At 67.7% G+C, this 55,100-nt stretch carries 52 protein-coding genes and 1 riboswitch (2 of these 53 running past the window's edge); of the genes, 32 read left to right on the top strand and 20 right to left on the bottom strand.

Annotated elements, in window-relative coordinates; all coding sequences use genetic code 11:
* The 10 genes from IB255_RS28450 to IB255_RS28405 form a co-directional block, all read left to right on the top strand.
* Positions 1-842: the 3' portion of an acyl-CoA dehydrogenase family protein gene (locus tag IB255_RS28450; protein ID WP_192211186.1), read on the top strand. It extends 217 nt beyond the left edge of the window; 842 of the gene's 1,059 nt are visible here — the last part of the coding sequence; its start codon lies beyond the left edge, outside the window; the stop codon is at positions 840-842.
* Positions 843-850: 8 nt separating this feature from the next.
* Entirely contained in the window at positions 851-1,606 is a 756-nt protein-coding gene (locus IB255_RS28445) for an enoyl-CoA hydratase/isomerase family protein (protein WP_192211199.1), read from the top strand.
* 16 nt (positions 1,607-1,622) lie between these two features.
* Positions 1,623-2,768 (top strand): acyl-CoA dehydrogenase family protein, encoded by a 1,146-nt coding sequence (locus IB255_RS28440; RefSeq protein ID WP_192211185.1) that lies wholly within the window; start codon positions 1,623-1,625, stop codon positions 2,766-2,768.
* 49 nt (positions 2,769-2,817) lie between these two features.
* Positions 2,818-3,735: an SDR family NAD(P)-dependent oxidoreductase gene (locus IB255_RS28435; protein ID WP_015475457.1), complete on the top strand. Its 918-nt coding sequence runs from the start codon at positions 2,818-2,820 to the stop codon at positions 3,733-3,735.
* 19 nt (positions 3,736-3,754) lie between these two features.
* Positions 3,755-4,732, top strand: coding sequence for an NADH:ubiquinone reductase (locus tag IB255_RS28430; protein ID WP_081517182.1), 978 nt, complete (start codon positions 3,755-3,757; stop codon positions 4,730-4,732).
* Between the two features lie 64 nt (positions 4,733-4,796).
* Positions 4,797-6,047, top strand: a complete 1,251-nt coding sequence (locus tag IB255_RS28425) for an OprD family porin (RefSeq protein WP_192211184.1) — start codon at positions 4,797-4,799, stop codon at positions 6,045-6,047.
* Positions 6,048-6,168: 121 nt separating this feature from the next.
* Positions 6,169-6,852, top strand: coding sequence for a TetR/AcrR family transcriptional regulator (locus IB255_RS28420; protein ID WP_192211183.1), 684 nt, complete (start codon positions 6,169-6,171; stop codon positions 6,850-6,852).
* Positions 6,849-8,498 (top strand): acyl-CoA dehydrogenase family protein, encoded by a 1,650-nt coding sequence (locus IB255_RS28415; protein ID WP_192211182.1) that lies wholly within the window; start codon positions 6,849-6,851, stop codon positions 8,496-8,498. The genes IB255_RS28420 and IB255_RS28415 overlap by 4 nt, the downstream gene beginning before the upstream one ends.
* A gap of 182 nt (positions 8,499-8,680) precedes the next feature.
* Entirely contained in the window at positions 8,681-8,932 is a 252-nt protein-coding gene (locus IB255_RS28410; RefSeq protein WP_015475462.1) for a type II toxin-antitoxin system HicA family toxin, read from the top strand.
* Positions 8,929-9,270 (top strand): type II toxin-antitoxin system HicB family antitoxin, encoded by a 342-nt coding sequence (locus tag IB255_RS28405; protein WP_081517187.1) that lies wholly within the window; start codon positions 8,929-8,931, stop codon positions 9,268-9,270. The genes IB255_RS28410 and IB255_RS28405 overlap by 4 nt, the downstream gene beginning before the upstream one ends.
* Positions 9,271-9,350: 80 nt before the next feature.
* On the opposite strand, the gene IB255_RS28400 is transcribed toward IB255_RS28405, so the two are convergent.
* On the bottom strand, positions 9,351-9,827 hold the full coding sequence (locus IB255_RS28400; RefSeq protein ID WP_192211181.1) for a Bro-N domain-containing protein: 477 nt from the start codon (positions 9,825-9,827) through the stop codon (positions 9,351-9,353).
* Positions 9,828-10,384: 557 nt separating this feature from the next.
* On the opposite strand from IB255_RS28400, the gene amn reads away from it, so the two are divergent.
* The 3 genes from amn (at position 10,385) to IB255_RS28385 (ending at position 13,522) form a co-directional block, all read left to right on the top strand.
* On the top strand, positions 10,385-11,860 hold the full coding sequence (gene amn / locus IB255_RS28395; RefSeq protein WP_138212040.1) for an AMP nucleosidase: 1,476 nt from the start codon (positions 10,385-10,387) through the stop codon (positions 11,858-11,860).
* A 205-nt stretch (positions 11,861-12,065) separates the two neighbouring features.
* On the top strand, positions 12,066-12,842 hold the full coding sequence (gene deoC / locus IB255_RS28390) for a deoxyribose-phosphate aldolase (RefSeq protein WP_192211180.1): 777 nt from the start codon (positions 12,066-12,068) through the stop codon (positions 12,840-12,842).
* A gap of 116 nt (positions 12,843-12,958) precedes the next feature.
* Positions 12,959-13,522 carry a hypothetical protein gene (locus IB255_RS28385; protein ID WP_151189327.1) on the top strand — a complete coding sequence of 188 codons (564 nt, stop codon included), beginning with the start codon at positions 12,959-12,961 and terminating at the stop codon, positions 13,520-13,522.
* A 145-nt stretch (positions 13,523-13,667) separates the two neighbouring features.
* Here IB255_RS28385 and IB255_RS28380 read toward each other — a convergent pair whose 3' ends face one another.
* Entirely contained in the window at positions 13,668-14,720 is a 1,053-nt protein-coding gene (locus IB255_RS28380) for an MBL fold metallo-hydrolase (protein WP_192211198.1), read from the bottom strand.
* 140 nt (positions 14,721-14,860) lie between these two features.
* Between IB255_RS28380 and IB255_RS28375 the strand changes: the two genes are divergently transcribed.
* The gene (locus IB255_RS28375) at positions 14,861-15,427 is read left to right on the top strand and encodes a pseudouridine synthase (protein ID WP_192211197.1); all 567 of its coding nucleotides are present in this window, start codon (positions 14,861-14,863) and stop codon (positions 15,425-15,427) included.
* Between the two features lie 21 nt (positions 15,428-15,448).
* Here IB255_RS28375 and IB255_RS28370 read toward each other — a convergent pair whose 3' ends face one another.
* Together IB255_RS28370 and IB255_RS28365 are read right to left on the bottom strand one after the other, a co-directional pair.
* A complete protein-coding gene (locus IB255_RS28370; protein WP_015475469.1) occupies positions 15,449-15,652 on the bottom strand; it encodes a DUF2788 domain-containing protein in 204 nt (67 codons plus the stop codon).
* A gap of 551 nt (positions 15,653-16,203) precedes the next feature.
* Positions 16,204-16,683 carry an Lrp/AsnC family transcriptional regulator gene (locus IB255_RS28365; RefSeq protein ID WP_017521771.1) on the bottom strand — a complete coding sequence of 160 codons (480 nt, stop codon included), beginning with the start codon at positions 16,681-16,683 and terminating at the stop codon, positions 16,204-16,206.
* Positions 16,684-17,123: 440 nt separating this feature from the next.
* On the opposite strand from IB255_RS28365, the gene IB255_RS30885 reads away from it, so the two are divergent.
* Positions 17,124-18,323, top strand: a complete 1,200-nt coding sequence (locus IB255_RS30885; protein ID WP_081517194.1) for a DUF6515 family protein — start codon at positions 17,124-17,126, stop codon at positions 18,321-18,323.
* 6 nt (positions 18,324-18,329) lie between these two features.
* Here IB255_RS30885 and IB255_RS28355 read toward each other — a convergent pair whose 3' ends face one another.
* Genes IB255_RS28355 through IB255_RS28345 form a run of 3 tightly spaced genes read right to left on the bottom strand, consistent with a single transcriptional unit; the run spans position 18,330 to position 20,156 of the window.
* The gene (locus IB255_RS28355; protein WP_192211179.1) at positions 18,330-19,226 is read right to left on the bottom strand and encodes a cation diffusion facilitator family transporter; all 897 of its coding nucleotides are present in this window, start codon (positions 19,224-19,226) and stop codon (positions 18,330-18,332) included.
* A complete protein-coding gene (locus IB255_RS28350) occupies positions 19,226-19,738 on the bottom strand; it encodes a DinB family protein (protein WP_081517196.1) in 513 nt (170 codons plus the stop codon). Before IB255_RS28350 ends, IB255_RS28355 begins: the two co-directional genes overlap by 1 nt.
* 1 nt (position 19,739) lies before the next feature.
* Complete coding sequence (locus IB255_RS28345) at positions 19,740-20,156, bottom strand: polyribonucleotide nucleotidyltransferase (protein ID WP_081517197.1); 417 nt, start codon at positions 20,154-20,156, stop codon at positions 19,740-19,742.
* 193 nt (positions 20,157-20,349) lie between these two features.
* Here IB255_RS28345 and hrpB point away from each other — a divergent pair, with 193 nt between their 5' ends.
* The gene (gene hrpB, locus IB255_RS28340) at positions 20,350-22,881 is read left to right on the top strand and encodes an ATP-dependent helicase HrpB (RefSeq protein ID WP_081517198.1); all 2,532 of its coding nucleotides are present in this window, start codon (positions 20,350-20,352) and stop codon (positions 22,879-22,881) included.
* 87 nt (positions 22,882-22,968) lie between these two features.
* Here the strand turns inward: hrpB and IB255_RS28335 are convergent, their stop codons facing one another.
* Both IB255_RS28335 and IB255_RS28330 read right to left on the bottom strand, forming a co-directional pair.
* Positions 22,969-23,733, bottom strand: coding sequence for a substrate-binding periplasmic protein (locus tag IB255_RS28335; RefSeq protein ID WP_081517199.1), 765 nt, complete (start codon positions 23,731-23,733; stop codon positions 22,969-22,971).
* A 104-nt stretch (positions 23,734-23,837) separates the two neighbouring features.
* Positions 23,838-24,920 carry an endonuclease/exonuclease/phosphatase family protein gene (locus tag IB255_RS28330; RefSeq protein ID WP_081517200.1) on the bottom strand — a complete coding sequence of 361 codons (1,083 nt, stop codon included), beginning with the start codon at positions 24,918-24,920 and terminating at the stop codon, positions 23,838-23,840.
* 153 nt (positions 24,921-25,073) lie between these two features.
* Between IB255_RS28330 and IB255_RS28325 the strand changes: the two genes are divergently transcribed.
* A complete protein-coding gene (locus tag IB255_RS28325; protein WP_081517201.1) occupies positions 25,074-25,910 on the top strand; it encodes an SDR family oxidoreductase in 837 nt (278 codons plus the stop codon).
* 137 nt (positions 25,911-26,047) lie between these two features.
* On the opposite strand, the gene IB255_RS28320 is transcribed toward IB255_RS28325, so the two are convergent.
* Entirely contained in the window at positions 26,048-26,479 is a 432-nt protein-coding gene (locus IB255_RS28320) for a VOC family protein (protein WP_081517202.1), read from the bottom strand.
* Positions 26,480-26,581: 102 nt separating this feature from the next.
* A complete protein-coding gene (locus IB255_RS28315) occupies positions 26,582-27,232 on the bottom strand; it encodes a YciC family protein (RefSeq protein WP_081517203.1) in 651 nt (216 codons plus the stop codon).
* Positions 27,233-27,389: 157 nt separating this feature from the next.
* On the opposite strand from IB255_RS28315, the gene IB255_RS28310 reads away from it, so the two are divergent.
* From IB255_RS28310 to IB255_RS28270, 9 genes are all read left to right on the top strand, one after another.
* Positions 27,390-28,139, top strand: coding sequence for a DUF2076 domain-containing protein (locus IB255_RS28310; RefSeq protein ID WP_081517204.1), 750 nt, complete (start codon positions 27,390-27,392; stop codon positions 28,137-28,139).
* A 93-nt stretch (positions 28,140-28,232) separates the two neighbouring features.
* Positions 28,233-28,709 (top strand): NYN domain-containing protein, encoded by a 477-nt coding sequence (locus IB255_RS28305; RefSeq protein WP_081517205.1) that lies wholly within the window; start codon positions 28,233-28,235, stop codon positions 28,707-28,709.
* Positions 28,710-28,759: 50 nt separating this feature from the next.
* A complete protein-coding gene (locus tag IB255_RS28300) occupies positions 28,760-30,142 on the top strand; it encodes a DEAD/DEAH box helicase (protein ID WP_081518148.1) in 1,383 nt (460 codons plus the stop codon).
* Positions 30,143-30,311: 169 nt separating this feature from the next.
* Positions 30,312-31,130, top strand: a complete 819-nt coding sequence (locus tag IB255_RS28295) for a helix-turn-helix transcriptional regulator (protein WP_151189338.1) — start codon at positions 30,312-30,314, stop codon at positions 31,128-31,130.
* Between the two features lie 385 nt (positions 31,131-31,515).
* Positions 31,516-32,631, top strand: a complete 1,116-nt coding sequence (locus IB255_RS28290; RefSeq protein ID WP_081517207.1) for an ABC transporter ATP-binding protein — start codon at positions 31,516-31,518, stop codon at positions 32,629-32,631.
* A gap of 50 nt (positions 32,632-32,681) precedes the next feature.
* Positions 32,682-33,824, top strand: coding sequence for an ABC transporter substrate-binding protein (locus IB255_RS28285; RefSeq protein WP_081517208.1), 1,143 nt, complete (start codon positions 32,682-32,684; stop codon positions 33,822-33,824).
* Positions 33,825-33,919: 95 nt separating this feature from the next.
* On the top strand, positions 33,920-34,831 hold the full coding sequence (locus IB255_RS28280; RefSeq protein ID WP_081517209.1) for an ABC transporter permease: 912 nt from the start codon (positions 33,920-33,922) through the stop codon (positions 34,829-34,831).
* A gap of 1 nt (position 34,832) precedes the next feature.
* Complete coding sequence (locus tag IB255_RS28275; RefSeq protein ID WP_081517210.1) at positions 34,833-35,651, top strand: ABC transporter permease; 819 nt, start codon at positions 34,833-34,835, stop codon at positions 35,649-35,651.
* 25 nt (positions 35,652-35,676) lie between these two features.
* Positions 35,677-37,146, top strand: a complete 1,470-nt coding sequence (locus IB255_RS28270; RefSeq protein ID WP_081517211.1) for an aldehyde dehydrogenase family protein — start codon at positions 35,677-35,679, stop codon at positions 37,144-37,146.
* Between the two features lie 191 nt (positions 37,147-37,337).
* Here IB255_RS28270 and IB255_RS28265 read toward each other — a convergent pair whose 3' ends face one another.
* The 3 genes from IB255_RS28265 to IB255_RS28255 form a co-directional block, all read right to left on the bottom strand.
* On the bottom strand, positions 37,338-37,706 hold the full coding sequence (locus IB255_RS28265) for a VOC family protein (protein WP_081517212.1): 369 nt from the start codon (positions 37,704-37,706) through the stop codon (positions 37,338-37,340).
* 96 nt (positions 37,707-37,802) lie between these two features.
* Positions 37,803-38,408: a GNAT family N-acetyltransferase gene (locus IB255_RS28260; protein ID WP_192211178.1), complete on the bottom strand. Its 606-nt coding sequence runs from the start codon at positions 38,406-38,408 to the stop codon at positions 37,803-37,805.
* Positions 38,409-38,468: 60 nt separating this feature from the next.
* Positions 38,469-39,710 (bottom strand): TIGR03862 family flavoprotein, encoded by a 1,242-nt coding sequence (locus tag IB255_RS28255; RefSeq protein ID WP_192211177.1) that lies wholly within the window; start codon positions 39,708-39,710, stop codon positions 38,469-38,471.
* A 311-nt stretch (positions 39,711-40,021) separates the two neighbouring features.
* On the opposite strand from IB255_RS28255, the gene IB255_RS28250 reads away from it, so the two are divergent.
* Complete coding sequence (locus IB255_RS28250) at positions 40,022-40,522, top strand: hypothetical protein (RefSeq protein WP_167523257.1); 501 nt, start codon at positions 40,022-40,024, stop codon at positions 40,520-40,522.
* On the opposite strand, the gene IB255_RS28245 is transcribed toward IB255_RS28250, so the two are convergent.
* Both IB255_RS28245 and IB255_RS28240 read right to left on the bottom strand, forming a co-directional pair.
* Entirely contained in the window at positions 40,507-41,430 is a 924-nt protein-coding gene (locus IB255_RS28245) for a histone deacetylase (RefSeq protein ID WP_081517216.1), read from the bottom strand. The genes IB255_RS28250 and IB255_RS28245 overlap by 16 nt on opposite strands.
* A 102-nt stretch (positions 41,431-41,532) precedes the next feature.
* Positions 41,533-42,738, bottom strand: coding sequence for an MFS transporter (locus IB255_RS28240; protein ID WP_192211176.1), 1,206 nt, complete (start codon positions 42,736-42,738; stop codon positions 41,533-41,535).
* 209 nt (positions 42,739-42,947) lie between these two features.
* On the opposite strand from IB255_RS28240, the gene IB255_RS28235 reads away from it, so the two are divergent.
* From IB255_RS28235 to IB255_RS28220, 4 genes are read left to right on the top strand one after another with little or no spacing between them, the layout of a single operon-like run.
* Positions 42,948-43,490 (top strand): GNAT family N-acetyltransferase, encoded by a 543-nt coding sequence (locus IB255_RS28235; RefSeq protein WP_192211175.1) that lies wholly within the window; start codon positions 42,948-42,950, stop codon positions 43,488-43,490.
* Positions 43,487-45,103: a nitroreductase family protein gene (locus IB255_RS28230; RefSeq protein ID WP_192211174.1), complete on the top strand. Its 1,617-nt coding sequence runs from the start codon at positions 43,487-43,489 to the stop codon at positions 45,101-45,103. Before IB255_RS28235 ends, IB255_RS28230 begins: the two co-directional genes overlap by 4 nt.
* Before the next feature lie 13 nt (positions 45,104-45,116).
* Positions 45,117-45,986 (top strand): acyl-CoA thioesterase II, encoded by an 870-nt coding sequence (tesB, locus tag IB255_RS28225; RefSeq protein WP_081517220.1) that lies wholly within the window; start codon positions 45,117-45,119, stop codon positions 45,984-45,986.
* Entirely contained in the window at positions 45,983-46,582 is a 600-nt protein-coding gene (locus IB255_RS28220) for an HAD family hydrolase (protein ID WP_192211173.1), read from the top strand. The genes tesB and IB255_RS28220 overlap by 4 nt, the downstream gene beginning before the upstream one ends.
* Before the next feature lie 284 nt (positions 46,583-46,866).
* On the opposite strand, the gene IB255_RS28215 is transcribed toward IB255_RS28220, so the two are convergent.
* The 3 genes from IB255_RS28215 to IB255_RS28205 form a co-directional block, all read right to left on the bottom strand.
* Positions 46,867-48,723, bottom strand: coding sequence for a TonB-dependent receptor domain-containing protein (locus tag IB255_RS28215; RefSeq protein WP_192211172.1), 1,857 nt, complete (start codon positions 48,721-48,723; stop codon positions 46,867-46,869).
* A gap of 88 nt (positions 48,724-48,811) precedes the next feature.
* Positions 48,812-49,008: riboswitch (cobalamin riboswitch) on the bottom strand.
* 37 nt (positions 49,009-49,045) lie between these two features.
* Positions 49,046-50,956 (bottom strand): 1-deoxy-D-xylulose-5-phosphate synthase, encoded by a 1,911-nt coding sequence (gene dxs / locus IB255_RS28210; protein ID WP_081517223.1) that lies wholly within the window; start codon positions 50,954-50,956, stop codon positions 49,046-49,048.
* Positions 50,957-51,189: 233 nt separating this feature from the next.
* Positions 51,190-52,692 (bottom strand): Ig-like domain-containing protein, encoded by a 1,503-nt coding sequence (locus IB255_RS28205; protein ID WP_192211171.1) that lies wholly within the window; start codon positions 52,690-52,692, stop codon positions 51,190-51,192.
* Positions 52,693-53,114: 422 nt separating this feature from the next.
* On the opposite strand from IB255_RS28205, the gene IB255_RS28200 reads away from it, so the two are divergent.
* The gene (locus IB255_RS28200) at positions 53,115-54,119 is read left to right on the top strand and encodes an Ldh family oxidoreductase (RefSeq protein WP_081517225.1); all 1,005 of its coding nucleotides are present in this window, start codon (positions 53,115-53,117) and stop codon (positions 54,117-54,119) included.
* A gap of 169 nt (positions 54,120-54,288) precedes the next feature.
* Here IB255_RS28200 and IB255_RS28195 read toward each other — a convergent pair whose 3' ends face one another.
* Positions 54,289-55,100, bottom strand: partial view of an aldehyde dehydrogenase (NADP(+)) gene (locus IB255_RS28195; protein WP_192211170.1) — the 3' portion only. It continues 766 nt past the right edge of the window; the window shows 812 of its 1,578 coding nt (coding positions 767-1,578); its start codon lies off the right edge, out of view; the stop codon is at positions 54,289-54,291.

The following is a 55,100-nucleotide window of genomic DNA, read 5'->3' as shown; positions in this document are numbered from 1 at the left end:
GCATGGGCGAGTACACGGCGCTGCTGGAAGAACTCGGCCGCGGCCTGCTGCCCGAACCGCTGATCGAGGCGAGCCTGGTCGCTCCCTTGCTGCCCGCCGCCGAGCGCGACGCGCTGCTGGCCGGCGAGCGACTGATCCTGCCTGCGGGCATCGGCTACGAAGCCGGCGCCGCCTTGCCGGTGCTGCGCGACGGCCAACTGCGCGGCGAGGTTGCTCACGTCGCTCTGGGGGCTTGCGCTGATGCGTGGCTGGTTGCCTGCAACGCCGGCCTCGCGCTGGTGCAACGCAATGCCGAGGGGCTGAGTGTTCACCAGGAGCCGACCCAGGACGGCGGCCACCTGGCGCGCCTGCGCTTCGATGGCACGCCCGCGCAGCTCGTCGACAGTGCGCCCGCCGCCCTAGACGAGTCGGCGCTGGCCTGCGCCGCCTACCTGGTCGGCCTGATGGACGCGGCCTTCGAACAGACCCGCGACTACCTCGGCGTGCGCCGCCAGTTCGGCCGCGAGATCGGCAGCTTCCAGTCGCTGCAGCACCGCATGGTCGACCTGAAACTGCAGATCGAACTGGCCCGCGCCATCGTCGGCGAAGCGGCTACCGCGCTGGACGACGGCGCGCCGGTCGCGCAGGTGCAGCGCCTGGTGTCCACCGCCAAAGTGCGCGCCGCCGAAGCGGCCATGCTGGTGACCCGCCAGGCGATCCAGCTGCACGGCGGCATCGGCTACACCGACGAGGCCGACATCGGCCTGTTCCTGCGCCGCGCCATGGTGCTGCTCAACAGCCAGGGCTCGCTGGCCTTCCACCGGGCACGCTACATCGCCCTGCTGCATGCGGAGGTGGCGTGATGAGCGAGATGCTGCTGCAGGAAACCCACGGCTCGGTGCGTCTGCTGCGCTTCAACAATCCGGCGCGGCGCAATGCGCTGTCCCCCGCACTGCGCGCCGAGCTGCTCGACGCGCTGCGCGAAGCGGACGCCGATCCCGCCGTGCGCAGCGTGGTCCTCACCGGTTCGGCGGAAGTCTTCAGCGCCGGCGGCGACCTTAGCGACATGCACGTCACCGACCTCAACGCCGGCCGGGTGCGCATGCAGAAGAACGCCGACCTGATCCGCCAGATGCTGCGCATGGGCAAGCCGATCATCGCCGCCATCGAAGGCTGGGCGGTGGGCGCCGGGCTGTCGGTGGCGCTGGCCTGCGACAGCCTGGTGTGCGGCGGAACCGCGCGCTTCGCCGCCGGCTTCGGCAAGGTCGGGCTGCTCGCCGATCTTGGCCAGCTGCACACCTTGCCGGCACGCATCGGTGTCGGCCGCGCGCGGCAGGTGCTGATGTTCGGCCAGGTCATCGAGGCCGAGGAAGCGCTGCGCATCGGCCTGGTGGACCAGCTCTGCGCACCGGGAGCTGCGCTGGACGCGGCCCTCGCGCTGGCCGCGAAAGTGGAGCAACAGGCTCCGCTGCCGCTGGCCTTGACCAAGGCCCTGCTGGCCGACGGCCTGGAGCTGCTGCTCGAGCGCGAAGGCGATTTCCAGAGCCAGCTGTTCCTCAGCGCCGACCATGCCGAAGGCAAGGCGGCCTTCCTCGATAAACGTTCCCCGAATTTCCGGGGCCAGTAATCAAGAGAGCCGTGACATGACCGATTACAACGCCCTCGAAGATGGCGAGTTCCGCCGGCTGGTGCGCGACTGGGTCGCCGCCAACTACCCGCAGCGCATCCGCAACCCGGCCCACCGCCTGGGCCGCGATGACACCTGGGAGTGGTACCAGGCACTGTCGAAACATGGTTGGCTGTGCCCCGGCTGGCCGGTGCAGTTCGGTGGCATGGGCCTCGCCGCCGGCAAGCAGCTGATCATGATCGAGGAGATGGAAAACTACGGCTGCGCACGCCTGCCCGACAGCGGCATCACCATGCTCGGCCCGCTGCTGATCCGCTACGGCACCGACGCCCAGCGCGAGCGTTTCCTGCCGCGCATCCTGAGCGGTGAAGACATCTGGTGCCAGGGCTACAGCGAGCCCAACGCCGGCTCCGATCTCGCCAGCCTGCGCACCGAGGCGGTGCTGCGTGACGGCGAGTGGGTGATCAACGGCCAGAAGACCTGGACCACCATGGGTACCGAGGCCAACTGGATCTTCGTGCTGGCGCGCACCGAGCGCAGCGCCAAGGCGCAGCAGGGCATCAGCTTCCTGCTGGTGCCGATGGACAGCCCCGGCGTCGAGGTGCGGCCGATCCTCAACCTGGAACTGCAGGGCGAGTTCTGCGAGGTGTTCTTCAACGACGTGCGCGTGCCGGAAGAGAACCTCGTCGGCGCGGTCAACCACGGCTGGGGCATGGCCAAGGCACTGCTCGGCTTCGAGCGCATCTTCCTGGGCTCGCCCAAGCAGGCCACCTTCGCCCTCGAACGTCTGGTGCGCCTGGCTCGTCACCAGGGCCTGTGGGACGACCCGGTGTTCGCCCAGCGTTTCGCCGCGCTGAGCATGGACCTGGACTGCCACAAGGCGCTCTACGAGCGCTTCGCCGAACGCCTGCGGCGCGGCGAGGAGCTGGGCCCGGACGTTTCCCTGCTGAAGATCCACCAGTCCGAGCTGTACCAGCGCATCAGCGAGCTGGGACTGGAGATCGCCGGCGCGGATTCGGCGCTGCTCAACCCCTTCGCCGACGACGCCGAACTGCACCCGGCGGGCATCTTCATCCAGTCGCGGCCGACCACCATCTACGGCGGCACCAACGAGATCCAGCGCAACATCCTGGCCAAGGCCGTGCTCGGCCTGCCGAGCTGATCCTGCGCGCAACGAACTCCCTGATTGAACGAACAGTAAGGAATTAGCGATGACCCAACGACTCAACGAAGGCAAGGTAGCGATCGTCACCGGCGCCGGTGGCGGCATCGGCCGCGAGATCGCCCTGGCCCTGGCCGACAGCGGCGCGCGGGTGCTGATCAACGATATCGGCGTGTCCCTGCAGGGCGAGGGCGGCTCGGCTTCCCCGGCCGAGGAAACCCTCGGGCTGATCCGCCAGCGCGGCGGTGACGGCGCCATCAACACCGACAGCGTGTCGGACTGGGACAGCGCCCGGCGCATCGTCTCCAGCGCCATCGACGCCTTCGGTCGCGTCGACATCGTGGTGAACAATGCCGGCATCCTGCGCGACACCATCTTCCACAAGATGAGCGCCGAGGACTGGCTGTCGGTGATCAACGTGCACCTCAACGGCAGCTTCTTCGTCAGCCGCGCCGCCGCCGAGCACTTCCGCGCGCAGAACAGCGGCGCCTTCGTGCACATGACCAGCACCTCGGGGCTGATCGGCAACTTCGGCCAGGCCAACTACTCGGCGGCCAAGCTCGGCATCGTCGCGCTGAGCAAGTCCATCGCCCTCGACATGCAGCGCTACAACGTGCGCTCCAACTGCATCGCGCCCTTCGCCTGGAGCCGCATGACCGACTCCATCCCGGCCGAGACGCCGGAGCAGAAGGCGCGGGTGGAAAACCTGCAGCGCATGACCCCGGACAAGAACGCACCGCTGGCCGTCTACCTCGCTTCCGACGCCGCCAGTGCGGTCAACGGCCAGGTGTTCGCCGCGCGCAACCACGAGATCTTCCTGATGAGCCAGAGCCGCCCGCTGCGCAGCGTGCACAGTGACAACGGCTGGACCCCGCAGAGCATCGCCGAGCACGGCATGCCCGCGCTGCGCGGCAGCTTCATGGACCTGGCGCGCAGCCCGGACGTGTTCTCCTGGGACCCGATCTGAACCGCCGGAGGACAGGCGCATGTTCAAGACCCGATTCACCGAAACCTTCGGCGTCGAACACCCGATCATGCAGGGCGGCATGCAGTGGGTGGGGCGCGCCGAGATGGCGGCGGCGGTGGCCAATGCCGGCGGGCTGGCAACGCTCTCGGCGCTGACCCAGCCGACCCCGCAGGCGCTGGCCGACGAGATCGCGCGTTGCCGCGAACTCACCGACAAGCCCTTCGGCGTCAACCTCACGCTGCTGCCGACGCAGAAGCCGATCCCCTACGCGGAGTACCGCGCGGCGATCATCGAGGGTGGCATCGGCGTGGTCGAAACCGCTGGCAACAACCCCGGCGAGCACATTGCCGAGTTCCGCCAGCACGGGATCAAGGTCATCCACAAATGCACCGCTGTGCGCCATGCGCTCAAGGCCGAGCAACTGGGCGTGGACGCGGTGTCCATCGACGGCTTCGAGTGTGCCGGCCATCCGGGCGAGGACGACATTCCCGGCCTGGTCCTGCTGCCTGCGGCGGCCAACCGGCTGCGCGTGCCGATCATCGCTTCCGGTGGCTTCGCCGACGGTCGCGGGCTGGTGGCGGCGCTGGCGCTGGGGGCCGATGCGATCAACATGGGCACTCGCTTCCTCAGCACCCGCGAGTGTCCGATCCACCCGCAGGTCAAGGCGGCCATCCGCGCGGCGGACGAGCGCTCCACGGACGTGATCATGCGTTCGTTGCGCAACAGTGCGCGGGTCGCCCGCAACGCGATCAGCCAGGAAGTGCTGGCCATCGAGGCGCGCGGCAACGCCACCTACGCCGACATCGCCACGCTGGTCAGCGGCCTGCGCGGGCGCACCGTCTACGAGCAGGGCGACACCGACCTGGGAATCTGGTCGGCGGGCATGGTCCAGGGCCTGATCGATGACGAACCCAGCTGCGAGGAACTGCTGCGCGACATCGTCGAGCAGGCGCGCCAGTTGATCCGCCAGCGACTGGAGGGCCTGCTCTCCGATTGATCCCGAGCGCGGCGCCTTCAGGAGCGGCGCCGCCTTCACCTCACCTGACGAAGAGACAACAACAATGAAAAATCTTCCCGTACGGGCGCTCGTTTCGAGCATCGCCTGCCTGCCCCTGTTCGCCCACGCGGACTTCATCGCGGACAGCAAGGCGAACCTGGAGCTGCGCAATTTCTACTTCAACCGCGACTACCGCCAGAGCGGTGCCGCGCAGTCGAAATCCGAGGAGTGGGCGCAGGGTTTCCTGCTGCGCTTCGAGTCGGGCTACACCGAAGGCACGGTGGGCGTGGGCGTCGATGCCCTCGGCTTGCTGGGGATCAAGCTGGACTCCAGCCCTGATCGCACCGGCTCCGGCCTGCTGCCGTACTCGGCCAGCGACAAGCGCGCCGCCGACGACTACAGCTCCCTCGGCGTGACGGCCAAGCTGCGCGCCTCGAAGAGCACTTTGAAGGTCGGCACCCTGCTGCCCAAGCTGCCGGTGGTGCAGTACAACGACACCCGCCTGGCCCCGCAGACCTTCCAGGGTGGGCTCGCCGAGGTCAACGAGATCGACGGCCTCAGTGCCCAGCTCGGCCAGCTGCGCCAGGTGAAGCAGCGCGACTCGACCAACGACGAAGACCTGTCGATGACCCGTGGCAACAAGCGCAACATCGTGCTTGGCAGCCACACCACCAGCGACCGCTTCAACCTCGCCGGCGGCACCTACCGCTGGACCGACAACCTCAGCACCAGCTACCACTACGGCGGCCTGGAAAACTTCTACCGCCAGCACTACCTGAGCGTGGTGCACACCTTGCCGATCACCGAGGGCCAGTCGCTCAAGTCGGATATCCGCTGGGCCCGCTCCACCGATGATGGCGGCAGCAACGTCGACAACCGCGCGCTCAACGCGCTGTTCACCTATCGCATCGGCGGCAGCGGCTTCGGCGTCGGCTACCAGCGCATGTCCGGCGACACCGGTTTCGCCTACCTCAGCGGCACCGACCCGTACCTGACCAACTTCGTGCAGATCGGCGACTTCGCCAACAAGGACGAACGCTCCTGGCAGGCGCGCTACGACTACGACTTCGCCGGCCTCGGCCTGCCGGGCCTGACCTTCATGACCCGCTACCTGCAAGGCGACCACATCGACCTGCTGAACGGCCAGGGGCGCGGCAAGGAGTGGGAGCGCGACACCGATATCGGCTACGTGGTGCAGAACGGCCCGCTGAAGAACCTTGGCTTCAAGGTGCGCAATGGTGCCTTCCGCAGCGACTTCGGCAACGATATCGACGAAACGCGGGTGATCGTCAGCTACCAGATGCCGCTCTGGTAAGTATGCGCACGGGCGGTGGCGGTTTGGCCAGAATCGCCCCGCTCGTGGCGGGAATGTCCCTTTCAGCAAAGGTCTGAACCGTGATTCACTGAATTTCATGCAGTGAATCCGGATTCAGATCATGGCCTACCGACACTCCCCAGCACGGCTGCAAAAGGACGGCGAACTGCGCGAGCGCATTCTCGAGCTGGCGCTGGCGCGGGTGGCCGACGGTGGTTTCGCCGCCCTGACCATGCAGAGCCTGGCGGACGCCGCCGGCATCGCCACCGGCAGCCTCTATCGGCACTTCAGCGGCAAGGGCGAACTGGCCGCCGAGGTCTTCGCCCGTGCCAGCCAGCACGAGGTCGATACCCTCGGTGCGCTGCTGAAAGCTCCCGGCAGCGCTTCCGAACGCCTGAACCGGGGCCTGCAGCAGTTCGCCGCGCGCGCCTGGGGCAGCCGCCAGCTGGCCTTCGCGCTGATCGCCGAGCCGGTCGACCCGGAAGTGGACGAGCAGCGCCTGATCTACCGCGAAGCCTACGCCGCACTGTTCGTCACCCTGCTGGAGCAGGGCATCGCCGCCGGTGAATTCCAGCCCCAGCCGGTGCAGCTGACCGCCGCCTGCCTCGTCGGCGCCATCGCCGAAGCCCTGATCGGCCCGCTTTCGCCGCCCGCCCGCGCCGCGCGGGATGCCGGCCAGTCCAACGTTTCCCTGGAGGACGTCAGCGACGCCCTCGCCAGCTTCTGCCTGCGCGCCGTCGGCGCGTCCACATCTGCCTTGCCCAAGCCAGCCAGGCCCACGCCCGTTATGGAGGACCAGCCATGATCCCGCACCCGTACGCCGAAACCCACGAAGTGACCAACCAGGTACCGCCGCTGGACGGCGCCAACCTCTATCGCGTCGACGTACCGCTGCAGGAGTGGGTGCGCCGCTACGGCGGCGGCTGGGCCGAGCAGAAACTTGATGCCTATGGCGCGCTGGCCGGCGGGCCGCTGATGGCGGCGGGCTTCCTCGCCAACGAGAACAAGCCGGTGTTCAAGTCCCACGACCGCTTCGGCCATCGCGTTGACCTGGTGGAATTCCACCCGGCCTACCACGAGCTGATGCGCGCGGCCATCGAGGCCGGCCTGCCCTCGATGCCCTGGACCGATCCGCGTGCTGGCGCCCACGTCGCCCGTGCGGGCCTGAGCTACCTGCACAGCCAGGCCGAAGCCGGCACCGGCTGCCCGCTGACCATGACCTTCGCCAGCGTGCCTGCCCTGCGTCTGCAGCCGGACCTCGCCGAGCAATGGCTGCCGAAGATCCTCTCCACCGAATACGACCCGCGCAACCTGCCCATCGAACAGAAGACCGGCGCCACCATCGGCATGGCCATGACCGAGAAGCAGGGCGGCACCGACGTGCGCGCCAACACCACCCGCGCCTACCCGGTCGGCATTCCCGGCCCGGGCCAGGCCTACGAACTGGTCGGCCACAAGTGGTTCTGCTCGGCGCCGATGTGCGACGCCTTCCTCACCCTGGCCTACACCGACAAGGGGCTGACCTGCTTCCTGCTGCCGCGCCACCGCCCGGACGGCAGCCGCAACGAGTTCTACATCCAGCGGCTGAAGAACAAGCTGGGCAACTGGTCCAACGCCTCCAGCGAAGTGGAATACCGTGGTGCGCTGGCCTGGATGGTCGGCGAGGAAGGCCGTGGCGTACCCACCATCATCGAGATGGTCGCCATGACCCGCTTCGACTGCATGGTCGGCTCCAGCTCGCTGATGCGCCAGGCGCTGACCCAGGCCGCGCACCACTGCGCCTACCGTCAGGTCGGCGGTCGTGTTCTGGCCGAACAGCCGCTGATGCAGAACGTGCTGGCCGACCTTGCCCTGGAAAGCGAAGCCGCGCTGGCCCTGACCATGCGCATGGGCCGCGCCCTGGACAACCTGCACGACGAGCAGGAGGACAAGTTCGCCCGCCTGGTCACCGCCGTGGGCAAGTACTGGATCTGCAAACGCGCCCCCGCAATGATCAACGAGGCCGCCGAATGCCTGGGCGGCGCCGGCTACGTCGAGGACACCATCCTCCCGCGTCTGTACCGCGAAGCGCCGGTCAACTCCACCTGGGAAGGCTCGGGCAACGTGCAGTGCCTGGACGTGCTGCGTGCCCTGTCGAAGGAGCCAGGCGTACTCGACGCGCTGTTCAGCGAGCTGGGCGACGGGCATGGCGATGCGCGCCTGGCCTCGTTCATCGGCAACCTCAAGGCTTCCTTCGCCGACACCCAGGACATCCAGTACCGCGCCCGCCAGCTCACCGAAAACGTCGCCATCGCCCTGCAGGCCAAGCTGCTGCTGGAAGCGGGCAATTCGGTGGTCTCCGACGCCTTCATCGCCAGCCGCCTGGACGACGGCGGCCGCGTCTACGGCACCCTGCCGCGCGGGGTGGATGTGGAAGCGCTGGTGGCGCGGGCGACGCCGCATCTGGTGTGAGGAAATTTCAGTAGAAGTTTTCGGGTTGAACCGTCGCCGGTCGATCAATAGGTTGCAGGAGGAGTGTTCTTCGCCGGGACCGGGATGAGCCTCGCAGGTCTTCCTTTCGGTGCGGGCAGCTCAGTGTTGAGATTGCCTTGGTCTATAGCTGCAACTAAAATTAGTTGCAGCTGGGGGAGGGTATGTCTCAGCACGAGAAGCTGCTGGCCAAACTGCTGAACAGGCAGGCTGTGTTCACCTGGCAGGAGTTGGTTGTGCTGCTGGGTGGGCTGGGTTATCGCAAGCTCGAAGGCGATGGAAGCCGGGTCAAGTTCGACAACGGCGATCCTTGCGCGATGATCAATCTGCACAAGCCCCATCCCGGCAATGAATTGAAGGCCTATGCCAGGCGCCAGGTGATCGAGCACCTGAAAAGCGGAGGACTGATACGATGAACAACCTGCTGCAGCACCGCGGCTATTACGGGTCCATCGAGGCCAGCCCGGAAGACAACTGCCTGTTCGGCAAGCTGCTGTTCATCCGCGCCCTGATCAATTACGAAGGCGACACCGTCGCCGAGCTGGCCGGCTCGTTCAGGGCAGCGGTCGACGACTACCTGGCTGATTGCGCTGTCAGGGGCGTCGAGCCGGAAATCCCCTGCAAGGGCTCCTTCAACGTACGCGTAGGCCACGAACTGCACATGGCGGCGAGCATCGCCGCCATCCAGCAGAACATCACCTTGAACGACCTGACGCGTCGCGCCCTGAGTGAGTACATCCAACAGCACGCCTGACAGCTTCGTAGGGCGCATAACGCGTCAGCGCTTATCCGCCGGGGAGGTTCCGGCGGATAACCTGTTCCAGGTCATGCGCCCTACGGGAGCGTCAGGCGCCAGCGCAAGGAGCGCCACCAGCCGGAGCGTGGCGCTGTAGCGGTTTTGGGTTGCAGGAGCTGCGGCACGTCGCTGTAGCGGACCCAGAGCTGGTCGTTCCATTCCAGCAGGGCGATGTCGCGGCTTTCCCAGCGCAGCAGGGAGCGGCGTGGGTGCTGGACGGGGAGGGTGGGACCGCGCAGGGCAGGGATGACTTCGTGGGTGATCCACTGCCGCAGGCTGCGGTTTTCCGGGTGACGGAAGCGGCTCAGGAGCATGAAGAAGCCGGCTTCGCTGAGCATCCAGGCATCTTCCTCGCCGGTCTGGGTTTGCAGGCGCAGCGTCTGGCGTAGGTCGGGGTCGATACGGTGAGTGGCATATTGCTCTGCGTCCTTGCCGATCAGGCCTCCCAGGTCGCGGGTGGCGAACCAGGGTTGGTCTTCCAGCATCAGGGCGCGAAGCGAGCGTTGGTGGCGCATGAAAACAGTGGGTGTATGAACGTTAGTGTAGTGTCCATGGGCAGTACTCCAATGATGATTGGGAGCAGCTGCACCCCGTCGCCGTCAATCGAAGGGAGGCAAACCGCGCAGGGTTGACGGACCGGCCCACTGAAACCGGTAGGCCCTGGTACCCAAGGGCCTCCCTGCGCGATTTGCCATTGAGCGCCGCGATGATTAATCGCGGGCACAGAACAACCTACGAAGATGTTCGCCACCTTCGCATGCGTCTGAGGACGCAATCGCGCCAGAGGAGTCAGGCCGTCAAACCCGGCTGCGGGATTGACCGCAGCGCGGCCAATCTAGCGGCGGCGCCTCGATAAACAAGACGCTTCCAGCAGCTTGGGACGGCCCGACAAGCGATATACGAAAATGGAATGCAGTCGTTTCATTCCGGCTGTCATCCGCACTCGCGGTCGCGGATTCTGTCATAGGCTTTCTTCAACCCTTCCGTTCGTCCTGCCGGTTCGGAATCTGTCATCCCTTTCTGTGACGGAAGCAGGCAAGATGGAGCTGATCGTTCAGACAGGATGCCCACCATGAGTCTTACGACTGGCGACGAGTTCTTCGTCGCGCAGACGGCCGAAGAGGCCGTCGATCGACTGGCCGTGCTCCACGAGCGCGCCACCGGCGCCCTGAACCAGGCGCTCAAGCGGTACCTGAAGGACCGCGAAGTCCCCGACGCGCAGCAGCGCGAACAATTCCGCTACCCGCTGCTGCGGGTGACCTACCTGTGCCAGGGCGAAGTGCCCTCGACCACCCGCGCCTACGCCAAGGTCCAGGTGCCCGGCACCTACGCCGTGACCATCACCCAGCCCAAGGCCTTCCGCAAATACCTGCTGGAGCAGCTGCGGCCGCTGATGGAAGACTTCACCGTGCGTGTGGAAGTCGGCGTCAGCGCGCAGAACATTCCGTACCCCTACGTGGTGGAAGGCGGCGACGAACTGGGGGGCTCGGGTGTGACCGCCGCCGAGCTGGCGCGGGTGTTCCCCAGCACCGATCTGTCGGCCACTTCCGATGGTGTAGCGGATGGCCTGTACGAGTGGGAAAACGCCGACCCGATGCCGCTGGCGCTGTTCGATGCCGCGCGCACCGACTTTTCCCTGCGCCGCATGGTGCATTACACCGGCAGCGACTGGCGCCATGTGCAGCCGTGGATTCTGCTGACCAACTACCACCGCTACGTCGACCAGTTCATCCACCTGGGCCTGGAGCGCCTGCGCGACGACCCGCGCTTCGTGCGCATGGTCCTGCCGGGCAACGTGATCATCGAGCGCGGCACGGATGAGGGCGAGGCCAATGCCATCGTCGCCAGCGTCGAGTGGCACCGCTTCCAGATGCCCGCCTATCACCTGATCGCCGAGGACGGCGACGGCGTGACCCTGGTGAACATCGGCGTCGGCCCGTCCAACGCGAAGAACATCACCGACCACCTCGCCGTGTTGCGTCCGCACTGCTGGCTGATGGTCGGCCACTGTGGCGGCCTGCGCCAGTCGCAGACCATTGGCGACTACGTGCTGGCCCACGCCTACATGCGCCGCGACGGCATCCTTGACCGCGTGCTGCCGCCGCACATCCCGATCCCGGCGCTGGCCGAGGTGCAGTTGGCGCTGCAGGAAGCCGCCGCGCTGGTGACTGGCGAGCGCGGCGACCAGCTCAAGCGTCGACTACGCACCGGCACCGTGCTGACCTACGACGACCGCAACTGGGAGCTGCACTGGGCCCAGGAGCGCCCGCTGATCAACCTGGCGCGTGCCATCGCGGTGGACATGGAAAGTGGCACTATCGCCGCGCAGGGTTACCGCCTGCGCGTGCCGTACGGCACGCTGCTGTGTGTGTCGGACAAACCGCTGCACAGCGAGATCAAGCTGCCCGGCGCCGCCACGGCCTTCTACCAGCGCGCGGTGAGCCAGCACCTGTCCATCGGCGTTGCCGCCGTCGACCTGCTGCGCACCCAGCTCAACTCGCTGCACTCGCGCAAGCTGCGCAGCTTCGACGAGCCACCGTTCCGCTGATCTGCGACAGGGCGCGGAGCGCCTGCCGGGGCGATGGTGGTTGCCCTGGCTGCCGTGTAGGGCGCATAACGCGCCAGCGTTATCCGCCGTGGTGGTTCCGGCGGATAACCTGTTCCAGGTTATGCGCCCTACGGCCTTGATGGTGTGCTGGTGATTTGTTGCCCGCGCAGGCGGGGCTGAAGAAAGCCGATGGAGAGTGTTGCCGATGACCGATCCTCGCAAGACCCCGGCGGGCCGCGTGCTCGCCCTGCTGGACCTGACTTCGCTGAATGCTGGCGATGACCTGCAAAGCACAGTGGACCTCTGCCGCCGCGCGCTGACGCCCTACGGCGAAGTGGCGGCGGTGTGCGTGTGGCCGAAGCTGGCGCACGTCGCCCGGCGTACGCTCAATACGCTGGGTGGGCGCGACGTGCGGGTCGCCAGCGTATGCAACTTCCCCGGTGGCAACGCGCCGCTGGCCGATGTGGTGGAGGAGGTGCGCAAGACCCTCGCCGAGGGCGCCGACGAGATCGACCTGGTCTACCCCTGGCGCAAGCTCAAGGCTGGTCAGGAGACCGGTGCGGTGGAGCTGATCCGCACCTGCAAGACGCTGTGCGGGCCCTACCACCGGCTCAAGGTGATCCTGGAAACCGGTGAGCTGGCCGACCCGGAACTGATCCGCACGGCCTGCCGCGAAGCCATTGCCGGCGGCGCCGACTTCCTCAAGACCAGCACTGGCAAGGCGACGGTGAACGCCACGCCCGAAGCCGTGCGGGTGATGCTCGAAACCATCGAGGAGGAGGGTGGCAAGGTCGGCCTGAAAGTCTCCGGCGGCCTGCGCACTCTGGCCGATGCGCAGGTGTACCAGAAGCTGGCGGAGGAGCGTTTCGGCGCCGGCTGGATCAAGTCGGAGCATCTGCGTTTCGGCGCTTCCGCGCTGCTCGACGACCTGCTGTGTGAACTGAGCGGCGAGGCGAAGCCGATCTCCACGCGGGACTATTGAGCGCGCCGCGTTGACGCCGCCCCGGGCGAGCCTAGAATGCTCGCCTTTCGCGCCACGGGGAACCGTGGCGCGTCCCTCCGGTCGGACCTTCGCCGACCTTTTCCGCTGGTGATTCCATGCCGTTCCGCGCCCCCTCGCACCTCACCAACCCGCTGCGCCGTTTCGCCCGCCGACTGGTGGACAACGGCATGCCCGAAGTCGCCGCGCCACTGCCGCTGCCCGACAGCATCGCCGGCGAACCCTGGTTCTCCGTGGGCAAGGCAGTGGAAGGTCTGGGCGGCGAGCGAGTGGATGGCTGGTGCCTGGAAGAGTGGCCGGGCCTGGCCTTGCGCGCCCGTTTCAGCGCCTGCTGGCGCGACGCCCAGGGCCGCTTGTGGAACGTGCTGCCGGGCGGCGAAGCCATCGCCTTCCTGCCTGATCCGAAACGTCGCTACGAAGGCGTGCCGGTCGCCGAACAGCTTCACGCGCTGGAGCGTGACGAGTTGCTGGAGGATTACCTCTGGCTCAGCCGTGAACTGAGCAAACCGCAGATGGACGACGAGCGCCGGGAAGTCCGCGACGCCATGCGTCAGCGCCTGGAAAGCTGGCTGGAGCTGGGCGGCCGCGGCGACAAGCCGTGTCCGTGCAACAGCGGAAAGCGTTATCGCAACTGCTGCAGCAAGCGGGTGCGGGAGAACTGAGGCCGCTCTTCGTAGGAGCGCGCTTTGAGGTGCCGGCGCTGGGGTCGACCAGTCGAGGACAGAGTCCGCTCCTGCGCTAGAGGGACAGCGCCGGCTTTCCCTTGTGGGAGCGGGCCATGCCCGCGATCGCGCGCATGGCGCGCTCCTACAGGGAACTGTCTGGCATCGGTGGAACGAGCCACTGCTCCCCCGGCTTCGGCGCGCGGAAACGCTCCGCCGCTACGCCACGTTGTTGCAGCGCCGCTGCCAGGTCGCTGACCGGCGTGAACTGACCTTCGTCGCTCAGGCGGAAGGTGCCAAAGTGGATCGCCATGCTGCACTGCGAGTCGAGGTGCTGGTGCGCCTGCACTGCGTCGTCCGGGTTCATGTGGTGGTGGCGCATGAACCAACGCGGCTCGTAGGCGCCGATAGGCAGGGCGGCGAAGCGCATGGGGCCGAAGCGCTCGTGCATCAGGCCGAACTCTTCGCCCAGCCCGGTATCGCCGGGGAACAGCAGCGGGCCGTCCGGCGACTCCAGCACGAAGCCCATCCACAGCGTGCGGTTGGTGTCGCGCCGCGAGCGCGCCGACCAGTGCTGCGCCGGCACGCCGGTGAGCAGCATGCCTTCGGGCATCGGCAGGCTCTGCCACCAGTCCAGCTCGACGATATCGGTGAAGCCGCACGCTCGGATCAGCTCGCCATTGCCCAGGCCGGTCACCACCTTGGCGGAGGGGAAGCGCCGCGCCAGCTCGCGAAGGCTGTGGATATCCAGGTGGTCGTAGTGGTTGTGGCTGACCAGGATCAGGTTGATCGGCGGCAGCTCGTCCAGCGCCAGGCCCGGCGGATGCACACGCTTGGGACCGGCGAAGCTGAACGGGCTGGTGCGCTCGCACCAGAGCGGGTCGGTGAGGATGTTCAGGCCGCGGTGCTGGATCAGCAGGGTGGCATGGTTGATGTAGGTGACGCGCAGTTCGTCGCCTTCGACGCGGGCCGGCGTCTCCGGACGGGTATCCGGGCCGGGCTGGGCGATCCACTCCTGCTGACGGCCGCGCTCGCGCTGCCACTTGAGGAAGGCGCGCAGGCCGTTGTGCGGTTGGCGGTCGAGGTTATGGAAGCGGGCGCCGTCGAAATGCGCCGTCTGCGGGCCGCGATAGCGGGCGCCGAGGCGACCGCTGAGGTTCTGCAAGGTGATCAGCCAGGTGGGATGGCTCATGGGCATGCTCTTGCGGTGGGGGCTTTGCACAACCTAGCATGCCGGGCATTCCTCGCACCCCATCCTCGGTTACCAGTCTTTTCGCCATGCCCCGTCCTCCGCGTCCCGCCAATCGTCGTCCAGCCACCCGCCCCGCGCCTCGCCGCGTGGCCAAGGCGCCGCCGGCGCAACCCAGGCTGATCCTGCTGAACAAGCCGTTCGACGTACTGACGCAGTTCAACGACAACGAGGGCCGCGCGACGCTGAAGGATTTCGTCGACGTGCCGGGCATCTACCCGGCCGGCCGCCTGGACCGTGACAGCGAAGGCCTGTTGCTGCTGACCAACGACGGCCGCCTGCAGGCGCGCATCGCCGATCCGAAGCACAAGCTGCCGAAGACGTACTGGGTGCAGGTGGAGGGCGAGCCGAGCGACGAGCAGCTCGACCAGCTGCGCAAGGGCGTGCAGCTCAATGACGGCCCGACCCTGCCGGCCGAAGCCCGGCGGCTGGAGGAGCCGCCGCTGTGGGAGCGCGACCCGCCGGTGCGCTTCCGCAAGTCGGTGCCCACCGCCTGGCTGGAACTGGTGATCCGCGAGGGGCGCAACCGCCAGGTGCGGCGGATGACGGCGGCGGTCGGCCTGCCCACGCTGCGCCTGGTGCGCGTGCGCATCGGGCCGTGGCAGCTGGATGGCCTGCAGCCGGGGCAGTGGCGGGAAGTCAGCCCCGAGCTCTGAGGCTTGGGGCAGGGCGCGGGGTCAGAAGCCGCCTTCGAGCCCGGCGACGACCACGGACTTGATCAGGAAGCCGAGTACGCCCAGGCCCAGTGCGAAGAACAGCACCATGGTGCCCATGCGGCCGGCCTTGGACTTCTTGGCGAGGTCCCAGACGATGAAGGCCATGAACAGGATCAGGCCGGTCACCAGGCCATACATCATCCAGTCTTCGAAACTTTCGTTCATTACAGCTCCTGCCCGGTGCGGAGGGTGTCCGAGGGACGCCGGGACGCGGTGGTGGTGAAGAAGGCGCGCATTATACGCATGCGGCGCTTTGTCGTTCAGAGCCGTTCATAAAGTGATCAGTTCCTGCTGCGGGATGGGCGGATTGCCCCGGAAATTGCCGCGGCGCGCCGGCTGGCGGGGGAAATCTGCGGTATCGATTTCGTTTGGCGGGAGCAGGGGTGCGATGCTGTGTCGCAGGGTGGCGTCGGCCTTGCCGACGGATCGCGGGCGTGGCCCGCTCCTACAGATTGGCGCCGGTATTTCCCGGTTAGGTAGGAGCAACTGTCTTTCCCTGGTAGTTCCGTGTTTGTGCTTTCCCCCTCACCCCAGCCCTCTCCCTCAGGGAGAGGGAGCAAGTCGTGCCGGCTGACGCTGTGGTTTCATCCGGCACCGAACGGTCCCCTCTCCCCCTGGGAGAGAGTTAGGGTGAGGGCCGATCCGAGCACAGATCTATCCGGTAGGAGCGGGCCATGTCCGCGATGGGGGTGGGACCGCGCAGGTCGCGAGCTGGCTCAGACCCGAAGGTGATCCAGCGGCAGCTCGGTGCTCGCCATCACATTGCGCAGCACGAAGCTCGACCGCACGCTGGTCACTCCCTCGATGCGGGTCAGGGTGCCGAGCAGGAAGTGCTGGTAGTGTTCCATGTCCGGCACCATCACCTTGAGCTGGTAGTCTGCGTCCATGCCGGTCACCAGGCTGCATTCCAGCACCTCGGGGCACTTGCCGATGATCTGCTGGAAGTGCTCGAAACGCTCCGGCGTGTGACGGTCCATGCCGATCAGCACGAAGGCGGTGAGGCTCAGGCCGAGCTTCTTGCTGTCCAGCAGGGCGACCTGGCGGACGATGTAGCCGTCGTCCTCGAGCTGCTTGACCCGCCGCGAGCAGGGGGAAGGCGACAGGCCGATGCGTTCGGCCAGCTCCTGATTGGAGATGCGTGCGTCGCGTTGCAGTTCGGCAAGAATTCGCAGGTCGTAGCGGTCCAGCTTGTCCATGAAAGCCTCATATTTCTATTGAATTGCGCTTGTGGCGTAATTTTTAGGTATTTGTTGCTCAGGTGGTGCCTGTATGAGCAATCTTAGCAATCATTTTCCCGCTCTGTCGCTTTACTATTTCTTCCAGATTCACAGCCCGGACATCACGTCCCCAGCGATCCGCCCAATCAGGCGCTTCGCGGCCCGCCGACCCAACAGGATCGCGCCGGCCACCGGGCTACGCACTGCCCAGAAGGCGGAGCGAGGTGAGCCGGCGCCAACAGCGACGAGCAGGACGAGATTCCGGAAGGGAGGCTGACGAGCCTCCCTTTTTTCTTGCCCGCGATTTGCCCCGCCATCTTTACCCTGACTTTACCCAGCGCCCCGCAATGGCGGCTTTGCGCCGTGGTCTATGGCAATGTCACATCACGGTTTTCGGCCGTTGCCGAAGTGAGGAATCCATGAAGTCGGGCATCGGGCGGTTCGCCTCGTTCGCTGTGCTTTCTCTGGCCGTCGCGGTCCAGGCGCTGGCGGCCGAAGGTCCCGATATGCAGGGCCATCCATCCGCGAACGGCGGTGGCGGGCAGTCCCAGGGGCGTCCGCAGGGCAACAATGGCGGCCAGGAGCACGGGCGTCCGCAGGGCGGCAACGGCGGGCAGTGGCAAGGCCGCCCACAGGGCAGCAATGGCGACCGTGAGCACGGGCGTCCGCAGGGCAACAATGGCGGTCAGTGGCAGGGCCGTCCGCAGGGCAACAACGGCGGTCAGTGGCAGGGGCGTCCGCAGGGCAACAATGGCGGGCAGTGGCAGGGCCATCAGCAAGGCAACAATGGCGGTCAGTGGCAGGGCCGTCCGCAGGGCAACAACGGCGGTCAGTGGCAGGGCCATCCGCAGGGTAACAATGGCGATCAGTGGCAGGGCCGTCCGCAGGGCAATAACGGCGGTCAGTGGCAGGGGCGTGCGCAGGGCAACAACGGCGGGCAGTGGCAGGGACGTCCGCCGGGCAGCAACGGCGGCCAGTGGCAAGGTCGTCCGCAAGGCAGCGACCACGGCCACGATCACGGCAGCCCCGGCTGGCAGGGCGGCAACCGTCCGCCATCGGCAGGCTGGCAGGGCCGCCCGCCGCCTTCCCACGGCAACTGGGGCCCGCATCCGTCCTACTGGCGGCCGGGCTATGTGGTCAACGCCATGCCGAGCGGGCATTACCGTGTGCCCTATCGCGGCAGCGACTACTACTTCAACGATGGCTACTGGTATCGCCCCTACGGCTCACGCTATGTGGTGGTGACGCCGCCCTACGGTGTGCGCGTGCGCTACCTGCCGTCCTACGCCGAGCAGGTGTGGATCGGCAGCATCGGCTACTTCCTCGCGGCTGGCACCTACTACCTGTGGCAAGCCGGCTCGCAGGATTACGAAGTGGTGGAGCCGCCGCAGCAGGTGGCCAGCGTGGCGCAATCGGCTTATGACGTGATGGCTTACCCGATGTACAACCAGGGCCCGGACCAGCAGGCCCGCGATCGCTATGAATGCCACCGCTGGGCCGCCGACCAGAGCGGCTTCGACCCGGCCCTGGCGAGCTATGCGCCGCCGGCCTACGTCGCCGACAACTACCGCCGCGCCCTGGGCGCCTGCCTGAGCGGGCGCGGCTACAGCGTCAACTGATGTTCTCTAGCTGATGGTCTCTTTGCCCACCACTTCCTGCGGGTCGGCGTGCACCAGCACCTCGGCCCGCGGGAATTCCCTGTGGATCGCCAGCACCGCCTCGTCGCACAGATGATGCGCCTTCGACAGTGACAGCTCGCCGGGCAGCTCCAGGTGCAGCTGGACGAACCAGTGCGTGCCGGAAATCCGCGTACGCAGGTCGTGGGCGCCGAGCACGCCGGGCACTTCGCGCACCAGTTCGAGCATGCGCGTGCTGACGTCCGGCGGCAGCTCCTCGTCCATCAGCACCGCGACGGATTCGCGGGCGATCTGGAAGGAGCTCCAGAGGATGTAGAAGGCGATGCCCAGGCCGAAGATGGCGTCCATCTGCTGCCAGCCGAACTGCGCCAGGAGCAGCGCCACCAGGATGCTGCTGTTGAGCAGCAGGTCCGAGCGATAGTGCAGCGAATCCGCGCGGATGGCGTTGGAGCCGGTGATCTTCACCACGTAGCCCTGCACCAGCAGCAAGCCGGCGGTGAGCGCCAGCGACAGGATCATCACGGCGACGCCCCAGCCCACGGCTTCCACCGGTTCCGGATGCTGCAGGCGGTCGATGGCCTGGGTGCCGACCAGCACGGCGCTGACCGCGATGAACAGCGCCTGGGCCAGCCCCGACAGCGATTCCGCCTTGCCGTGGCCGTAGCGGTGGTCGTCGTCCGCGGGGCGGATGGCGTAGTGCACCGCCAGCAGGTTGAGGAAGGATGCGGCGCCGTCGAGCAGCGAGTCGGTGAGGCCGGCCAGCAGGCTGACTGAGCCGCTGAGCCACCAGGCGATGGCCTTGGCGACGATCAGGGTGGTGGCGACGCCGAGCGACGCAAAGGTCGCCAGCCGCATCAGGTGGGCGTGGCTGGCGTGCTTGAGCATCAGGTGTCCAGGCGGTTGGGCAGGAAGTAGATGTAGTCCAGCAGCGGCGCCTTGTGGCCCAGCGCGGTGAGCGCGGCGCTCATCTGCCCGCGGTGGTGGGTGCCGTGGTTGACCAGGTGCTGGACGATGTTCGCCAGGCTCTGGCGATGTTCCTGCCCGGCCATGTTGCGGTAGTCCAGTTGGGTGCCGAGGGTGGCGTCGCTCTGCTTGCTCAGCCACAGGCGCCAGGCGCCGACACCGTCACCCAGGAAGTCGGCGAGGCCGGCGCGGTCCGGCGCGGCCTCGGCGTCGAGGCGTTCGAACTGCCAGGGCTCTCGCTGCACACGGGCGAACCAGATGCGATCGACCACCGCGAGGTGGTTGAGGGTGCCGTGCAGGCTGCCGAAGAACAGCCCGCGCGGTGCGCGATAGGCCTCTTCATCCAGCGGCGCGACGGCCTCCAGGATTCGTTCGTAGGCCCACTGGTGGTACGCCAGGAGTTGCTGAAGGTGTGAAGCGAGAGCGCCGTGCATATCAGGCCTCCGGGCGCAGGCCCAGGCTGGCGAGTTGTTGGAGGTCGCCGCTGCGCTGGATCAGACGCGGATCGTCCAGGGGCAGGCTGCGGCCGGTTTCACGCTCGAGGATCGCCTTGAGTTTAGCCTTGTCCACGGTGCCGTCTTCGCTCACGGCATCCTTGAGCTTTTCAGGCGCGACCGAGTACTTCTCGTCGGGCAGGTAGATCGCGCCGGTGGCGAAGTCTACGCCGAAGGCGATCAGGCCCGGGATGATGTAGAACAACAGTCCGACGGCGTCCAGGGCAGCGACTGCCGGGTCGATGCGGCCGTCGATCTGGCCGCGGCGATCAGGGTAGAACAGGGTGCCGCAGGCCGTCAGCTGGCTGAACAGGGCGGCGCTCAGAACTGCACAGGAGACTCGGGTGGCAAGACGCATGAAAAAACCTCCGGGAGGATGATGCGGACAACTATATCAACGAGCTTGCTGTCGCTGCTGGCAGATTCGCACTAGCCAGCGTTCTGCTTGCTTCTATGACTGCCGAGTTGGCACCGTGGTTCGCCCGCTATAATCGCCGCCCCCCGCGTAGTCCGGGTTACCGCCTTATGAAATTCGAGTTCCAGGAGCCGGCATGAACGCCCTTCCCATCGACAGCGTCCTTCCCGCCCTGCGCCAGGCCCTGGCCGGGCGCCACGAGGTGGTGCTGGAGGCGCCGCCCGGCGCCGGCAAGACCACCCGCGTGCCGCTGGCGCTGCTGGATGAGGCGTGGCTGGGCGGGCAGTCGATCCTGATGCTGGAACCGCGCCGCCTGGCCGCTCGCGCCGCCGCTGAAAGATTGGCCGCAGAGCTGGGCGAGAAGGTCGGCGAGACCGTTGGCTACCGCATCCGCCTGGACAGCAAGGTCGGCTCCAGGACGCGCATCGAGGTGGTCACCGAGGGCATCCTCGCCCGCCGTCTGCAGGATGACCCGGCGCTGGAGGGCGTGGGGCTGGTGATCTTCGATGAATTCCACGAGCGCTCACTGGATGCCGATCTGGCGCTGGCGCTCACCCTCAATGGCCGCGCACTGCTGCGCGACGAGCCACCGCTCAAGGTGCTGGTGATGTCGGCCACGCTGGAAGGCGATCGCCTCTCCGCGCTGCTGGACGACGCGCCGGTGGTGCGCAGCGAGGGGCGCATGTTCCCGGTGGCTATTCGCTGGGGCCGGCCGTGGCAGGCCGGCGAGTTCATCGAGCCGCGCGTGGTGCAGACGGTGCAGCAGGCGCTGGCCGACGAGCCCGGCAGCCTGCTGGTGTTCCTGCCCGGCCAGGCGGAGATTCGCCGCGTCGCCGAGCAGTTGGGCGAGACCCTGGCCGGCCGCTCCGATGTCCTGCTCTGCCCGCTGCACGGCGAACTCGACCTCGACGCCCAGCGTGCCGCCATCGAACCCGCGCCGGCGGGCAAGCGCAAGGTGGTGCTGGCGACCAACATCGCCGAGACCAGCCTGACCATCGACGGCGTGCGCGTCGTCGTGGACGCCGGGCTGGCGCGGGTACCGCGCTTCGATCCGGGCAGTGGCATGACCCGCCTGGAAACCCAGCGCATCTCCCGCGCCTCCGCCACCCAGCGCGCCGGCCGTGCCGGACGTTTGGAACCGGGCGCCTGCTACCGCCTGTGGTCCGAGGCGCAGCACGATCAACTGCCGGCCTATGGCGCGGCGGAAATTCTCCAGGCCGATCTGGCCGGCCTCGCCCTGCAGCTGGCGCGCTGGGGTGTCGCCCCGCAGGAGCTGGCCTGGCTCGACCTGCCGCCCGCCGCCGCTTATGCACAGGCCCAGGACCTGCTGGAGCGCCTCGGCGCGCTGGCTTCCCGCGCCGGTGGCGGCAGCCTCACGCCCCACGGTCAGGCCATGGCCGAAGTGCCGGCGCACCCGCGTATCGCCCATCTGCTGCTGCGCGGCCATGCGCTGGGGCTGGGGCAGCTGGCCTGCGATCTGGCCGCCTTGCTCGGCGAGCGCGACATCCTGCGTGGCAGCGACGCCGACCTGCATCACCGCATCGCCTTGCTGGCCGGCGAGCAGAACGGCCCGCGCGCCAGCCGGGGCGCGGTGCAGCGCGTGCGCCAGCTGGCGCGACAGTTCAAGGGCTACCTGCGCGGCCCGGCCCGCGAGCCGGTGGCCGACCCCGATCATCCGCGCTGGTTGGGCGGCCTGCTGGCCTTTGCCTACCCGGACCGCATCGCCCGCCAGCGCCGCGCCGGTGGCGGCGAATATCGCCTGGCCAACGGCCGCGCGGCGCTGTTCGGCGAGCCGGATGCGCTGATGAAGGAAGCCTGGCTGGTGGTCGCCGATCTCGGCAGCCGCCAGGGCCAGCGCGAGGAGCGCATCTATCTGGCGGCGGTGCTGGAGCCGGGGCTGTTCGAGTCGATCCTCGCCGAACAGGTCAGTGTCCATGACGAGTTGGAGTGGGACGAGCGCGAAGGCGTGCTGCGCGCTGAGCGCCAGCGCAAGGTCGGCGAGTTGGTGCTGTCCACCGAGGCGCTGCCCAACCTCGACGCCGAGGCGCGCAGCCGCGCGCTGCTCGGGCTGGTGCGGCGCAAGGGGCTGGAGCTGCTGCCGTGGACGCCGGAGCTGCGCCAGTGGCAGGCGCGCATCGCCTTGCTGCGCCGGCTCGATCTGGAAGGCAAGGGCGAGAGCGAGTGGCCGGACGTCAGCGACGCCGCGCTGCTGGCTTCGCTGGAAGACTGGCTGCTGCCCTTCCTGGGCAAGGTCTCGCGGCTGTCGCACTTCGCCAACCTGGAGCTGAGCGGGATTCTCCACGGGCTGCTGCCCTGGCCGTTGCCGCAGCGGCTGGACGAGCTGGCGCCACGCGCGCTGCAGGTGCCGTCCGGCTCGAATATCCGCCTGGATTACAGCGAGTTTCCCCCGGTGCTCGCCGTGCGCCTGCAGGAGCTGTTCGGCCTGGCCGACACGCCGCGCATTGCCGGTGGGCGGGTGGCGGTGAAGCTGCACCTGCTGTCGCCGGCACAGCGGCCGGTGCAGGTGACCCAGGACCTGGCCAACTTCTGGCGCAGCACCTATGCGGAAGTGAAGAAGGACCTGAAGGGGCGCTATCCGAAGCATTACTGGCCAGATGACCCGCTGATCGCCGAGCCGACGGCGCGGGCCAAGCCGCGCAAGGGCTAGGTTTGGCACAGAGGTGATGTGCCCCCTGTAGGAGCGGGCCGTCTCCGTCGCTTCAGTACGCTCCTGCGCCATTCCCGCCTTACGCAGTCAGGGCAACTTCATCTCGTAACCCGCCGACTGCAGTTCGTCGTAGGCGTGGTCCAGCTGCGCGCGCAGGCCTTCGGCGTCGGGGGCGTGGCGGGAGACGATGAGCTTGGTCGGCACGCTGTACAGGTTGTCGAAGGCCAGCGGCGCCATGTTCAGCTCGCGGCGCGCCTGTTCCACCGGCGTCTGGTAGTCGATCAGGTAGTCGCCGCGACCGCGCTCGAGCATCTGCAGGGCGGCGGTGTGGGTGCTGGTGCGGTGCACTTCCAGCTGCAGTTTCGGGTCGGCCAGCATCTCGGTGATCGGCCGCCAGTAGCTGTAGCCGCTGATCAGGATCACCCGGCTGGTGGTCAGCCCTTCGGGCAATTTCGGCGAGGGGCGGGAGGCCAGGCGATACAGGTTCAGCTCGACGTGCCCCAGCACGCGCTCGCACTCCAGTGTGCTGCCCAGCAGTTCCGGCTTGCCCGGCGCGCCGGCCCAGAGCTGCACGCTGCCGTCCTGCAGGCCCAGGTACAGGCGGGCGCTGGGCAAGGGGCGGAAATCGGCGCGATAACCGGCCTTGAGCAGGATGCGCCGGACCATCTCGGCGCCGCTGCCGCGAGTGCTGCCGTCCGCGGCGGTATAGGTGTAGGGCGGGAATTCGTAGTAGCCGACGGTCAGGGCCGGCAGCGGATGCGGCAGCCGGTCGGCCAGCGTGGGCCGGTCGACGGCGAAGGCGTTGAGGCAGAGCAGGGCGACGATCAGCCCGACGAGACGGCGAAAGTGCATGGATACCCGAAGTGCATGTTGTCGTTGTTATGCGGTGCCGGCCGAGCATGGGGCCGCCGCGCCTCGCTTGTCCAGCCTGGCTCGGCGGCGATGTGCCGCGGCGCTCAGTGGGGCAGCAGGAAGCGCGCGGACAGCGGCAGGTGATTGGATATACGCAGGGTGTCGTGGCTGCGCACGCCGGCATCGAGGCGGTTCAGGCCGGGGCTGTGGAACAGGTAGTCGAGGGTGCGATCGGGCTTGTGCACGCGCGGGTCGTTGGGGAAGTGGGTGTACCACTTCTCCTGGTCGGCGCCGCTGGATTCCTCCACCGCCGGGACCACCGGGAAGCGCGCCGCCAGCAGGTTCAGCTCGCTGTTGGCGCGGTAGGGCGCGCGCAGCACTTCCGGCAGGTAGGGGTACTGGCCCAGCGGCAGCAGGCCGAGGTCGCCGCCCAGCAGCCAGGGGCGGCCGGCAGCCTGCAGGGTGTTCAAGTGGGCTTCGACGGCTTCGACCTGGCGCTGCGGGGTGTCGTCGCCGTTGGGGCGCTCCAGGCGCGTGTTGATCACGCTGAGCTGGCCGCCGCCGCGGATCGGCAGGTCGCTCTGCAGCATCGCCGGCTGCGGGGCGAACAGGTGCAGCAGCGGGATGGACGAGCGCTGCGGCAAAGCGATGCGCTCGCCGCCGCTGATCTGGAAGCGGCTGAAGGTCACCAGCTTGCGCCCGGCGCTGCCGAATACATGCGGGTTGGGATCGAAGCGCGCCTTCCAGTCGAAGGCAGCGGCGGAGCAGGGGTAGAGATCTGTCAGGCGGTCGCCGATCAGCGCCTGCTGGTCCTGCTTGCCGGTGGCGGCGGCGCCGTCGTCGACTTCCTGCAGCAGGACGATGTCCGGCGCTTCGTCGCGGATCACCCGCACCACTTCGTCGAGGCTGTAGGCGATGTCTTCGGCGCTGGGGCTGTCGTCGGGGCCGGTGGTATCGGGCAGGTCGTCCCAGAAGATGTAGCGCTTGCCGGCCAGGTACTGGACGTTCCAGGTCATCACCTTCAGCGCCTGCCCTGGCTGCAGTTGCGGTGCGGGCGCGCGGCACTGTGCGGCGACGGCCTCGCGCTCGGCGGGGTGCCAGGCCAGCAGCCAGGCGGCAGCGGTGACGGCGAGCAGCAGGGCGATGAACAGCACGAAGAGGAAGCGGCGGCGAAGCGAGAGGCTCATGGGTGACCAGGGGCTATGCTTGTTGGGTCCAGAGGATAGTGGCTGTGACTTTGTATTTCACCTCCGTGTTTGATGTGGGAATTATCCTGAAACCTTGTGAGATGTAGTTCGCAAGACGTCGACATCGCGCCCTGCGGGCTTCGGGAGACTGCCATGCCCCGCAAACTCTTCTCCCATTCGACCTACCGGCGCAAGGTGGTGCTGGTCAGCGGCGGCTGTTCCGGCATCGGTCGCGCGCTGGTGCTGCGCTTCGCCCGGGCCGGCGCGCATCCGGTAATCCTCGACCTCGACCAGGCGGCACTGGACAGCCTGGTGCAGCACCTGCGCGAGCACCTGAACGTCGAAGCCCTCGGCCTGCGCTGCGACATCGCCGATGCCGAGGCGGTGGAGCGCGCGGTTGCGCTGGCCGTCGAGCGCTTCGGCGGTATCGACGTGCTGGTGAACAACGCCGGTATCACCCACCGCAGCCTGTTCATCGAGACCGAGCTGGCGGTGTTCCGGCGGGTGATGGCGGTGAACTTCTATGGCGCGCTGCACTGCACCCAGTCGGCGCTGCCCAGCCTGCTGGCGCGGCACGGGCAGATCGTCGTGCTCAGTTCGCTGACCGGCTTCGCCCCGCTGCTCTACCGCAGCGCCTACAACGCCAGCAAGCACGCGCTGCACGGGCTGTTCGACACGCTGCGCATGGAACTGGACGGCACCGGCGTGGCGATCACCCTGGCCTGCCCGGGCTTCACCGCCACCGACCTGCGCAAGAATGCCCTGGTCGGCGACGGCTCGGTGATTCGCCAGCCGGCCGTGGTGCTGGGAGCGGAAGTGGCCTCGCCGCGCGACGTGGCCGAGGCGATCTACCAGGGAGCGCTGCGTCGGCGGCGTTTGCTGGTGCTGTCCAACGTCAACTGGCGGGCGCGACTGCTGGCGCGCTTCTTCCCGCGGCTGTTCGAGAAGCTGCTGGTGCCGAAGATGTCGGGGCTGCGCCCCGGACACTGAACCGGTCCGCGGTAAAACCCGGGACAACTGTAGGAGCGGGCCCTGCCCGCGAGCGCGGACAAGGTCCGCGCCCGTTGCATTGACGCCGTGAGCCCTGCTCATGGATCGCGGGCATGGCCTGCTCCAACAGGTCGAGGTCAGTGGGAGTGGGTATCGAACCCGCCGCCGGCCAGCGCCATGTCCCAGAACGAGGCCTCGATCTTGTGGCCGTCCAGGTCGCGGACGAAGCAGCCGTAGTAAGGGTCGCCATACAGCGGGCGCGGGCCGGGTGCGCCTTCGTCGGTGGCGCCGGCGGCAATCGCGGCGCGGTAGAAGGCGTCCACTTCGTCGCGGGAGTTGGCCATGAAGCCGAAGTGCGTGCCATTGCCGACGCTGGCCGGGTGGCCGTCGATGGGCGTCTGCAGCCAGAACTCGGGGAACACCCGGCCGTAGGCCACGGCGCCGGGGTGCTCCATGATCGGCTGGCAGCCCAGGGTGGGCAGCACGGCGTCGTAGAACGCCTTGGCGCGCAGATAGTCATTGGTGCCGATGGAAATGTGCGAAAGGCAGCTGGGCGGGAAGTCGCTCACGGCGAGTCTCCTTACTCCGGATTTTCGGGGGGTGGGAAGTAGACTCCAGCGTAGAACCCCGGCGTGCGTCGCGCCGGGGGATTTGTTGCGACTTGCTGCCGCTCAGGCGGGCTCGCGGCCGAGCAGGATGAAGATGCGGTAGGCGGCCACCGTCAGCAGCAGCTGGAAGAACCCGCTCAGCGAGTGCAGCGCGACGCTGAGCACCGGCGCGTCCTGGCCGGCCTCGGTGATCCAGCCTTCGGCGATCCATACCGGCGCGAGGATCGCCAGGGAGGTCATCAGCAGCAGGAAGAAGTGCCCGGTGGTCAGGGCGAAGCTTTCGCGCATCGCGTCGATGGGCGCGCGGCCGCGCTGCACCAGGAGGAATTCGGCGAAGGCCAGCTTGATCATCACGAAGATGCCCGGCAGCACCATCAGGTACAGGCCGAGCACGATCAGCAGTGAAGTGATCGCCGAGAGCAGGGCGAAGGCCGGCCACAGCCGCAGCGCCGCGCTCCACAGTTCGCGCACGCTGCGCTGCACGCCTTCGCCGGTGTCGATCATGAAAAGGATCAGGCTGGCGGTGTAGATCGGGTAGAACACCAGGCCCGCGGCCATGCCCCAGGGCGCGAAGTTCTGCGAGCCGGCGGCGACGTTGATCTGCTGCTGGACCAGCGTCTCGATGACAATCCAGGGCAGGCACAGCGGCACCAGGATGCCGAGGTGACGGGAGAAGAAGAACCAGGTGTCGCGGAGGATGGAAAGGGGATTCATCAGTAACCCGATACTGTCCGAGGGCTTCGACTCTAACTTAAGCAAACCCTCAGCTGAAGACGCCAGAATTCTGCGACCGGAACTTGTTTTTTTGCGAGCCGATCCAATGTTGCAGAGGCAATGTTCTGCCGAACCACCCGCTCACTCGAGGCCTGCCATGAATTCCGAAGAGCAATCCCTGATCGATGGTCTGTTCACCCGCCTGCGTGACGCGCAGGCGCAGACCGCGCCACGCGACGCCGACGCCGAGGCCCGGATCAACCGGCACCTGGTGCAGCAACCGGCCGCGCCGTACTACATGGCCCAGGCGATGCTGATCCAGGAAGCGGCGATCAAGCGCCTGGACCAGCGCGTCAAGGAGCTGGAAGCGCAGCAGGCCAGGGCCCAGGAGCAGCGCCCGAGCAGCGGCGGCTTCCTCGCCGGCTTGTTCGGCGGCGGCCAGAGCCCGCAACCGCGCCAGGAGCAGGCGCAGCAGCGCCCGGACGGCTGGGGCCAGACACGCTTCTCGCAACCGGCCGGCGGCAACGCGGCTTACGCGAACAACCTCGGCGCTGGCAACCCGAACGACTTCAGGCCAGCCCAGCCCGTGCAAGCGGCGCCCCAGGGTGGCGGCTTCATGCGCGGCGCCTTGCAGACCGCTGCGGGCGTGGCCGGTGGCGTGATGGTGGCGGACCTGCTGACCAGCATGTTCCACCACAACCAGCCGCAGGAAATCGTCGAGGTGATCCAGGAACAGCCGGTGCAGCCGGAGCCGTCCAGCTTCGACGACGGGCGCGGCGATGACTCGTCCCTGGGCGGCGACCGCTACGCCGACAACGGCTTCAACGATGCGAATTACGACGACAGCGGTAGCTTCGGCGACGATTCGAGCTTCTTCGGCGACGACGACGGCGACCTGTTCAGCTGAGCCGAGCACAGGGTCATCCCGTCCGCCGGGACTGGCGGGGGCGCGCCGCTGTGCCGATAATGCGCCCCCGCTGTTCGAGTTCCGGAGTCACCGTTGAAGACCATCGCCCTGTTCGCCGACGTGCAGAACCTCTACTACACCGTGCGTCAGGCCTACGGCTGCCACTTCAACTACGCGGCGCTGTGGGCCGAGCTGAGTGCCCAGGGCAACATCGTCCAGGCCTACGCCTACGCCATCGACCGCGGCGATGCCAGGCAGCAGCAGTTCCAGCAGATCCTGCGCAAGCTCGGCTTCACCGTGAAGCTCAAGCCCTACATCCAGCGCGCCGACGGCTCGGCCAAGGGTGACTGGGACGTTGGCATCACCATCGACATCCTCGACGCCGCGCCGAACGTGGACGAGGTCGTGCTGGCCTCCGGCGACGGCGATTTCGACCTGCTGCTCGACCGCGTCCGTGCCGGCGGCACCGACGCCACCGCCTACGGCGTGCCGGGCCTCACCGCCCAGGCGCTGATCCGCGCGGCCAGCCGCTACGTGCCCATCGAAGGCGCGCTGCTGCTGCGCTCCTGACCCTTGCGGCTACAATGCCGCCCATTCCGAATCGTTTCTGCGAGCGCTCCATGACCTTCGCCAATCTCGGCCTGATCGATCCCCTCCTGCACGCCCTCGACGGGCTCGGCTACCAGAACCCGACGGCAGTGCAGGCCCAGGCCATCCCGGCCGTGCTCAAGGGGCGCGACCTGCTGGCCGCCGCCCAGACCGGCACCGGCAAGACCGCCGGCTTCGCCCTGCCGCTGCTGCAGAAGCTGCTGCAGGAAGGCCCGCAGGTGGCGGCCAACTCGATCCGCGCGCTGGTGCTGGTGCCGACCCGCGAGCTGGCCGAGCAGGTGCACGAGAGCTTCCGCGCCTATGGCCAGCACGTGCCGTTGCGCACCGCCGTGGCTTACGGCGGGGTCAGCATCAACCCGCAGATGATGAAGCTGCGCAAGGGCGTCGACGTGCTGGTGGCCACGCCAGGCCGCCTGCTCGATCTGTACCGGCAGAACGCGCTGAAATTCACCCAGTTGCAGGTGCTGGTGCTGGACGAGGCCGACCGCATGCTCGATCTGGGCTTCGCCCGCGAACTGGACGAAGTCTTCGCCGCGCTGCCCCGGCGCCGGCAGACCCTGCTGTTCTCCGCGACCTTCTCCGATGCTATCCGCCAGATGGCCCGCACCCTGCTGCGCGACCCGCTGACCATCGACGTGGCGCCGCGCAACACGGCGGCGAAGACGGTGAAGCAGCACCTGCTCACTGTGGACAAGAAGCGCAAGGCCGAGCTGTTCCTGCACCTGTTGCGCGAACAGGGCTGGCGCCAGGCGCTGGTGTTCGCCAAGACCCGCAAGGGCGTCGACGAACTGGTCGACCTGCTGCAGCGCGAAGGCATCCGCGCCGACTCGATTCACGGCGACAAGCCGCAGCCCTCGCGCCTGCGCGCCCTGGCGCGGTTCAAGGCGGGCGAGGTGGACTTCCTCATCGCCACCGATGTCGCTGCGCGCGGCCTGGACATCGAGGAGATGCCGCTGGTGGTCAACTTCGACCTGCCCATCGTCCCCGAGGACTACGTGCACCGCATCGGCCGGACCGGCCGTGCCGGCGCCAGCGGGCAGGCGATCTCGCTGGTCTGCGCCGATGAAGTGCAACAGCTGGCGGCCATCGAGACGCTGATCGGCCAGACCCTGCCGCGCCAGGAGGAGGACGGCTTCGAGGCGGAGCACCGGGTACCCGTCACCGCTCCGGGTGGCCAGATCACCAAGAAGCCGAAGAAGCCCAAGCAACCCAAGGTGCCCGAAGGCAAGCCGGGCAAGGTGCACCTCGGCTCGCTGCTGGACGACAAGCCGCAGGTCAAGGCGGTGCGCAAGGCGCCGGGCTTCGGCCTGGGCGGTAAACCAGCCGCTGGCAAACCTGCTTCCGGCAAATCGTCCGCCGGAAAGCCGGGCGGCAAGGGCGCTCGCCGGCCCTGAGCCGATTCGGCGCGCGCCTGCTTCATCGCGGTGCGCGCCGGAAGCTGAATCGGTCGCTGTCGCCAGGCGTTGCGGGGCCTTGCGGGGTGTGGCGCAAAAGCTGCATTTCCGTGTGGAATCCCGAACGCCTATAGTGTGCCCATCGCGCACACAACAAGAACGACAGCCCATGCGCCACAAGGAACTCAAAGCCTGGACCGGCGGAGTCGCCCATCTGCTCCCGCTGGCCGCCGGTCGTCCGCGCCTGCTCGGCCTCAGCCAGTGGCTGCAGCAGGTCTGCGCGGTGGATAACTTCGTGCTCTTCGTCTACGAAGGCAACCACCGGCCGCTGGACCTGTTCGACACCTTCCCGGCCGACGTCCGCCACGTCTACGTCGAGGACTACCAGGTCGGCCCGTACCTGCTCGATCCCTTCTACCTCGCCTGCACCCGCCACCAGGCGCCGGGGCTGTGGCGCCTGCGGCAGTTCGCGCCGGACCACTTCTACCTGGGCGAGTACTACCAGACGTATTACCAGCAGACCGGCCTGACCGAGGAGATCGCCTTCTTCATCGACCTCGCCGACGGCGCCACCGCCGTGCTCTCGCTGATGCGCAAGACCTCCAGCCCCGCCTACAGCCGCGACGAGATGCAGCTGCTGGAGTGCGCGCGGCCGGTGGTCGAGCAGGTGGTGCGCGAAGCCTGGGAACTGCGCCGCGCGCAGCCGCGCCCGGCGCAGGACCTGGACTACCAGATCCGCGAGGCCTTCGACCAGTTCGGAGCCCAACTGCTCACGCCCCGCGAGCAGGAGATCGTCCAGCTGCTGCTGCGCGGCCACTCCAGCGCCTCGGTCGCCGAGCAGCTGGATATCAGCCCCGGCACGGTGAAGATCCACCGCAAGAACATCTACGCCAAGCTCGGCATCGGCAGCCAGTCGGAGCTGCTCGGGCTGTTCATCCGCGAGCTGGCCGGGCGCGATGCGGCGGGTGGGATGCGTGAGGTTGGCTGAGCCACGCGGCTCTTCGTAGGACCGAGGGGGGCGCCTAGCCCTTGCTCGCGAACCGCCCAACGTCGGATTCGCCGGGGAATCCGTTCGCGAGCAAGCTCGCTCCTACGGTCATGTAGGGCGAATAACGCGCCAGCGTTATCCGCCGTGCCGTCGCTGGCGGATAACCTGTTCCAGGTTATCCGCCCTACAGTCATCGGAAGCTCCGGGCGCCCATGGCAGGAGCGGGCGATGCCCGCGATCGCGCGCATGACGCGCTCCTGCAGGGAGAGTCAGCGCGCGCACCGGGCGATCCAATCCCGACATCTATCCCCCGAGGGATATATACACCCCGAAAGCCCCGTTGCTAGCGTGAGCCCCAACAAGAACAAAGTGGGAGCGCGCGGTGATGGAAAGCGGTCAGGACTTCGATATCGAATTCCGTAACGTGGTCAAGCGCTACGGCAGCGTGCCGGCGGTCAACGGGCTGAGCTTCAAGGTGAAGCGCGGCGCCTTCCATTCCTTCCTCGGCAGCTCCGGCTGCGGCAAGACCACCACCCTGCGGATGATCGCCGGCTTCGAGCAGCCCAGCGAAGGCGAGGTGCTGCTGGCCGGCAAGGCGGTGGCCGGGGTGCCGGCGCACCAGCGTGCGGTGAACATGGTGTTCCAGCATTACGCGCTGTTCCCGCACCTGACGGTGGCCGAGAACATCGCCTACGGCCTGCGCTACCGCACGCCGCGCCCTGACCGTTCGCAGCAGCGCCGGATGGCCGACGAGGCGCTGGAGATGGTGCGCCTGTCCGGCTTCGGCACGCGCAAGCCCCACGAGCTTTCCGGCGGCCAGCAGCAGCGTGTGGCGCTGGCCCGCGCACTGGTGAACAAGCCTACCGTGCTGCTGCTCGACGAGCCGCTGGCCGCACTAGACCGCAAGCTGCGCAAGGAGATGCAGTCGGAGCTGCTGCGCCTGCAACGCGAGGTCGGCATCACCTTCGTGCTGGTCACTCACGATCAGGAAGAAGCGCTGTCGATGAGCGACAGCATCAGCATCATGAAGGACGGCCTGATCATCCAGACCGCCACCCCCGAGGCGCTCTACGAGACCCCGGCGAGCCGCTACGTCGCCGACTTCATCGGCGAGTCCAACCTGTTTTCCGGCACCGTGCGCCGCCTCGATTCAGGCCGCGTGGTGCTGGGCACCCCGGCCGGGCTGGAACTGTGCAGCCCGCCGACGCCCACCGGCCCTGTGCTGGCGCCCCAGGCCGAAGGCTGCATCGCCGTGCGCCCGGAGCTGGTCGGCATCGCCGCCGCCGATTCGGAGCTGCAGCGCGAAGTGCGCCTGAAGGGCCGCGTCGAAGACCGCATCTACCTGGGCAACCTCACTGAATACCGCGTACGCACCGACGCTTTCGGCATCGTCTGCGTGCGCGTGCCGCGCAAGGCCGGCGGCGAGGCGGAAGCCTTCGAGCACGGCGCGCCGGTACAGGTCGGCTGGAACCAGGCCAGCGGCCTGGCCATGGCCCTTTGAGTTCGACGATCCAACCATAACGACAATCAGCAGACAGGCGGGGAGTGACGATGGACAAGAAGAGCTTCATCAAGACGATGCGCAGCTGGGAAAACGGCTCCATCACGCGGCGCGATTTCCTCGGCAAGACCGGCCTCGGGCTGGCGATGGCGGTGGTCGCCGCCAACACTCCCGGCCTGCTCAGCGGCAAGGCCTACGCGGCCGAAGGCAGCAACATCGGTGACCGCCTGGCCCTGGCCACCTGGCCGAACTACCACAGCCAGGAGAACTTCGATGCCTTCGCCAAGGCTACCGGCGCGCGGGTGCAGATGAACGTGTTCGGTTCCAACGAGGAGATGCTCGCCAAATTGCAGGCCGGCGGTAGCGGCTGGGACGTCTTCGTGCCGACCAACTACACCATCAGCACCTACGTGCAGCTCGGGCTGATCGAGCCGCTGGACCTCTCGCGCATCCCCAACTTCGACCCCAAGGCCTTCGAGGAGCGCTTCATGGCCCAGGGAACGGTGGACGGCAAGGTCTACGCGGTGCCGAAGAACTGGGGCACCACCGGCATCGTCTATGACGCCAGCCGTGTGAAGGGCAGCCCGGATTCCTGGAAGCAGTTCTGGGACCTGACATTGACCAGCGCTTCGGGCCGCACCATCGTCCACGACTACCAGCTCACCGCCATCGGCAACGCGCTCAAGTACTACGGCTACAGCTTCAACTCGCTGGACCCGAAGGAACTGGCCGAGGCCGAGAAGCTGCTGATCCAGGCCAAGCCGCACCTGTTCGCGATCAACTCCGACATCCAGCCTTCGCTGCGCAACGGCGACGCCTGGATGGCCATGGCCTGGACCGGTGACGCCTCCCAGCTGCACCGCGACAACCCGGACATGACCTTCGTGCTGGGCAAGGAAGGCGGCGAGATATGGAGCGACTTCTTCGCCATTCCCAAGAGCGCCGAGCACCGCGATGCCGCCTACGCGTTCATCAACTACCTGCTAGACCCGCAGCACAACAAGCTGGAGGTGCTCTCCCACGGCTACCCGAGCGGGGACAAGCGCGTCGATGCGCTGCTCTCCAAGGAGATGCTCGACGACCCGATCATGTACCCGGCGGCCGAGCGCCTGTCGCCGCTGGAGTTCGGCGCCGCGGCGACCCTCACCAGCCCGGCACGCGCCGAACTGATGGCGCGGTTCAAGGCCGCCTGATCAGCAATTCTGGCGCTTGTGCGGAATGCGGCGGATAACGCTGGCGCGTTATTCGCCCCACCGCGAAGGTCCGTTCCATGCGTAGGGAATCGAACATGAACATCGCTGTCAGCGCCCCGTTGCCGCAGACCCAGGCGACGCCCAGCGCCTCGCGCGCAAAAAGCCTCGGCCGGCGCGTCACGCTCCTGCTGCTGTTGCCGTCCACCCTGTGGTTCCTGCTGCTGCTCCTGATGCCGCTGGTGATCATCCTGGTCTTCAGCTTCGGCGAACGCAGCGCCGTGGGTGGCTACGGTGGCGGGCTGACGCTGGAGAACTACCTGAACCTCGGCTCCCGCGCCCAGGCCTTCTGGAACACCCTGACCCTCGCGCCGCTGGGCACCCTGGCGTGCCTGCTGGCGGCCTACCCGCTGGCTTATTTCCTGGCGGTGAAGGTGCGGCGCAACAAGTCGCTGCTGCTCACGCTGGTGATCGTGCCGTTCTGGACCAGCTTCCTGATCCGCACCTACGCCTGGATCTTCCTGCTCAGCGGTCGCGGCATCCCGGCGCTGCTGGAGACCTTCGGCATCGCCGACGTGCGCCTGATCAACACGCCCTACGCGGTGCTGATCGGCATCGTCTACGGCTACCTGCCGCTGATGGTGTTCCCCATCTACGTGACCCTGGAGAAGCTCGACAAACGTCTGCTGGAAGCCTCCGGCGACCTCGGCGCGAGCGCCTTCGAAACCTTCCGCCGGATCACCCTGCCGCTGTCCGCGCCGGGGGTGATCACCGGGGTGATGCTGGTGTTCATCCTGCTCATGGGCGAGTTCCTGATCCCGGCGATCCTCGGTGGCGGCAAGGTGTTCTTCGTCGGCAACGCGCTGGTCGACCTGTTCCTGCAATCGCGCAACTGGGCGTTCGGCAGCGCGGTGGCGATGACCCTGGTGGCGATGATGCTGGTGATCATCGGCGTGTATCTGAAACTCGTGGCCCGCTACGGCGGCTCGCGCAACGATGGGGTGCTCTGACATGTGGCTGCGCAGTTACTCCACCTCGGTCTACCTGTTCCTCTACGCGCCCATCGCGCTGATCATGCTCTTCGCCTTCAACGCCGGGCGCAGCGGGCTGAGCTTCCAGTGCTGTTCGGTGCAGTGGTTCGGCCGCGCCTTCGACAACCCGTTCATCCTGGAAGCCCTGGGCAACAGCGCGCTGATCGCCCTCTGCTCGGCGCTGATCGCCACCCTGTTCGGCACCCTCGCGGTGTTCGGCCTGCAGCGGGTCGGCAAGCGCGTGCGCCTGCTGTTCGACGCGCTGACCTACTGCGCGATCATCGTGCCGGGCATCGTCATCGGCATCGCCACGCTGATCGCCTTCATCACCCTGTTCGACGTGCTCAACCCGTTGCTGGCGCTGCTGGACATCGGCCTGCCGAAACTCAACATGGGCTTCGGCACCGTGGTGGCGGCGCACTCGCTGTTCACCATGGCGCTGGTGATGGTGATCGTCCGCACCCGCGTCGAGGCGATGGACAAGTCGCTGCTGGAAGCCTCCGCCGACCTCTACGCGCCGCCGCTGGATACCTTCTGGCGGGTGACCCTGCCGCAGATCGCCCCGGCCATCCTCGCCGGCTTCCTGCTGGCGTTCACCTTCAGCTTCGACGATTTCATCATCGCCTTCTTCGTTGCCGGCTCCGAGACCACGCTGCCGATCTACATCTTCTCGTCGATCCGCCGGGGCATCACGCCGGAGATCAACGCCATCTCCACGGTGATCATCTGCGCCTCGCTGGCGCTGCTGTTCACCTCCCGCTACCTGCAGAACCGCCGCACCGGCGTTCAGGCCGCCTGAGGGCCGCCTTCAAGGAGACTCGAGGATGCGCGACCAGCTCTACATCAACGGGCAGTGGGTCAGGCCGGACCTGGGTGGCCGCTTCACCAGCTTCGACCCGGCCTCCGGGCAGCCGCTGCAGGAAGTGCCGGCGGCCACTGAGGAAGATGTCGACCACGCCGTGCGCGCGGCGCGTACCGCGTTCAGTCGCGGCTGGGGCCAGAGTCGCGGCAGCGAGCGTGCCGAATGGCTGGAGGCGCTGGCCGGGGAGCTGGAGCGCAACCAGGATTCACTGGCCGAACTGGAGGTGCGCGATAACGGCAAGCCGCTGCCCGAGGCGCGGTGGGACGTGGCCGATGCCATCGGCTGCTTCCGCTACTACGCCGAGCTGGCGCGGGAGCTGGACCAGCGCCAGGACCAGGTGCTGGCGCTGCCCGACGAGCGCTTTCGCTGCCGCATCCGTCAGGAGCCGGTGGGCGTGGCGGGGCAGATCATCCCCTGGAACTACCCGCTGCTGATGGCGGCGTGGAAGGTCGCACCGGCCTTGGCGGCGGGCGCCACCTGTGTACTCAAACCCTCGGAATTGACGCCGCTGAGCGCGCTGGAGCTGGCCGCTGCGGCGGACGCCGTGGGCCTGCCGGCGGGCGTGCTCAACGTGCTGCCGGGCCTCGGCGCGGAGGCCGGCGGGCCGCTGAGCCAGCATCCAGGTGTGGACAAGCTGGCCTTCACCGGCAGCGTGCCGACCGGCTCGCGGATCATGTCGGCGGCGGCCCAGGACATCAAGAACGTCAGCCTGGAGCTGGGCGGCAAGTCGGCCTTCATCGTCTTCGACGACAGCGATGTCGAGGCGGCGGTGGAGTGGATCCTGTTCGGTATCTTCTGGAACCAGGGCCAGGTATGCAGCGCCACCTCGCGCCTGCTGGTGCAGGAAGGCATCGCCCCGCGCCTGATCGAGCGGCTGGTGGAGGCGACCCGCGCCATCAGCATCGGCAATGGCCTCAAGCCGGGCGTGCTGCTCGGCCCGCTGGTCAGCCAGGGGCAGCACGAAAAGGTGCTGGGTTTCGTCGAGCGTGGCCGTGCCGGCGGCGCGCGGTTGCTCACCGGCGGAAAGCGTCCCGCGGGACTGGACGAGGGTTGGTTCATCGAGCCGGCGATCTTCGACGAGCCGGCCGAGGACGCGCTGATCTGGCGCGAGGAGATCTTCGGCCCGGTGCTCTGCGTGAAGCGCTTCAAGACCGAAGCCGAAGCCCTGCGCCTGGCCAACGACAGCCGCTTCGGCCTGGCCGGCGCGGTGATGTCGGGCGACCCGCAGCGCGCGGCGCGGGTGGCCGACGGGCTGCGCGCGGGGATCGTCTGGGTCAACTGCTCGCAGCCGACCTTCACCCAGGCGCCCTGGGGCGGCATGAAACAGAGCGGCATCGGGCGCGAGCTGGGCGTGTGGGGGCTGGAGAACTACCTAGAGGTGAAGCAGGTGACCGAGTACATCTCCGACCAGCCGTGGGGGTGGTACCTGTAGGAGCGGGCCATGCCCGCGATCGCGCGCATGGCGCGCTCCTACAGGTCGACTCCGGGGACTCAGGCTCGTAGGGCGCATAACGCGTCAGCGTTATCCGCCATCGTGGCAACGGCGGATAACCCGTTCCGGGTTATGCGCCCTACGTACTGAAGCAAGCGCCGTGGTTCGGTCCTGCAGGTCGTCTACGGGGCTCAGTCGAGGTTATGCCCGATCCGCCAGAGCACGCCGCTCGGGTCGTGCAGGGTGAAGTCGCGCATCTTCCACGGCTGGTCTTCCGGCGAGCCCAGGCGCACGCCGTAGCGCTCGGCGAGGCCGGAGTCGCGGACCTTCGCGTACCAGGCATCGGCGTCTTCCACCAGCAGGTGCAGCATCAGGTTTTCGGCAAATTCCCTGACGTAGTAGTTCTGCAGCAGGAAGGCGCAATGGTCGCCATGGTGGAAGTAGGCGAGCTCTTCGGAGTTCCACGGCGAGAGGAATCCCAGGTCCTTGTAGAACTGCTGGGAGAGCGCGAAATCGCGGGCGGGGACGAAGACTTTCAGTTCAACGCTGGCAGTGCTCATGGGACAACCTTCCTGGTTCATGCGTGAGCAGGCTTCTCGACGGTGCCCTCGATGCGGGCGAGCTGCCTCTGGCGGGCGGCTGGCCGCGAGTCTAACTCAGAGCTGGCGCTGCATGTAGCGACTGCCGGCCACGCCCGGCAGGGTCGAGGTGCGCTCCACCTGCACGCTGAAACCCAGCCGCTCGTAGAGCGCCTGGGCCTTGGGGTTGGCCGTGGAGACATCCAGCGCCGCCATGGGCAGGCCGCTGCTGCGGCCGATCTGCAGGAAGTGGTCGATCAGCTGGCTGCCCAGGCCTTCGCCGCGCAGCGTCGGCATGACGCCCAGGTGCGCGAGGTACAGGGTCTTGCGGGGCGGCGGGCAGATGATCTTTTCCAGTTGCAGACCACGGCGGATCACCCCCGCCGACCCCAGGCCGAAGTAGCCGAAAATCTGCCACGTGGCCGCGAGCATGTAGCCCAGGTTCGCCTCGCCGCCGAATACCGTGCCGGCCGCCACCACCTGGCCGTCCTGCTCGCCGACCCAGTGCTGGCGCCAGCCGAACTGCCCGCTGCCCTGGGCGAAGGCGTAGCGCAGGAAGTCCTGGGCGCTGTTGCGGCCGGGGCGGGCGAAGGCATAGTCGAAGGCGTCTGGGCCGGAGCTGTAGATCAGCGGGATGGCGGCATCGACATCATCGGGACGGGCGCGGCGGAAGGTCAGCGGCATGCAGGCGACTCCTGGGTGGGAATCGAGAATCTAGCACCATGGTTCCAGTTTTGGCAGGGTTCAGCCCTGCGCTTCGAGCCACTTCAGCGCGCCAAGCCCGGCGGCGCGACCGCTGGCGAAGCAGGCGGTGAGCAGGTAGCCGCCGGTGGGTGCTTCCCAGTCGAGCATTTCGCCGGCGCAGAACACTCCCGGCAGTGCCTTGAGCATCAGCTGCTCGTCCAGCGCCTCGAAGGTCACGCCGCCGGCGCTGCTGATGGCCTCATCCAGCGGGCGGGTGCGCACCACGGTCAGCGGCAACGCCTTGATCAGTTGGGCTAGACGCTGTGGATCGGCGTAGTCGGCGGCTGTGGACAACTCGCGCAACAGCCCGGCGCGCACGCCGTCCACTCCCAGGCGACCGCGCAGGTGGTTGGCCATGGACCTGGAGCCGCGCGGCTGGGCGATGGCCTTGGCGACCTGTTCCAGGCTGCGGTTGGGCAGCAGGTCCAGGTGCAGGGTGGCGCTGCCAGTCTGCTCGATGCACGCGCGGATGCCGGAGGACAGCGCGTAGACCAGGCTGCCTTCGATGCCGCCGGCGGTGACCACGAACTCGCCCTGGCGCGGCGTGCCCCCGGCCAGCGAAAGCGCCACCGGCTTGACCGGCGCACCCGCGAACTTGTCGCGGAAGAACTCGCTCCAGCCGGCCACTTCGAAACCGCAGTTGGCCGGACGCAGCGGTGAGATATCCACAGCGCGCCCGGCGAGCAGTGGCACCCAGGCGCCGTCCGAGCCCAGGCGCTGCCAGCTGCCGCCGCCGAGGGCCAGCACGCTGGCGTCGGCGCTCAGGCTGAGCTGGCCTTGCGGCCCGTCGATCAACAGCGCGCCATTGGCATCCCAACCCAGCCAGCGGTGACGGGTGTGGATGACCACGCCGGCTTCGCGCAGGCGCTTGAGCCAGGCGCGCAGCAGCGGCGCGGCCTTCATGTCGGTGGGGAACACGCGGCCGGAGGTGCCGACGAAGGTCTTGATGCCCAGGCCATGAATCCACGCGCACAGCGCCTGGTTGTCGAAGGCGTCGATCAGTGGCGCGAGGGTTTGTGCGCGCTGGCCGTAGCGCGACAGGAAGGCTTCGCGCTCCTCGGAGTGGGTGATGTTCATGCCGCCTACGCCGGCCAGCAGGAACTTGCGCCCGACCGAGGGCATGGCGTCGAACAGCTCCACCTGCACGCCGGCGCCGGCCAGGACTTCGGCCGCCATCAGGCCGGCGGGGCCGCCGCCGATGACGAGGGCGGTACGGGAAGCGAGCGGGCGGGAATCGGTCATGCAGGGGGCCAGGCGAAGGAGGGCGGGAAAGGGCGCAATTCTAGCGCAGCGGCACTGCACGCCGGTTGCTCATTTTTCGTCCAGCTGGCCCGGAGCCGGCGGGGGCGGGCGCGTCAGCCGCTTTCCCGCAGCTTATCCACAGGCCGCTCCACAGTTGTCGTGGACAACCCCGGAAGGCGAGGAACGGTCGTTCTGATCCCTGATGGATAGGGGTTGCGAGAATTCCTACAGGGGATAGGGATTGCGCCGATGTTGGCGCTTTTGTGAATCCATCAGCATGCGGGCCTCTTGCAACCTTGGTCCGACTGTCGATGAAAGTCCGTGATTACCTTCGCTCCCACGAGGCCCACCTATGGGTGGAAGGCAGCGACACCCGCGTGCGGGTGAATGGCCTCGATATTGTCATCCGCAGCCTCCCCAGCGAGGAAATCCGCGCGCTGCTCAACGAGGCGGTGGCCCATATGGTGGTGCGCCTGAACAAGAATCTGCAGGGTTCGAAGGTGAAGTTCGAGCAACGCGTGCTGGAGCTGCTGTCGATCCAGATCGCGCTGCACAACCTGTATGTGTTCACCAACTGGAGCCGCCTGCTGCCACGCTACCTGCAATATGCAGGGCCACTGCGCGCGCAGGAGCTGCTGCAGCACCACGTGCCCGAGCAGGTGATGCGCTTCTGCGAGAAGCACTACGAAGACGATGCCCGGTCGCGTGCGGCCGCGCTCCTGGGGTTCTCCGCCCATGAGCTGGCGCGCTGGGAGCAGCAACGCCTGCCGATGCGCATGGACACCAACAACTCGCGTTACCGGTCCAGCTGAAACTCGCGCGCCACCCGCGCAGCGCTGTGGTGCAGGATGCCGTGGCGCCGGGCCAGCGCGTGGCGGTCCTTGTCGTAGCCACCGCCGATCACGCCCACCACCGGGATGTCGCTGGACAGGCAGCGACGGATGACGTGCTCGTCGCGCGCCGCCAGTCCCGCGTCGGTGAGCTGCAGATAGCCCAGGGCATCGTCCTTGTGCACGTCCACGCCGGCGTCGTAGAGCACGATGTCCGGCTGGTACAGCGGCAGCAGGTAGTCCAGTGCCTCTTGCACCACCTTCAGGTACTCCCCGTCGCCCAGGTGCAGTGGCAGGGGAATGTCCCAGTCGCTCTGCGCCTTGCGCGCGGGGAAGTTCTTCTCGCAGTGCAACGACACCGTCACCGCGTCCGGTACGTTTTCCAGGATGCGCGCGGTGCCGTCGCCCTGGTGCACGTCGCAGTCGAAGATCAGCACGCGGTTGGCCTTGCCGCTTTCCAGCAGGTACAGGCTGATCACTGCCAGGTCGTTGAAGATGCAGAAGCCCGAGGCATGGTCGTGGTGCGCATGGTGGGTGCCACCGGCGAGATGACAGGCCAGTCCGTGTTTCAGTGCCAGCTCCGCGCTGAGCAGCGAGCCGCCCACCGCACGCACCGTGCGCCGCGCCAGCGCTTGCGTCCAGGGCAGGCCGAGGCGGCGCAGTTCTTCGCGGCTCATCTCGCCGCTGCAATAGCGCTCGATGTAGTCGCGGTCGTGGGCCAGGGCGAGGACGTCCGTCGGGCACAGTTCCGGGCGCAGCAATTGCGCGTCTTTCACCAGGGCGCTGTCCACCAGGTGGTCGCGCAGCAGGCGGAACTTCTCCATGGGGAAGCGATGGTTGTCCGGGAAGGGCGGACTGTAGTCGTCGTGGTAGACCAGGGGCAGCGGCATGGCGTCGGCGGATCGGGAATGTGCTGCACAGGGTACGTCGGCGCAGCGCGCAGACGAAAGGGCCGGCATTGCGCCGGCCACTTTTCATTCGAGCCCGCGTTTTCAGCCTTCGTTGGAGAGGGCGGCGTCGCGTCGCGCGCTGCGGCTGGTGGCCACCGAGACCGACCACAGCACGAAGCCGCCGATGGCCAGCAGGCTGCCGACCCAGCCCGGCGAGGTCCAGCCGTAGCCGGCCGCCAGGGCCAGGCCGCCGAGGTACGGGCCCAGCGCATTGGCGAAGTTGAAGGCCGAGTGGTTCAGCGCCGCGGCCAGGCCCTGGGCGTCTTCGGCGACGTCCATCAGGCGGGTCTGCAGGACGGTACCCAGGGCGCCGCCGAAGCCGACGAAGAACACGCAGATCGAGATGGCCCAGATGTTCCCCGCGGTGAACGGGAAGATCGCCAGCACCACCGCGCTCCACACCAGCAGGCCGCCGGCGGTGGGCATCACGGCGCGGTCGGCGAGCACCGGGATGAACAGGTTGCCCAGGGTCATGCCGATGCCGAACACCGCCAGGATCAGCGGCACGATGCTCGGCGAAACGTGGGTCACCGCGCCGAGGATGTCGGCCAGGTAGGTGTACACCGCGAACAGTCCGCCGAAGCCGATGGCGCCGATACCCAGGGTCAGCCAGACCTGGCCGCGCTTGAGCGCGCCCAGCTCGCGCAGCGGGCTGGAGTCCGGCTCGGCGGGCGAGTAGGGCGCCAGCAGGCGCACGCAGATCATGGTAAGCACGCCGAGTGCGGCCACCAGCGCGAAGCTCCAGCGCCAGCCCACGGCCTGGCTCAGCCAGTTGGCCAGCGGCACGCCGATGATGGTGGCGACGGTGAGGCCGAGGAACATCCGCCCGACCGCCACGGTGCGCCGGTGCGGCGGCACGATGGAGGCGGCGACCAGCGCGGCGATGCCGAAGTAGGCGCCGTGGGGCAGGCCGCTGATGAAGCGGAACAGCAGCATCCAGTGGTAGGTCGGCGCCAGGGCGCTGAGGCCGTTGCCGATGGCGAACAGCGCCATCAGCAGCACCAGCAGGGTACGCCGTGGCAACCGCGCGCCGAGCACCGCCAGCAGCGGCGCACCGACGACCACGCCCAGGGCGTAGGCGCTGATCACGTGGCCGGCGGTGGGGGCATCGATGCCCAGCGCCGGGGCGAAGTAGGGGAGCAGGCTCATGGTGGCGAATTCAGTGGTGCCGATGGCGAAGCCGCCGACAGCCAATGCGAAAAGCACCAGGGCCGTACTGCGTTGCAGTCCGGTGGTGGAGGTCGTCATGGGAGTTCCTTGGTCTTTTTTGCGGTGCGCCATGGCGGCGCGGCTGTCTGCGTGAGCACGGTCAAGGCAGTGACCGACAGCGAAGGTAGGAGAAAAATACCAGATGAGGGCCTTTCCTGCTGAATCGATTGCGCCTCGTCTGACGGATTGCGTCCTACAGGCCCGTCGCCGGGTATCATGCAGACCTTTGCTGATCCGCGATGATTCCCATGGATTTTCCCAGCCTGACCACCGAGCGCCTGCTGCTGCGGCCGTGGCGCCATGACGACCTGGTGTCCTTCGCTGCGCTGAACGCCGACGCCGAGGTAATGCGCCACTTCCCCGCCTGCATGAGCCGCGAGGACAGCGACCTGCTGGCCGCGCGCATCCTCAAGCACTTCGATGAGCACGGCTTCGGCCAGTGGATAGTCGAGCGCCGCGAGGATGGAGCGTTCATCGGCGTGCTCGGCCTGCAGCGGGTGTCCTTTGAGGCGCCGTTCACTCCTGCGGTGGAGATCGGCTGGCGCTTCAACACGGCCTACTGGCGGCAGGGTTATGCGCTGGAGGCGGCACGCGCGGCGCTGGCCTTCGCCTTCGAGCAGTTGCGGCTGGAGGAAGTGGTGGCCTTCACCGTGCCGGCCAACCTGCCGTCCCAGGGGCTGATGCAGCGCCTGGGGATGAAGCGTGACGAAGCTGGTGACTTCGAGCATCCGCGCCTGCCGCAAGGCCATCCGCTGCGTCTGCATGTGCTCTACCGGATTCCTCGCCCATGACGCCGAGCGAAGGCGTGCGCGCCTATCACGAACTGAGCAGCCATCGCCCGGAGCGCTTCGCCCCCGGCCCCGGCCAGCTCGACTGGGCGACCCAGCCGGCCGCCTTCCGCCGTTATGCCGGGGCACGTTGCATCGAGCTGCTGCACCGGCCGCAGGAAGAGTCGCCGGGATATGACGAGGTGTTCGCCGGCCCGCTCGGCGGGCCCGCGTCGCTGAACTTCGCCAGCGTCTCGCAACTGCTCTACGACAGCCTGGCGCTGTCGGCCTGGAAGGACGCCGGTGGCAGCCGCTGGGCGCTGCGGGTCAATCCGTCGAGCGGCAACCTGCACCCGACCGAGGCCTACTTGCTGCTGCCCTCCGGGGCTGTGGATAACGCCGCCCTGCTGGCGCACTACAGCGCCGACGAACATGTGCTGGAGGTGCGCGCCGAACTGCCCGCGCCGCTGGCCGAAAAGCTCAACGATGCGTTGCCCGCCGGCGGGTTCCTGCTGGCGCTGGCGAGCATTCCCTGGCGCGAGGCCTGGAAGTACGGCGAGCGCGCCTACCGCTACTGCAATCACGACCTTGGCCACGCGCTGGCCTGTCTTGGCATCGCCGCGGCGATCCAGGGCTGGGAAGTGCGTCTGCTGCGCGGCGTCGCCGAAGCGCAATTGGATACGCTGATCGGCCTTGACCGCGATGGCTTCAGCGAGCACGAGTTCGCCGATGCGCTGCTGTGGATCGGCCCGGCACAGCCTGCCGAGTTCCCGCTGCCCGGCACGTTGCTCAAGGGCCTTGCAGGGCTGCCCCTGGCCGGCACGCCCAATCGGCTGTCGCGGGAGTATCGCCACTGGCCGGAGCTGGAGCGGGTGCATCAGCTGTGCCGTGCCCCCGCGCTGCCGGGCCATGACTGGTCCGCACCGAAGCCTGAGACGGTTGTGGATAACCCCGGCCTGCCGCTGCGACCGGTCCTGCATCGCCGACGCAGCGCACAGTCCATGGACGGCCGCAGCGGCATTCACGCCGAACTGTTGTATGCCTGGCTGCGTCGCCTGATGCCCGAATGCTCGCCCGTGCCTTTCGCCTGCAGCAGCGAGCCGGCGCGCATCGACCTGCTGCTCTTCGTCCACCGCGTCCAGGGCCTGGAACCGGGTCTGTACTGGCTCGGCCGCAGTGGCCGCGAAGCGGGCGGGCTGCGCGAGGATTACCTGTGGCAGAGCGTGGAGGAGAGCGGCGTGCCACTGTACCGCCTGCTTTCCGGCGATGCGCGAGGGCTGTCGGCGTTCCTCTCTTGCGGGCAGGACATCGCCAGCGACGGCTGCGTCGCCTTCGCCATGTTGACCGACTTCGATGCCGCGCTGAGCGAAGGCGCCTGGACCTACCCGCGCCTGTACTGGGAAGCCGGACAGGTCGGCCAGTTGCTCTACCTGGAAGCCGAAGCGGCGGGCCTGTCGGGCACCGGCATCGGCTGCTATTTCGACCCGGCACTGGACGAATTGCTCGGCGGTGGTCCGGACTGCCCGGTCAGCCTCTATCATTTCACCATCGGCCGCGCGGTCTGGGACGAACGCCTCAGCAGTCTTCCCGCTTATCCGTCGCCACGCCGACTCCCACTTCAGCAAGACCGCAATTGAGGAAACAACGCGCATGACCCAGATCCTGGACAACCTGGTGGCTCTGCTGAGCCTGGAGCAGATCGAAGAGAACCTGTTCCGCGGCATGAGCCAGGACCTCGGGTTCCGCCAGCTGTACGGCGGGCAGGTACTCGGCCAGGCGCTGTCGGCGGCCAGCCAGACCGTCGAGCCGGAGCGCCACGTGCATTCGATGCACGGCTACTTCCTGCGCCCGGGCGACGCCAGCAAGCCGGTCGTCTATCAGGTTGACCGTGTGCGTGACGGCGGCACCTTCAGCACCCGCCGCGTCACCGCGATCCAGAAAGGCCAGCCGATCTTCGCCCTGAGCACCTCGTTCCAGACCGACGAGGAAGGCTTCGAACACCAGATCGCCATGCCCGACGTGGTCGGCCCGGAGAATCTGCCGACCGATCAGGAACTGAAGAAGCGCAGCGCCGCGCAGTTCCCTGAGCGTATCCGCGACAAGCTGCTCTACCCCAAGCCCATCGAAATCCGTCCGGTGACCGAGAACGACCCGTACGACCCCGAGGTCGGCGAGCCGGTCAAGTACCTCTGGCTGCGCGCCGACGGCAAGCTGCCGGACATCCCGGCGCTGCACAAGTACATCCTCGCCTACGCTTCGGACTTCGGCTTCCTCACCACCTCCCTGCTGCCCCACGGCCGCTCGGTGTGGCAGAAGGACATGCAGGTCGCCACCATCGACCATTCCGTGTGGTTCCACCGTGACCTGCGCGCGGATGAGTGGCTGCTCTATGCCATCGACAGTCCGTGGGCCGGCAATGGCCGCGGCTTCGTGCGCGGCAGCATCTTCAACCGTGACGGCCAGCTGGTCGCCTCCTCGACCCAGGAAGGCCTGATCCGCCGCCGCGAGGACTGGGCATGACGCTGAAAGGCATCCGCCACTGGGTGTTCGACATGGACGGCACCCTGACCCTGGCGGTGCATGACTTCCCGGCAATCAAGCGGGCCCTGGGGATTCCCCAGGAGCACGACATCCTCACCCACCTGGCCGCGTTGCCGGAGGACGAGGCGGCGGCCAAGCATGCCTGGCTGCTGGAGCACGAGCGCGAGCTGGCGGTGGCTTCCACTGCTGCCCCTGGCGCGGTCGAATTGGTGCGGGCGCTGCATGGTGCCGGCTACCGCCTGGGCATCCTCACGCGCAATGCCCATGAGCTGGCGCTGATCACGCTGGCTGCGATTGGCATCGGTGATTGCTTCCAGACCGAGGATGTTCTCGGCCGTGGCGAGGCAGACCCCAAGCCCAGCCCGGACGGCCTGCTGCGCCTGGCCGCGCGCTGGGACGTGGCGCCGCAGCGGATGCTGATGGTTGGTGACTACCGCTTCGACCTCGACTGCGCCCGCGCCGCCGATGCGCACAGCGCATTGGTGAACCTGCCAGAGAACCCTTGGCCCGAGCTGACCGACTGGCACGCGCAGGATTGCGCGGAGTTGGGGCGGATGGCGGGGGTTCTGGGCTGACCTCATCCCCACACCGATGGCTGGGTGGGTGTAGGGCGCATAACGAGCCAGCGTTATCCGCCGGAGTAACTTGCGGCGGATAACCTGTTCCAGGTTATGCGCCCTACGAAACTGACGCTCCCTGTAGGAGCGCCCCATGGGCGCGATCGCGGGCATGGCCCGCTCCTACAGGCTCACGGAGCCTCGAACGTAGGATGGGTGGAGCCCAGGCGATACCCATGCGGTCGGTGCAAGGGCCGATGGGTATCGCTGCGCTCCACGCCATCCTACAAATGCGCCAGGCCTTACAGCTCCGGCGTCCAGGTCACCGCCAGCAGCGCGGTGCGACCCGGTTCGCGGTAGGGGCGGGCTTCACCCATGAAGTCCATCGGGCTGGTCGGGCGCAGGTAGTCGCCCAGGGTGTAGTCGCGGTCCAGGGCGTTATCCAGCTTGAGGTCGAAGCGAATCTCGTCGCTGGCCAGCCAGCTGGTGCGCAGGTCGAGCACGCCGTAGCCGGACAGCTCGCGGGTGTTGGCCGCGTCGTCGTAGCGCTGGCTGACCGCACGCCAGGTGCCGCCGAGGCCGATGGCGCCGAACTGGCGATCCAGGTCCAGGCTCAGGGTGCGGCGCGCGCGATACGGCAGAGTGTGGCCGGTGTCGCGGTCGCGCGGGTCGATCAGGCTCAGGCCGAGCGCGGCCTGCCAGCCCAGCACGTCGCGGGCGACGCTGGCCTCAAAGCCATTGATGCGTGCCTTGTTGATGTTCTCCGGCTGATTGCTGTTGCTGTCCCAGGCGATCATGTCGTCGATTTCGGTGCGGTACAGCGAGGCTTCCAGGTGCGTGCCCGAGAAGTCCCCGCGCCATTGCAGTTCGTAGGTCTTCGAGGTCTCGGCCTTGAGGTCCGGGTTGCTCGCGCCGGGGTAGTAGAGGTCGCTGAAGGTCGGCGCGCGGAAGCCTTCGCCGTAGCTGGCGATCCAGGTCTGGCTGTCGCCCACCGGCAGGCTGAAGGCGGCGTTCCAGCTGTTCTGGCTGCCGTAGGCCTGGTTGTTGTCGTGGCGGATACCCAGCTCGGTGCCGAAGCTGTCGCCCTTGAAGCTGTGCTGGGCGAAGAAGGCGCGGTTGCTGCGCTGGTCGTCGGCAAAAGCGGTGGTGCCGTCGACCTTGTCTTCGTACCAGTCGGTGCCCAGCACCAGCTGGTTGGCGTCGTCCAGTTGCAGGCGGTTGATCCAGCTCGCCGAGTGGCGGGTGGTTTCCAGCGTGCCGTTGTTCCAGCTGTCGGCGGCGCCCACGGCCTTGTTGCGGTCGAAGCTGCGGCCCAGTTCCAGGTGGCTGTTCCACATCTTCGTGATCTGGCCGTCGAGGTAGGCGCTGTAGCTGCTGACGCGGAATTCGTCGCGGGGCGAGCCCGGCTCGAAGTTGTAGGCGTCGTCGTATTCGTTCTTGCCGCGCTGGTCGTTGAGGTTCAGGCCGGCCTTCCAGTCCTCGCTGAAACGGTGGTCCAGGTTCAGGTGCATGGCCTTGTTGCGCTGGGCGTCGTGATCGTTGTCGGCGCCGACGTTGTCGCTGGTGCGATCCCAGCCCTGGCTCTCGTCGAGGCTGCCGCCGAGGTTGTAGCGGGTCTGCTCGTCGCCGCCGGACAGGCTCAGGCTGCGTTCGAAGGTGCCGTGGCTGCCGGCAGCCAGGCGCACTTCGGGGTGCAGGCCGGCTTCGCCGCGACGGGTGAAGATCTGGATGACCCCGCCAATGGCGTCGGCGCCGTACAGGGCGGAGCGCGGGCCGCGGGTCACCTCGACGCGCTCGATGCTGTCGATGCTCAGGTAGTCCAGGCGGGCGATGCCGCTGCTGGCCGAAGCGACGCGCTGGCCGTCGACCAGTACCAGGGTCTGCGCAGTGCTGGTGCCGCGCACGAAGTACGAGACCACGCCGCCCGAGCTGCCCATCTGCACGCCGGGCACACGGGCGAGCAGGGCGGGCACGCTGCGCACTTGCAGGCGCTCGATGTCGGCACGGGTGAATACGCTGTTGGCCGAAGTGGCTTCGGCACGCGGCTGGGCCTGGCGTGCGGAGGTGATCACCTGGTCGGAGAGCCGGTAGATGTCGTCGGCGGCGAAGGCCAGGCCGGGTAGCAGGCTGGTGGCCAGGGCGAGTCGGGTCAGTTTCATGGAGCGTCCTCAAAAGCGGTCGGATGACTTTCGAGGAGGGCGTGGCAAGGGCGGCAGGCCGCACTTGACGGTGCGGCCCTCCGCAACACCTGTCGGGGCGTGTCGAGGGCGGTCTCCGGGCTGCCGACGTCACATCGCCGCCTTCCCGCTTTGTGCAGTGGCGGATGGCGATGCTGCGCTCCGTCAGGGGCGCGTCGGTTACCGTTGCGGGGGCAGCGCAGGTCTTTCACCTGCTTCCCGTTACCTCGAACGAAAACGGGCGCACCTTAGTCGGTGCGCCCGTCACTGGCAATACTCCCGGGGAGGGATGCGCCGATCGGTCTCAGCGCTTGCCGAGGGCCTCCAGGCGCGCCTTCACCGAGGCTTCGATGCCGGCGGCGTCTAGCCCGCACTCCGCGAGCATCTGCGCGGGCTTGGCGTGCTCGACGTAGTAGTCCGGCAGACCCAGGTGCAGGATCGGCTGCTGAAGGTTCTCGCGGGCGAGGAATTCGCTGACGGCGGCGCCGGCGCCACCCATCACCGAGTTCTCCTCGAGGGTCACCAGCAGCTCGTGGCTGGCGGCCAGCTGGCGCACCAGCTCCTCGTCCAGCGGCTTGACGAAGCGCATGTCGGCGACCGTGGCATCGAACTGCTCCGCCACTTTCAGCGCTTCGGCCAGTTGCACGCCGAACACCAGGAAGGCGACCTTGCCGGCCTTGCCTTCACGGCGAACCACGCCCTTGCCGATCTCGACCGGTTCCAGCGCCGCCTCGATGGGAGCGTTGGGGCCGGTGCCGCGCGGGTAGCGCACCGCCGCCGGGCCTTCGAAGTGATGGCCGGTGGTGAGCAGCTTGCGCAGTTCGTTCTCGTCGCTGGGGGTCATCACCAGCATGCCGGGGATGCAGCGCAGGTAGGAGAGGTCGAAGCTGCCAGCGTGGGTCGGGCCGTCCTCGCCCACCAGGCCGGCGCGGTCGATGGCGAACAGTACGTCGAGGTTCTGCACCGCGACGTCGTGGATCAGCTGGTCGTAGCCGCGCTGCAGGAAGGTGGAGTAGATCGCCACCACCGGCTTGGCGCCGTCGCAGGCCATGCCGGCCGCCAGGGTCACGGCGTGCTGCTCGGCGATGGCGACATCGAAGTAGCGGTCCGGGAATCTGTCGGCGAAGGCGACCAGGTCGGAGCCTTCCTTCATGGCCGGGGTGATGCCAACCAGGCGCGGGTCCTGGGCAGCCATGTCGCACAGCCACTGGCCGAACACGCTGGAGTACTTCGGCCCGCCGGCCTTCTTCGGCACGGCATGGGCGGGGGCGCCTTCGGGCTCCAGCTTGGTAATGGCGTGGTAGCCGATCGGGTCGATCTCGGCCGGCCCGAAGCCCTTGCCCTTCTTTGTCACCACGTGGAGGAACTGCGGGCCCTTGAGGTCACGCATGTTGCGCAGGGTGGCGATCAGGGTCGGCAGGTCGTGGCCGTCGATGGGGCCGATGTAGTTCCAGCCCAGTTCCTCGAAGAGCGTGCCGGGGACCAGCATGCCCTTGGCGTATTCCTCGGTGCGGCGGGCGATCTCCCAGGCGCCGGGCAGGCGCGAGAGCACCTTCTTGCTGCCTTCGCGCATGCTGCTGTAGGTGCGGCTGGAGAGAATCTTGGCCAGGTAGTTGGACAGGCCGCCGACATTGTTCGAAATCGACATGTCGTTGTCGTTGAGGATCACCAGCATGTCGGCCTTGACTTCCGACGCGTGGTTGAGCGCCTCGAAGGCCATGCCGGCGGTCAGTGCGCCGTCGCCGATCACCGCCACCGACTTGCGGCCTGAGCCCTGCATGCGGGCGGCGATGGCCATCCCCAGGGCAGCGCTGATGGAGGTGCTGGAGTGGCCGACGCCGAAGGTGTCGTACTCGCTTTCCGAGCGGCGCGGGAAGGCGGCCAGGCCGTCTTTCTGGCGCAGGCTGCCCATGCGCTCGCGGCGCCCGGTGAGGATCTTGTGCGGATAGGCCTGGTGGCCGACGTCCCACACCAGACGGTCGTCCGGGGTGTCGAAGACGTAGTGCAGGGCGACCGTCAGTTCGATGACGCCCAGGCCTGCGCCGAAGTGCCCGCCAGTCTGGCCGACGCTGTACAGCAGGTACTGGCGCAGTTCGTCAGCGAGGGTCAGCAGCTCCGCCTCGCCCAGGCGACGCAGCTCGACCGGCGTGCTGGCGCGGTCGAGCAGGGGCGTGGCAGGGCGCGCGCGGGGAATCTCGTGAAACGTCGTGGGCATCAGGCTGATCGTTATGAGAAGGCAAAGATGCGGAAGTTTACCCGAAGCTCCTGATTGGCCCAAGCAACGTGGGGCCAATCCTTCGGACGACCGGATGGTCGGGACCGGGCCGAAGCGCTGGTGGCCGGGATTGCCGGTCTTCGTCCCGGGTGGGAAGCGGACGGGAAGCCGGCCGGGGAGTGGCAAAGCGTCGCAGCGGGCTGCCCGAAGGCGACCCGCTGCGCGGCCGTGGCTTAGATCACGGCGTGGTGGACGGACAACTCGTCGATCAGCATCGGGCGCACGTCCATCGCGCCATAGTGCGGGGTCGAGCCTGCCTGGTTGGGGCTGCCTGCGTCACCGGCAAAGGTCAGGTTCGCGTGCCCGGTCTCCAGAACGCTGCCCATCGAGGGCAAGGCCGCCTTGGCCTGATTCGCTCCGGCCTGGGGAGCCAGTGCGCTCAGGTTCAGCTCGAGGCCCTGCTGGCCCATCAGTTGGAGGCTGTGCTGGGCATCGAATCCGGCGTTCGCCTGCAGCGGCGAATGGTTGTCGACGGTCAGCCGGAAAGCCTCGCCTTCGATGCCGCCACGACCGACGTGGACGTCATAGGTGCCTTCCTGGAGGGCATAGGGAGCATTGAAGTGCCAGGTGCCGTCCGGCTGCACCAGGGCAATGCCCAGGCCGAGGATGGCGCCGGAGGCCTTGCCGTCTGCGCCGATCACGATGGCGCTGACGTTGAGCAGCTCACCGGGGGCGCCGGTACCGTGGAAGGTCGGGCGGGTGTCGTCGGTGGTGGCGCCGCTGGCCAGTTCGCCGGTGACCGGGCCGACGTGGTCGACGGCGCCAGTGATGCTGGCGTTGCCATGGGGCGGCTCCGGCAGCGGCTGCGGGTCAGGCTGCGGAACGGGTTCGGGTTGCGGCTGGGGCATGGCCGCGGAGCGGTCGATGACCAGGCGGAACGCATCGCCTTCGAGCAGGCCCTGGCCGGCGCGGAAGTCGTAGGTGCCTTCCTGGATGGCGTAAGGCGCGGTGAAGTGCCAGGTGCCGTCCTGTTGGACCAGTGCGGTGCCCAGGCCGAGGATCGGGCCGGAAGCCTTGCCGTCGGCGCCGATGGCGGTGGCGCTGAGGTGGATCAGATCCCCTGGCGTGCCAGTGCCGTGGAAGGTCGGGCGGGTGTCGTCGGTGGTGGCGCCGTTGGCGAGCTCGCCAGTCACCGGGCCGATGTGGTCGGTGGCTGAAGTGATGGTCGTGTCACCGTGGGACGGCTCCGGGTGGGGCTGCGGCTCGGGTTGTGGCTGCGGTTCCGGTTGTGGCTGGGGCGCAGGGAAGCCGGCGGAGCGGTCGATGACCAGGTGGAAGGCATTGCCATCCGTGGGGCCATACCCGGCATGGAAGTCGTAGGCACCCTGAGGGAGCTGCTGGTTGGCGCTGAGCTGCCAGGTGCCGTTCTGCTGCACGAGGGCGGTGCCGAGGTGGATCGAGATGTCCGACGCCTTGCCGTCGGCGCCGATGGCAACGGCCATGACGTTGATCAGTTCACCGGGGGTGCCGGTGCCGTGGAAGGTCAGACGGGAGATGCTGGTGGTGGCGCCGTTGGTCAGGTCGGCGGCGGCTGGGCCGTACAGGTCGAAGGCACCGGTGATGGTGGTGGCAACCGCTTGGGTCGCTGCGGAGCTGACATACAGGCTGTTGCCTGCCGACGAGCTTTCCCAGCGGGAGTAACTTTGCGAACGGGTGTTTACGGGAATGTTTTCCATGGATGTGCTCTGGATAGAAGGTTATTCGTGGAAAGGGAACTGGAACTGGCTTTGCGCCTTTCTTGTTTGAAGAAAGGGTAAGCGGGCTCAATGGTTCCCAAGTGGTCTTGTCGAGGCGGCAGGCGGGGGCTTTCGAGAAGTTTGAAGGGGGTTTTACTTCTGTCAGGAGTGCTGCGGCGTTGCGGGGATTCGTCAGTCAGGCATTCGTGCTGGCTGGCTGTAAATGTTCTGATCGAGCAGGCGAATATTCAGGGTGTACGGCGCGCGCTCGAACGATGGGCTCCGCCTGTCCTGGCTATGCCGATTTCGTCGTCCCGCCGAAGGATAGGGAGCAAGCGGCGTCGGCCCTGAAACGGCAAAGTAGCGGGTGGCGCTGGCGGTCTCCGCCATGCTTGTGTGGCTGTCCCCCCAAGGAGTGAGCTGTGACCCGACTGACCCTGGATGAACTGCGTGAGCTGTCGCTGGCGATCCTGCGCCACAACGGCTTCAGCGAACCCCACGTGCAGGCGGTGACCGCCACCGTGCTGGCGGGCGAGCGCGATGGCTGCACGTCTCACGGCGTATGGCGGCTGCTGGGCTGTATCCACACCGTGCGCGCCGGCAAGGTTGTGCCCGATGCCGTGCCGGAACTGTCCGAGCCCGCGCCGGCACTGGTGCGGGTGGACGCCAAGGGCGGCTTCTCGCAATGCGCCTTCGACCTCGGCCTGCCGAAACTGGTGGAGAAGGCGCGCAGCCAGGGCCTGGCGGCGCTGGCGATCAACCATTGCGTGCACTTCTCGGCGCTGTGGGTGGAGATCGAGCGGATCACCGCCCAGGGCCTGGTCGCGCTGGCGGTCACCCCGGCCCAGGCCTATGTGGCGCCAGCGGGCGGGACGCGGCCGCTGTTCGGCACCAACCCCATCGCCTTCGGCTGGCCGCGCGGGGACAAGGACCCGTATGTCTTCGACTTCGCCACCACGGTGGTGGCGCGCGGGGAAATCCAGCTGCACGAGCGCGAGGGCAAGGCCATTCCGCTGGGCTGGGGCATCGATGCGCAGGGCAACCCCAGCACTGATCCGAGCGCCGTGCTCGACGGCGCCATGCTGACCTTCGGCGGGCACAAGGGCTCGGCGCTGGCGACCATGGTCGAGCTGATCGCCGGCCCGCTGATCGGCGACCTGACCAGTGCGGAATCCACGGTGTTCGATGAGGGCACCAGGTCCTCGCCACACCACGGCGAGCTGCTGATCGCGCTGGACCCGGCGCGCTTCCTGGGCGCCGATGCTGCGCAGCACCTGGCGCGGGCGGAGAAGCTGTTCGAGTCGATTGTCGACATGGGGGCGCGGTTGCCCTCCCAGCGCCGCTTCGCGGCGCGCCAGCGCAGCCTCGCCGAGGGCGTGGAGATCAGCGATTCGCTGTATGCCGATTTGCGCAAGCTGCTGGAGTAACAACGCTCCTACAGGGCGTGGGTTAGCGAGGATGTGGGCGGATAACGCTGGCGCGTTATGCGCCCTGCGTAAATTCCAAGCATCCGTGCATAAAAAAGCCCCGGCGCAAGGCCGGGGCTGAGCATCGGCGCGGGACTGGCCGACAGTTCACTCCCGCGCCGACGAACTTTCAGCGAGTCACCGCACTGCGCGTCGTCTCGCCATCCACCAGTCGCGCGATACCCAGCGGGTTGTCGTCCTTCAGCGCATCGGGCAGCAGCGCATCGGGGTAGTTCTGGTAGCACACCGGGCGCAGGAAACGGTCGATGGCCAGGCTGCCGACCGAGGTGCCGCGCGCGTCCGAGGTGGCCGGGTAGGGGCCGCCGTGGACCATCGCGTCGCAGACTTCCACACCGGTCGGGTAGCCGTTGATCAGCAGGCGGCCAGCCTTGCGCTCCAGCACCGGCACCAGCACGGCGAAACGCGACAGGTCCTCGGATTCGGCGATCAGCGTGATGGTTAGCTGGCCGTGCAGGCCGTCCAGCGCGCGGAGCAGTTCGGCTTCATCGGCCACTTCGACGACGATGGTGGTCGGGCCGAAGACTTCCTCCTGCAGCAGCTCTTCGCCCGCCAGCAGCAGTTCGGCCCTGGCCTGGAACAGCTGCGGCTGGGCCTGCTTGCCTTCCTGCGGCTGGCCGGCGAGGTGGCGGATGGCGGGGTGGGTGAGCAGGCGGGCGATGCCCTTTTCGTAGCTCTTCAGGGTGCCGGCGTTGAGCATGGTCTGCGCCGGGCGCTGGCCGATCTCGGCGATCAGGTTGGCGACGAACAGGCTGAACGCCGGCGAGGCGATTCCGATGACCAGGCCGGGGTTGGTGCAGAACTGACCGCAGCCCATGACCACCGAGTCCGCCAGCTCACGGGCGATCTTCTCGCCGCGAGCTTCCAGGGCGGCGGGCAGCACCAGCACCGGGTTGATGCTGCTCATCTCGGCAAACACCGGGA

The sequence above is a fragment of the Pseudomonas sp. PDM22 genome (assembly GCF_014851965.1).
Lineage (GTDB): Bacteria > Pseudomonadota > Gammaproteobacteria > Pseudomonadales > Pseudomonadaceae > Pseudomonas.
The sequence above is the reverse complement of the archived record's forward strand: the minus strand, read 5'-3'. Positions and strand labels throughout refer to the sequence as shown.

What these genes read in the sequence shown, in the direction of transcription:
- IB255_RS28445 (WP_192211199.1), top strand. Translation starts at nt 851, where the DNA reads ATGCTGCTGCAGGAAACCCACGGCTCGGTGCGTCTGCTGCGCTTCAAC.
- IB255_RS28440 (WP_192211185.1), top strand. Translation starts at nt 1,623, where the DNA reads ATGACCGATTACAACGCCCTCGAAGATGGCGAGTTCCGCCGGCTGGTG.
- IB255_RS28435 (WP_015475457.1), top strand. Translation starts at nt 2,818, where the DNA reads ATGACCCAACGACTCAACGAAGGCAAGGTAGCGATCGTCACCGGCGCC.
- IB255_RS28430 (WP_081517182.1), top strand. Translation starts at nt 3,755, where the DNA reads ATGTTCAAGACCCGATTCACCGAAACCTTCGGCGTCGAACACCCGATC.
- IB255_RS28425 (WP_192211184.1), top strand. Translation starts at nt 4,797, where the DNA reads ATGAAAAATCTTCCCGTACGGGCGCTCGTTTCGAGCATCGCCTGCCTG.
- IB255_RS28420 (WP_192211183.1), top strand. Translation starts at nt 6,169, where the DNA reads ATGGCCTACCGACACTCCCCAGCACGGCTGCAAAAGGACGGCGAACTG.
- IB255_RS28415 (WP_192211182.1), top strand. Translation starts at nt 6,849, where the DNA reads ATGATCCCGCACCCGTACGCCGAAACCCACGAAGTGACCAACCAGGTA.
- IB255_RS28410 (WP_015475462.1), top strand. Translation starts at nt 8,681, where the DNA reads ATGTCTCAGCACGAGAAGCTGCTGGCCAAACTGCTGAACAGGCAGGCT.
- IB255_RS28405 (WP_081517187.1), top strand. Translation starts at nt 8,929, where the DNA reads ATGAACAACCTGCTGCAGCACCGCGGCTATTACGGGTCCATCGAGGCC.
- IB255_RS28400 (WP_192211181.1), bottom strand. Translation starts at nt 9,827, where the DNA reads ATGCGCCACCAACGCTCGCTTCGCGCCCTGATGCTGGAAGACCAACCC.
- amn (WP_138212040.1), top strand. Translation starts at nt 10,385, where the DNA reads ATGAGTCTTACGACTGGCGACGAGTTCTTCGTCGCGCAGACGGCCGAA.
- deoC (WP_192211180.1), top strand. Translation starts at nt 12,066, where the DNA reads ATGACCGATCCTCGCAAGACCCCGGCGGGCCGCGTGCTCGCCCTGCTG.
- IB255_RS28385 (WP_151189327.1), top strand. Translation starts at nt 12,959, where the DNA reads ATGCCGTTCCGCGCCCCCTCGCACCTCACCAACCCGCTGCGCCGTTTC.
- IB255_RS28380 (WP_192211198.1), bottom strand. Translation starts at nt 14,720, where the DNA reads ATGCCCATGAGCCATCCCACCTGGCTGATCACCTTGCAGAACCTCAGC.
- IB255_RS28370 (WP_015475469.1), bottom strand. Translation starts at nt 15,652, where the DNA reads ATGAACGAAAGTTTCGAAGACTGGATGATGTATGGCCTGGTGACCGGC.
- IB255_RS28365 (WP_017521771.1), bottom strand. Translation starts at nt 16,683, where the DNA reads ATGGACAAGCTGGACCGCTACGACCTGCGAATTCTTGCCGAACTGCAA.
- IB255_RS30885 (WP_081517194.1), top strand. Translation starts at nt 17,124, where the DNA reads ATGAAGTCGGGCATCGGGCGGTTCGCCTCGTTCGCTGTGCTTTCTCTG.
- IB255_RS28355 (WP_192211179.1), bottom strand. Translation starts at nt 19,226, where the DNA reads ATGCTCAAGCACGCCAGCCACGCCCACCTGATGCGGCTGGCGACCTTT.
- IB255_RS28350 (WP_081517196.1), bottom strand. Translation starts at nt 19,738, where the DNA reads ATGCACGGCGCTCTCGCTTCACACCTTCAGCAACTCCTGGCGTACCAC.
- IB255_RS28345 (WP_081517197.1), bottom strand. Translation starts at nt 20,156, where the DNA reads ATGCGTCTTGCCACCCGAGTCTCCTGTGCAGTTCTGAGCGCCGCCCTG.
- hrpB (WP_081517198.1), top strand. Translation starts at nt 20,350, where the DNA reads ATGAACGCCCTTCCCATCGACAGCGTCCTTCCCGCCCTGCGCCAGGCC.
- IB255_RS28335 (WP_081517199.1), bottom strand. Translation starts at nt 23,733, where the DNA reads ATGCACTTTCGCCGTCTCGTCGGGCTGATCGTCGCCCTGCTCTGCCTC.
- IB255_RS28330 (WP_081517200.1), bottom strand. Translation starts at nt 24,920, where the DNA reads ATGAGCCTCTCGCTTCGCCGCCGCTTCCTCTTCGTGCTGTTCATCGCC.
- IB255_RS28325 (WP_081517201.1), top strand. Translation starts at nt 25,074, where the DNA reads ATGCCCCGCAAACTCTTCTCCCATTCGACCTACCGGCGCAAGGTGGTG.
- IB255_RS28315 (WP_081517203.1), bottom strand. Translation starts at nt 27,232, where the DNA reads ATGAATCCCCTTTCCATCCTCCGCGACACCTGGTTCTTCTTCTCCCGT.
- IB255_RS28310 (WP_081517204.1), top strand. Translation starts at nt 27,390, where the DNA reads ATGAATTCCGAAGAGCAATCCCTGATCGATGGTCTGTTCACCCGCCTG.
- IB255_RS28300 (WP_081518148.1), top strand. Translation starts at nt 28,760, where the DNA reads ATGACCTTCGCCAATCTCGGCCTGATCGATCCCCTCCTGCACGCCCTC.
- IB255_RS28295 (WP_151189338.1), top strand. Translation starts at nt 30,312, where the DNA reads ATGCGCCACAAGGAACTCAAAGCCTGGACCGGCGGAGTCGCCCATCTG.
- IB255_RS28290 (WP_081517207.1), top strand. Translation starts at nt 31,516, where the DNA reads ATGGAAAGCGGTCAGGACTTCGATATCGAATTCCGTAACGTGGTCAAG.
- IB255_RS28285 (WP_081517208.1), top strand. Translation starts at nt 32,682, where the DNA reads ATGGACAAGAAGAGCTTCATCAAGACGATGCGCAGCTGGGAAAACGGC.
- IB255_RS28280 (WP_081517209.1), top strand. Translation starts at nt 33,920, where the DNA reads ATGAACATCGCTGTCAGCGCCCCGTTGCCGCAGACCCAGGCGACGCCC.
- IB255_RS28275 (WP_081517210.1), top strand. Translation starts at nt 34,833, where the DNA reads ATGTGGCTGCGCAGTTACTCCACCTCGGTCTACCTGTTCCTCTACGCG.
- IB255_RS28270 (WP_081517211.1), top strand. Translation starts at nt 35,677, where the DNA reads ATGCGCGACCAGCTCTACATCAACGGGCAGTGGGTCAGGCCGGACCTG.
- IB255_RS28265 (WP_081517212.1), bottom strand. Translation starts at nt 37,706, where the DNA reads ATGAGCACTGCCAGCGTTGAACTGAAAGTCTTCGTCCCCGCCCGCGAT.
- IB255_RS28260 (WP_192211178.1), bottom strand. Translation starts at nt 38,408, where the DNA reads ATGCCGCTGACCTTCCGCCGCGCCCGTCCCGATGATGTCGATGCCGCC.
- IB255_RS28255 (WP_192211177.1), bottom strand. Translation starts at nt 39,710, where the DNA reads ATGACCGATTCCCGCCCGCTCGCTTCCCGTACCGCCCTCGTCATCGGC.
- IB255_RS28250 (WP_167523257.1), top strand. Translation starts at nt 40,022, where the DNA reads ATGAAAGTCCGTGATTACCTTCGCTCCCACGAGGCCCACCTATGGGTG.
- IB255_RS28245 (WP_081517216.1), bottom strand. Translation starts at nt 41,430, where the DNA reads ATGCCGCTGCCCCTGGTCTACCACGACGACTACAGTCCGCCCTTCCCG.
- IB255_RS28240 (WP_192211176.1), bottom strand. Translation starts at nt 42,738, where the DNA reads ATGACGACCTCCACCACCGGACTGCAACGCAGTACGGCCCTGGTGCTT.
- IB255_RS28235 (WP_192211175.1), top strand. Translation starts at nt 42,948, where the DNA reads ATGGATTTTCCCAGCCTGACCACCGAGCGCCTGCTGCTGCGGCCGTGG.
- IB255_RS28230 (WP_192211174.1), top strand. Translation starts at nt 43,487, where the DNA reads ATGACGCCGAGCGAAGGCGTGCGCGCCTATCACGAACTGAGCAGCCAT.
- tesB (WP_081517220.1), top strand. Translation starts at nt 45,117, where the DNA reads ATGACCCAGATCCTGGACAACCTGGTGGCTCTGCTGAGCCTGGAGCAG.
- IB255_RS28220 (WP_192211173.1), top strand. Translation starts at nt 45,983, where the DNA reads ATGACGCTGAAAGGCATCCGCCACTGGGTGTTCGACATGGACGGCACC.
- IB255_RS28215 (WP_192211172.1), bottom strand. Translation starts at nt 48,723, where the DNA reads ATGAAACTGACCCGACTCGCCCTGGCCACCAGCCTGCTACCCGGCCTG.
- dxs (WP_081517223.1), bottom strand. Translation starts at nt 50,956, where the DNA reads ATGCCCACGACGTTTCACGAGATTCCCCGCGCGCGCCCTGCCACGCCC.
- IB255_RS28205 (WP_192211171.1), bottom strand. Translation starts at nt 52,692, where the DNA reads ATGGAAAACATTCCCGTAAACACCCGTTCGCAAAGTTACTCCCGCTGG.